The following is a 56,479-nucleotide window of genomic DNA, read 5'->3' as shown; positions in this document are numbered from 1 at the left end:
CTCGCACGCTTGAACCGTCCGGGCATGGCCGGCCTTGAGCATGTGTTGCTGGTCAGCGTGCCGGCGTTCCATGTCGGCGTGCTGAAGATCGACGGTGCCGTGTTCGACTTGCTCGAAGCCGGGCAGTATGGCTTCTGGCGCTGCGGTAGCCAGGTAACGGTGGAAACCGTCGACACCCGTGTGCAGGCGCTGGAGGTCGGCGGCCAGGAAATCCTTACCCGCGACAAGGTGAACCTGCGTCTGAACCTGGTCGCCAACTGGCGCTACGCCGACGTGCTGATGGCCCATGCACGCTTCAGCAAACCGGTGGAGCACCTGTACCGTGAACTGCAATTCGGTCTGCGCGCCGCAGTGGGGACTCGGACCCTGGATGAGTTGCTGGAAGACAAGCAGTTCATCGACGACAGCATCAGCCGCCACCTGCAGACGCAACTGCCGGGCAGCGGTCTGGAAATCAGCAGCCTCGGGGTGCGCGACATCATCCTGCCGGGCGAGATGAAGACCCTACTGGCGCAGGTGGTGGAGGCGGAAAAGGCGGCGCAGGCCAACGTGATTCGTCGCCGTGAGGAAACCCAGGCGACGCGCTCGCTGCTCAACACCGCCAAGGTGATGGAAGGCAGCCCGACGGCCCTGCGCCTGAAGGAGCTGGAAACCCTGGAGCGGGTGGCCGAACGCATCGACCGGATCTCGGTATTCGGTGGTCTGGATCAGGTATTGAATGGCTTGGTCAGCCTCAAGGCAGGCTGATCGAACACGAGGAACAAGGACATGAACCTGTTGGAAGTGGCCGGCGGCAAGCCGATCAAACTGTGGACCGATGGCGTGCCGGTCGAGGACGACGCGCGTCGGCAACTGATGAACACCGCACGCATGCCGTTCATCTTCAAACACCTTGCGGTGATGCCGGACGTGCACCTGGGCAAGGGCTCGACCATCGGCAGTGTGATCCCCACCGTGGGTGCGATCATCCCGGCAGCGGTTGGCGTGGATATCGGTTGCGGCATGATCGCCGCACGCACCTCGCTGCACGCGCGCGACCTGCCGGACAACCTGCATGGCCTGCGCAGTGCCATCGAGAAGGCCGTGCCCCATGGCAAGACGTTCGGTCGTCGTGACCAGGGCGCCTGGGGCGAAGTGCCGAGCCAGGCCGACCAGACCTGGGGCCGCCTGGCCGGACGTTTCAAGGTGATCACCGACAAGCATCCGCAGCTGGAGAAGACCAACAACCGCAGCCACCTCGGCACCCTGGGCGGCGGCAACCACTTCATCGAAGTCTGCCTGGACGAGGCCGACCGGGTCTGGTTCATGCTGCACAGCGGTTCGCGTGGGGTGGGCAATGCCATCGGTAACCTGTTCATCGAGCTGGCCCAGGCCGACATGCGTCAGCACCTGGCCAACCTGCCGGACAAGGACCTGGCCTATTTCGAGGAAGGTAGCCGGCATTTCGCCGACTATGTCGAGGCGGTGGAGTGGGCGCAGGACTTTGCCCGGCAAAATCGCGAACTGATGATGCAGGCGGTGGTGGCAGCGACCCGCAAGGTGCTGGGCAGGCCTTTCGAGGCCAGCCTGGAGGCGGTCAACTGCCATCACAACTATGTGCAGCGTGAGCAACACTTCGGGCGCGAAGTGCTGGTGACCCGCAAGGGCGCGGTATCGGCGCAGAAGGGTGAGCTGGGCATCATTCCCGGCTCCATGGGGGCAAAGAGCTTCATCGTCCGTGGGTTGGGCAATGAAGAGGCTTTTTGCTCGTGCAGTCACGGTGCAGGGCGGGTGATGAGCCGGACCAAGGCCAAGAACCTGTTCACCGTCGAGGACCAGGAGCGTGCCACGGCCCATGTGGAGTGCCGCAAGGACAAAAGTGTGATCGACGAGATTCCGATGGCCTACAAGGATATCGATGCGGTCATGCATGCCCAGCGCGAGCTGGTGGAGGTTGTGCACACCCTGCGTCAGGTGGTGTGTGTGAAAGGTTGAAGCGGCGCCAGGGGCGCCCTGACAAGGAGTGAAGATATGTACCAGGACGACCCACATCCACTGTCCGACGCCATGCGCGTGCGGGTGCTCGAAGAACTGCAGCGCATCGAGCGCGAGCATGACGTGACTGTGCTGTACGCCTGCGAGTCCGGCAGCCGCGCCTGGGGCTTCGCCTCGCCGGACAGCGACTACGACGTGCGTTTCGTCTATGTGCAGCGTGCCGAGTGGTACCTGCGCGTGGAGGAACCGCGCGATGTGATCGAGCGACCCCTGAGCGATGAGCTGGACGTCAGTGGCTGGGAGTTGCGCAAGGCATTGCGTTTGCTGCGAGGTGCCAATCCGAGCCTGCTCGAGTGGCTGGGCTCGCCGTTGGTGTACCGGGCCGACGAACAGGCCCGTGAGCAACTGGGCGCGCTGGCTCGTGCGTTCTATTCGCCGCGCGCGGTGCGCCATCACTACCTGTCGATGGCCCGCAAGAACCTGCGCGGCTATCTGCTGGGTGACACGGTGCGGCTAAAGAAGTACCTCTATGTGATCCGCCCGTTGCTGGCGGTGCGCTGGATCGACCAGGGCCTGGGTATGCCTCCGACTGCGTTCACGGCACTGCTCGAGCGAACCGTCGATGAGGCGGATGTGCGCCAGGCGATCGATCAGTTGCTCGAGCGCAAGCGCCGGGCGGGCGAGACGCAGCACGGGCCGCGGGATGACGTGCTGCACCGGTTCATCGAGGCCGAGCTGGCGCGGGCCGATACGGTCGAGGTGGCGCGTGGCGAGCGCAGCGACACTGGGGTGCTGGATCGCTTTCTGCTGGAGACGGTCGGGCGGTTTCAGGCGCAGTACGGTTGAGCCTGTGATTTCGAGGCTGGCGCAGCATCTGTGGGAGCGGGCTTGCCCGCGAAAAGGACACCGCGCTGCCTGGCACGGGCTACGCCCGTGTTCGCGGGACAAGTTGGAGCGCCGAACCACCGCTCCCACAGGGATTGGGCTGGTCTTTAGATTTTGAGCAAGACAGTTGCTGCTACACGTGTCGGGTCGGGTTGTGAGTGCTCATTCCATGCAGCGGCTCCCAGACACGGATGCCGCTGTTGATGTTCACGCTGCGCTCCAGGCAAACCCGTTCGCCTGCAAAGCTCAGGCACACCCGATCGCGGAATGCCGAGCGCGGGTACACCCATTCCAGCTCCAGTCGATCTGCCGCCACCCAGCGCGCCGTCGCCACCACCGGTGCATCGCGCAGTGCATAGCCATGGTGCAGTTGTGCCCCCGGCAACGAGCTGGTCCCCGCGACCCAATGATCGATCCCGGCTTCGATGCGCTCGCTGCCCGTCGCCTCTACCCACTCCATCACCAACCGCTCCCCCACCTGCAACAGGTTCAGCGTTTCGATGCCATACGGATTGGCCTCGAGCGCAAAACTCATCCGCGCAGGGAGCGGCAGGGTCGGACGTGCGAGCGAGCGCAGTGGTTGCTCTTCGGCGAAACGCTGGAGCACCTCGCGTAGCCGTTCGTCACCTGCGGCCCCAGCCTGTTCACCGCGCAGCGCCGCGCTCAGATGACGATCGATGAAAGGCGTCACCTGCGCCGACTTCTCCATCGCGCCGAATACCGCCAGCGTGGCGCGCTCGCCGGGGATCACGGCGGCCATCTGGGCGAACACGCCCACGGCGCTGTAGCCGTTCGCCGGGCGGTCGGTCCACCAGTGATAGCCATAGCGACTGCCCTCGCCACCCTGGGCGCGCGTTGCCGCCTCCACCCACGCCTGCGGCAGAACCTGCTCGCCGTTCCAGCGCCCGCCGTCGCGGTGCAGCATGGCCAGCTTGAGGACATCCACAGGCCGCGCCGTCAGGCCGTTGCCGCCGGGGCTGATGCCTTCGGGGCTGATGTCCCAGTGCTGCGCCTCGAAGCCCAGCGGCTCGAGCAGGCGCGGCTTGAGGTAGTCATGCAGGGTGACGCCAGCAACCTGGGTCAGCACTGCGGAGAGCATGTAGCTGGCGGCGCTGGTGTAGACGAAGTCGGTGCCCGGCGCGCTGGTCAGCGGGATGCGGAAGAACTCCTCGACCCAACTGCCGTCGATGCCGCGCCAGATCGAGCCGGAGGTGTTGCCGCCGTGGCCGGTGCGCATGGTCAGCAGGTGCTCGACGGTGATTTGCGCGGCGCGTGGGTCGGTGGCGCCTGCCGCCGCTTGCGGGAAGAACTTCGCCAGAGGGTCGTCCAGGCGCAGCAGCCCTTTGTCGATGGCCAGGCCGATGGCGCAGGCGGTGAAGCTCTTGGTGATCGAGTGGGTCACCCGTGGCGTCAGCGAATCGTACGGCCAGCGCCAGGCGTCCACCACCAGCACGCCGTCGCGCTCGAGCATCACCCCGTGCAGTTCGAGCCCGGCCTGTTGCACCGCCTCGAGAAAGGCGGCGACCTCGAAGCCGTCGATGCCGACGCTGGAGGGCAGCCCACGGGGCAGGTCATGGGCGGCAGGCTGATCGGCGGTGATTGGCTGGGGCATGGGTATTCCTCATGATGCGGGGCGTTGTTCAGTCGGCGGTGCGCGGGTGGACCAATCGGCTGTAGGACACCAGCATGCCGATGAAGACCTGGGCCACGCTGGTCAGCGTCGCGTTCTTGCGGGTGATCAGGGCCACGTCGCGGTGGCTCAGGCGCTCCTCGATGGGGATCTTCACCAGCGAGGAGGAGAACAGTTTCAGCGACGGAATGATCGCCGGCTCGATGGTCAGGTAGTCGGTCTCGGCGACGATGTGCAGGGTCTCGAGCAGCGATTCGGTGGTGATACCGATCTTCGGCATGCCCAGCCCGTGGGCGCGGAACAGCTCGATCAGGCGGCCCTCGGTGCCACCGACCAGGCCGTCGCGGCGCACGCTGATCCATTTGCATTGGGTCAGGTCGCGTACCGAGCGGGCATCACGCAGCGGGTGATCCTTGCGTGCGATCACCCCGGCGCGGGACGCGTGCAGGCGCTGGATGGACAGGTCGATTTCATCGACGTGGGCGGGCAGGGCGCACAGGGCGAAGTCCAGGCGGCCTTCGCGCAGTTTCTCGATGAGGATCTTGGTCGAACCGCTGGTCACCTCGAGGCGGGTCTGCGGGTGCTGCGAGGTAAAGCTTTCGAACACCGGCACCAGCAGTTCGGCCAACGGTTCGGAGGTGACGCCCAGGGCTACATGGCCCTGGGGTTCGACCAGGGCACGGACGTCAGCCACGGCGCGGTCGCAGTCCATCAGGATGGCGCGGGCGTGGGCGATGAAGCGCTGGCCGGAGTCGCTGAGGCGGATGCCCTGGTTGGTGCGGTGCAGCAACGGGCCGCCGAGCTCGCGCTCCAGCGCCTGGACCGACTGGGTGAGGGTGCTTTGCGCGATGTTCAGTGCGCGGGCCGCAGCCCGGAAGCTGCCCATGTCGACCACGGAGCAGAAGGCGCGCAGGTGGGTCAGGGTCATTATTGTTCGAACTCCGCAGGGTGCGTGGGGGCCGTGCTTGATGCGGCCATGTTAGAGAGCGATCGAATTTGCCGTCAGTGCGCTTTTGCTGATCCCGATAGCTTTATTGGATCAGGTGTTTCCGGGCGAAGAGCCCGTTATGACCAGCGCAGCATGGCCTTTGCCGAACGATTTTGGCAGGGGTGCACGGCAAGTCTGCGATCAGCGTGATTGGCTATGCCACTCATGATCGGAATTTATGTGCTTACGCAGCGACGCCACCTGAGACAGGATGCGCCAGGCATCGCTACCGGGCCTCGGGCGTACGTCACCCCAGAGCCACGGTCATAACAACAACAACGAGTTCCCGGATCGGGGCGCAACCTTTCACGACTCTGCCGCCGACTGCATTGGATCTCGAGCCCGAGGGGAATAACTTGAACAAGACTCTGATTCTGATGACTGGCCTGATGGCCTCCATCTGCGCCAACGCTCAGACACAAAACACCCTGAATGTCGCCCTCAACGCCGACATCCGCAGCACCCAGCCAGGCGTCAACCGCGACACCAACTCCGATGCGGTGGTGCTGCACCTGTTCGAAGGCCTGGTCGCCTTCCGCGAAGACGCAAGCGTCGGCCCGCTGCTGGCCAAGGAGGTCGTCACTTCCGACGACGGCCTGACCTACACCTTCAAGCTGCGCGACGGCGTCACCTTCCACAACGGCAAGCCGCTGACCTCCAAGGAAGTGCTCTGGACCTGGCAGCGCTACATGGACCCGGCCACCCAGTGGCGCTGCACCGCGTCGTTCGACGGCCACAGCGGCGCGAAGATCGTCGATATCAAGGCCCCTGACGCGCAGACCGTGGTCTTCACCCTCGACCAGCCCAACGCCCTGTTCCTGGCGAGCATGGCGCTGCCCGAGTGCGGTGGCAGCGGCATCATGCACCCCGACTCGGTGGTCAATGGTGAGTGGACCACGCCGATCGGCACCGGCCCGTTCAAGCTGGCGACCTGGAAGCCGGGTCAATACGTCGACCTGGACCGTTTCGCCGAATACAAGGCGCGCGACGAGGCTGCCGATGGCTATACCGGCAACAAGTCGACCACCCTCGACCGCGTGCACATGACCATCATCCCGGATCCGGCCGCCGCCAAGGCTGCGCTGCTGTCGCGCAACGTCGACATGCTCAACGACGTCAGTGCCCTGGAAGCCAAGGAGCTCGAAGCGCTGCCTGGCGTGCGTATCTCGGCGAGCACCACCATGTCGACCAGCGCCGTGCTGTTCCAGACCAAGGACCCGCTGTTTTCCGACGTGCGCATGCGCCAGGCATTGGCACATGCGCTGGACACCAGCACCATCGTCACCGCGCTGACCGAAGGCCGCTCCAAGCCCAACCCTTCGATGGTCGCCTTGGGCAGCCGTTACCACACCGCTGCGCAGGACAAGGGCTGGGGCTATTCACCCGAAGAAAGCAAACGGCTGCTCAAGGAGGCCGGCTACAAAGGCCAGCCGATCCAGCTGATCACCAACAAGCGCTACCCGAACATGTTCGACATCGCCGTCTATGTGCAGGCCATGGCCAGCCAGGTCGGCCTGAACATCCAGTTGCAGACCATGGAATGGGGCACCCAGCTCGAGCGCTACCAGAGCGGTAACTACCAGGTGATGGTTTCCACCTATTCCGAGCGCCTGGACCCAGCGCTGAACTACGACGCCGCCACCGGCGACAAGAGCAAGGAGCCGCGCAAGGTCTGGGATGACGCCAAGGCCCGCGAACTGATCGCCGAAGCCCGCCGCGAAGGCGAGCCGGCCAAGCGCCAGGCGCTGTTCGACGAGCTGCACAAGGACATGCTGCGCGACCTGCCGCTGATCCCGCTGTACAACGGCAATGCCATCACCGTGACCCGCGAGTACGTCCAGGGCCAGCGCCCATGGCCGGTGTCCAAGCCGCGCCTGTGGATGATCAGCCTCGATAAACAGGGGAAGAGCTGACATGTTTCGGTACATCCTTCAGCGGCTGGGCATGGCGATCCCGACCCTGCTGCTGATCGCGGTGGCGGTGTTCACCATCATTCGGCTGATTCCGGGCGACCCGGCGCTGCTGATGCTCGGTGACATGGCCGACGAACAGAGCCTGGCGAGCACTCGCCAGGCCCTGGGCCTCGACCAGCCGATGGCCGTGCAATTCGTGATCTGGTTCAAGGCCGTGCTCAGTGGCGACCTGGGCCATTCCATCACCACCCGCGAAGCGGTGCTGCCGATGATGCTCGAACGCTTCGGCGTCAGCTCCAGCATCGTGCTGATCGCCGTGCTGCTCGCCAGCCTGATCGCGGTGCCCGCCGGCATGCTGGCGGCCTGGAAACAGAACGGTTCGCTCGACCTGTCGGTAGTGGCGGTGGCCACCTTGCTGCTGTCGATCCCGTCGTTCTGGCTGGGCCTGCTGCTGCTCTATGGTTTCGGCATCAAGCTGGGCTGGTTGCCGATCGTGGGCTACGTGAGCTTCGACCAGGACGCCTGGCAGTCGATGCGCTACATGATCCTGCCGGTGGCGACACTGACCCTGGTGGAGATCGGTGCGATCACCCGCATGGCCCGGGCCAATGCCATCGAGGTGCTGCGCCTGGAATACATCACCCATGCCCGGGCCAAGGGCCTGTCGGAAAGCGCGGTGCTGTGGAAGCACGCCCTGCGCAACGCCTTCGCCCCGACCATGACCCTGATCGGGCTGATCCTGGGCAACCTGCTGGGCGGTATCGCGGTGCTGGAAACGGTGTTCACCTTGCCTGGCATCGGGCGCCTGATGGTCGATGCGATCTTCGGTCGCGACTATCCCGTGCTGCAGGGCTGCCTGTTGCTGGTCACCTTCATCTTCGTACTGGTCAACCTGCTGGTGGACCTGCTGTACCCACTGTTCGACCCAAGGGTGAAGCTATGAGCAAGCCTCAGACTCCGACCCTGTCCCCTGCGGACATGTCATCCACGCCGGCACCGCGCGCCCGTCGCCGTCGGCCGCTGCAACTGAACGCGCTGGTCGGCCTGACCCTGCTGGCGATCCTGACCCTGGTGGCCTTGCTCGGCTTGGTCTGGACGCCCCACGACCCGGTGCGCCTGGACCTGTTGACGCGCCTGCAGCCACCTTCGGCCGCGCACTGGCTGGGCACCGACGAATACGGCCGCGATGTGCTCAGCCGCCTGATGGTCGGCGCACACACCAGCCTGTGGGTGAGCCTGCTGACGGTGATCGTCGCGGTGACCTGCGGCACCATTCTCGGTCTGCTCGCCGGCTACCTGCGCGGCAACGTCGACCGGGTGCTGATGATGATCAACGACACCCTGCTGGCCTTCCCGGGGATTCTCATGGCGCTGGCGCTGATGGCGATCATCGGCCCGAGCCAGTACGGCATCATCCTGGCCCTGAGCATCGCCTATACGCCGTCGGTGGTGCGGGTGGTGCGCAGCAGCGTGCTGTCGCTGCGCGAGCGCGAGTTCGTCGAGGCCTCGCGGGTGATCGGCAACTCCGAGCTGTACACCATGCTGCGCCATGTCGCGCCCAATTGCGTGGCGCCGGTGTGTGTGATCGCCACCAGCATGTTCGGCTGGACCATCCTCGCCGAAAGCTCGCTGAGCTTCCTCGGCCTGGGCGTGCCGCCCCCCGCTGCGACCTGGGGCAACATGCTTGCCGCCAGCCGTCCGTTCATTGCCTCCGCGGGCTGGCTGGGGCTGTTCCCCGGCATGTGCATTGCCCTTTCGCTGTTGGCCTTCAACCTTGCCGGCGACGCCCTGCGCGACCGCCTCGATCCGCGCATGAGGACGCTGCAATGAGCCAGACCCAACCCTTGCTGGCCGTCGAGGGCCTGAAGATCCGCGCCGGTGTCGATGGCCCGGTGGTGGTCGATGACCTGGCGTTCGACATCGCCCCGGGCCAGATCGTGGCGCTGGTGGGCGAGTCCGGCAGCGGCAAGACCATGGCCGCGCGTGCCGCCATCGGCCTGTTGCCGCCGCCGATGCGGGTATGCGGTGGCAGCATCCGCTTCCAGGGCCAGGACCTGGGCAGCCTGAGCCCGCAAGCCCTGCGCGAGATTCGCGGGGCGAAGATCGGCATGGTGTTCCAGGAACCCATGGTGTCGCTCAACCCGGCACTGCGCATCGGCGAGCAGATGGCCGAAGGCATGCGCCTGCACACCGAGTTCGACGAGCAGACCATTCGCCAGAAATGCCTGCAGATGCTCGGCGACATCGGCATCCGCGACGCCGAGCGCTGCCTGCAGGCCTACCCGCACGAGTTTTCTGGCGGCATGCGTCAGCGCATCATGCTCGCCTCGGTCATGCTGCTGCGCCCGGCGCTGCTGATTGCCGACGAGCCGACCACTGCGCTCGACTGCCTGGCCCAGCTCGATGTGCTCAAGCTGATGCTCGAGCTGACCGCCAAGCAGGGCACCGCGGTGCTGTTCATCAGTCACGACCTGTCGCTGGTCGCACGCTATGCACACAAGGTGGTGGTGATGCGCAATGGCAAGGAGGTCGAGCAGGGCCCGATCGACCAGGTACTGCTCAACCCCCGTGCCGAGTACACCCGTCAGTTGCTCGAAGCACTACCCAGCCGTGGCGAGTTGCCGCCACTGCCGCAGGCCAACGCGCCGTTGTTGCAGATCGATGGCGTGCAGATCGCCTATCCCGGCCCGCGCCGGATGTGGCGCAAGAGCGAGGCGCGGCGGGTGGTGCATGGCGCCAACCTGCACATCGCGCCGGGCGAGACGCTGGCGCTGGTGGGCGGCAGTGGTTCGGGCAAGACTACCCTGGGTCGGGCCATCGTCGGGCTGGTCAAGCCCAGCGCTGGCGAGATCCGTTTCCAGGGCCACGACATTGCCCAGGCGGCCAATCGCAGCCATCGCCTGCAATGCCAGATGATCTTCCAGGACCCGTTCTCCTCGCTTAACCCGCGCATGAGCATTGGCCAGATTCTCGCCGAGCCGCTGCGCCATGTGCCGGACATGAGCCCGGCCCAGCATCGCGCTCGAGTGCTGGCGACGCTGAACGACATCAACCTGCCGGAGCGCCTGATCGACCGCTTGCCGCACGAGCTGTCCGGCGGCCAGCGCCAGCGTGTGGCAATCGGCCGGGCGCTGGTGCGCAGGCCCAGCCTGGTGGTGGCCGACGAGCCGATCTCGGCGTTGGACATGACCGTGCAGAAGCAGATCCTCGAGCTGTTCGAGCGCCTGCAGAAGCAGTACGGATTCGCCTGCCTGTTCATCTCCCACGACCTGGCAGCGGTGGAGCGCATCGCTCACCGGGTCGCGGTGATGTGCCAGGGCGATGTGGTGGAAATCGGGCCGCGCGACGAGATCTTCGATCGCCCTCAGCATGCCTATACCCGGCAATTGCTGGCAGCGTCGTGCCCGTTGGAGAAGCTCGAAGGTGGCGGTTTCAGGCTGCGCCAGACGCCTGCGACGAGCTGATCCACAAACCTTGATTCACCTTCCTCGGATGGCGCCAACCCCCGGTTGAGCGCCCAGGGGGAAGTCATGCCTTCAAAACATCCAACAACGAAAAAAGCAAGAAGGTGGGGAGCACAGACATGAACCGAGATTTCAAGAAAATCCTGATGGGCGCGAGCGTCGTCACGGTCCTTCCGGGGGCGGCCATGGCCGACTTCTTCAAGGACTCCAGCGCCAACCTGGATACCAAGAACTACTACTTCAACCGCGATTACCGCGAGGCCGCCAAGCAGTCCAAGCGTGACGAATGGGCGCAGGGTTTCACCTTCAACTTCATCTCTGGCTACACCCCGGGCACCGTCGGCTTCGGCCTGGATGTCACCGGCATGCTGGGCGTGAAGCTGGACTCCAGCCCCGACCGTTCCGGCACCGGCCTGCTGCCCAAGGGCAGTGACGGACGTGCCGCCGACGAGTACTCCAAGCTCGGCGTGGCCGGCAAGGTGCGCATCAGCAAGACCGAGCTGCGCGTCGGCGAGCAGGTGCCCAAGCTGCCGGTATTGCAGCCCAACACCAGCCGCCTGTTCCCGCAGACCTTCCAGGGCGCGACCGTCAGCTCCAGGGACATTTCCAACCTGACCTTGGGCCTGGGCCAGTTCGACCGCATGCGTGACCGCGAATCGACCGACCGCGAAACCATGAGCATGACCGCCCAGAACGGCGCCTACAAAGCCGCCACCAGCAATCAGTTCCGCTACGCGGGCGGTGACTACAACCTGCTGCCGGACCTGCAGCTGAGCTACTACTACGGCGAGCTCGAGCGCCTCTACCAGCAGCACTTCTTCGGCCTCAAGCACGCCTTCAAGTTCGGCCCCGGCACCGTGCGCAGCGAGTTGCGCTACTGGGATGCCGACAAGGACGGCGCAGGCCTGGCCGGCAAGGTCGACAACCGCGCGCTGAGCACCCGCTTCAGCTACGAGTGGGCTGGCCACAACTTCGGCGTGGGCTACCAGAAGCAGTACGGCGACACCCCGTTCCCGTATGTCGATGGCGCCAACACCTACCTGTTCACCGAGTATCAATTGGTCAACTTCTCGCAGACCAACGAGCGTGCCTGGCATGCCCGCTACGAGTACGACTTCGCCGCCCTCGGCGTGCCGGGCCTGACCTTCGGCATGCGCTACGCCCAGGGCTGGGGCATCGAAACCACCAAGCTGGTCGGCGAGCAGGGCCGTGAGTGGGAGCGCGACCTGGATATCGGCTACGTGGTGCAGTCCGGCCTGGTCAAGGGCTTGTCCTTGCGCTGGCGCAACGCCCAGCTCAACTCCAGCTATGCCAACGACATCAACGAGAACCGCTTCATCGTGGGGTACACCTGGGCGCTCTGGTAGCGCCGGGTTTCCCGCGGGAGGTGGCTTGCCTTCTGCTTCATGAACGACGCCGCCCGCGGCCATGGAATTCTGTATGAAACGAATCGCACATCCACTGCTCACTGCCACCCACGGCACCCAACGCGAGATCGTCAGCGAGCACTTTGGGCCGGACGTCTACACCAGGAAGGTGTACATCCAGGCCTGCCTGCACGCCGACGAAACGCCGGCGATGCTGGTCGCCACCGACCTGCGCCAGCGCCTGCTGGCGCTGGAGGCGGCTGGCCGGCTGACGGCACAGATCGTCCTGGTGCCGGTGGCCAACCCGGCAGGGCTCGCCCAGTTCGTCATGGGCGCGCCGAGCGGACGTTTCGAACTGGCCAGCGGGCGCAACTACAACCGTGATTTTCCCTTCCCGCTCGAGGCGATCCTGCAGCGGGTGGAAGGGCAACTCACCGACGATGCCCAGCACAACCTCAAGGCTGTGCGCGCCGCCTGGCAGCAAAGCCTGGAGGCGATCGCCCCGCGCGATGAAATGGCGTCGCTGCAGCGTCGGCTGATGCTGCTGGCACACGATGCCGACCTGGTCCTGGACCTGCACTGCTCGCGTGAGGCGGTGATGCACCTGTACACCTCCGAATGGAGCTGGGAGCAGGTCGAGCCGCTGGCCCGCTACATTGGCGCGAAGGCTTCGCTGCTGTCGGTGGACTCCCAGGCGCTGTCGTTCGACGAGGCGCTGAGCCTGATCTGGTGGCGCCTGCGCGAGCGTCTGCAAGGCGCCTACCCGATCCCGCTGGGCAATGCCTGCGTGACCGTCGAGCACCGTGGCCAGCGCGACGTCGATAGCGCCCTGGCACAACAGGATGCCAGCGCGATCATCGACTACCTGTGCCACGCCGGCTTCATCAGCGGCGAGCCGACAGCGCTGCCGGGACTACTGTGGCCGGGCACCCCGCTGGCTGGCAGCGAGCAGTTCATCGCTCCGGTCGGTGGCGTGCTGGTGCACCGCGTTGCCCTGGGCGCCCAGGTGCAGCCGGGCGAACCGATGTTCGACCTGATCGACCCGCTCAGCGGCGAGGTGACCACGGTCCGCAGCGCCACCGCTGGCGTGTTGTACATGCGCCGCGACGTGCGCTTCGTGCGCCCTGGCGATCCGCTGGGACGCGTCACCGGCACCAACCCCATTCGCACCGGCAAGCTGCTCAGCGCCTGATCAGGAGTTTTCATGAACATCACCCGTATCATCGACCGTGAACAGCGCTTCGGCGCCAACAATTACTCGCCGCTGCCGGTGGCCATCAGCCGTGCCCAGGGTGTCTGGGTCGAGGACTGCGACGGCAAGCGCTACCTGGACATGATGTCGGCCTACTCGGCGGTCAGCCATGGCCACGCCCACCCGCGCATCGTCGCTGCCGCCATCGCCCAGTTGCAGAAGGTCAGCGTGGTATCGCGGGCCTTCCACTCCGAAACCCTCGGTCACTTCCTCGAAGCCCTGTGCGAGATCGCCGGCTTCGAGGCCGCCTTGCCGATGAACAGCGGCGCCGAGGCAGTGGAGACCGCGATCAAGGCCGCGCGTCGCTGGGGCTATCGGGTCAAGGGCATCGCCCGTGACAAGGCGCGAATCGTCACCGCCACCGACAACTTCCATGGTCGCACCACTACCATCGTCGGGTTCTCCACCGAGCCGCAGTACAAGGATGGCTTCGGCCCGTTCAGCGACGGTTTCGACACGGCGACCTTCGGCGATATCGATAGCTTCCGTGCAGCCATCGGTCCGGATACCTGCGCCGTACTGATCGAGCCGATCCAGGGCGAGGCCGGCATTCGCGTGCCGCCACAGGGGTTCCTGCGTCAGTTGCGCGAGCTGTGCGATGCCACCAACACCCTGCTGATTCTTGACGAGATCCAGTCAGGCCTTGGGCGTACCGGCAAGACCTTCGCTTTCGAGCACGAGGGCATTCGCCCGGATGGCCTGATCGTCGGCAAGGCGCTGGGCGGCGGGATCCTGCCGGTCTCGGCGTTCATCGCCGACCATGCGCTGATGGACCTGTTCGATGCCGGCAGCCATGGTTCGACCTTCGGCGGCAATCCGCTGGCGGCGGCGGTAGGCCTGGAGGCGCTGCGCGTGCTGGAAGATGAGCAACTGGCGCAGAACAGTGCCGAGCTTGGCGCCTACCTGCAACAGCGCCTGCGTGAGATGGCGGTGCCGTTCGTGCGTCATATCCGTGGTCGTGGGCTGTGGGTCGGGATCGAGCTGGATCGCCCGGCGCGGCCATACTGCGAGGCACTGATGGCGCTGGGCGTGCTGGCCAAGGAAACCCACGAGACCGTGCTGCGCATCGCACCGCCGCTGTGCATCAGCCGCGAGGAGCTGGACTGGGGGCTGGAGCGCATCCAGCAGGTCCTGCTGGGCTGAGGTATCGACCCTGTCGCGGGGCAAGCCGGGGTGCTGAAGCGCCGCCTACCGGAACCGGGTTGGGTCCCCAGGTGCACCCGGCGATAGGATGGTGCAACTTCGGTATTCGCCCATTGACTGCAATCGGTCACGTTGCCCTGAATGTTGCGATCGGGCGCTGATTTACAGGCGTTAAAAAGCCGGCTTGTGGCCGGCTCTCGGGGACGGGCTTGGCTAATTTTTGGTAAGCCGCAACCGCCTTAACAGGTTGGCCATCGAGGCCTGAAAAAGATGACAAACGGCCGTGTGGGGCGTCGTCAGGTGCTCTGGGATGCGGCTTGTGCCGACCCTCGGCTAAATGTGCCGCGTAGCATACTAGGGCTCGTCAGGGATGCCCAGCGAAAATTGGCACCGGGTGTTTCATACGGGCCGCTGACGGCTGAACCACGACCACCAGAATACCCAACCCAGTACCTGCATGCCCTGGGCGTGGCGTTGGGCCGGGGTGTAGCGCTCGACGGCGTAGTTGCGTCGGTCGTGGCTGTGCAGGCACAGCGTGCCGTTCTGGCTCAGGCTGAGGCTGTGCACCCGCAACCGGCCCTCGTGCATCAGCGCGTAGGTCTGCCCGTCGACCACGCGGGTCAGGCTGCGGTCGATGGCCAGGGCGGCGCCAATGGGGATCAGCGGTGCCATGTTGGCGTCCGGCATATCCAGGCAGATGGCGTTTTCCGGGAGGATGCCGAGCGTCTCCAATGCCTGCGCCGACACCAGCAGGTGGCGATCCGGATCCGATATGAGCTGGCCGTCGAGCAGGCGGTGGAAATCGACGCAGATCTGCCTGCCGCCATGACCGGGGGGCGCGGTTTCGGGCTGTGGCAGGCCGGGGCGCAGGATCGGACTCGGGTGCTTGGGGCCTTCGCCGCTGCGCAGCCAGCGGCGATAGACGCAGAACAGGTCGGCGATTTCGTCCAGGCGCGCCAGGGGAATACCCCGTTTGAACCAATTGTTCACGTGCTGGGGCGTGACATTGCGCTGGGCGGCGAAGTCGGAAGGGGTCAGGCCACATTCCTGCAGGAGGGTCTTGAGACGGTCACCGGAATTGTTCATGGCGGCGAGTCTAGATTGTGGCGCGAGGGGAGGAAATAAACAGGGTGTTTATGCTAAGGGTGGGAATCTGGAGATTTTGTCGGCTGCTTTTGCAGGCTGATGTGGGATTTCTCTTTTATTTTTGGATGAGACATTTGACGACCCCGCAAGAAAACGGGGTCTGTATCCGACAGGCATGAAAAAGCCCGGCACGATGGCCGGGCTTTTCATGGCAAGGCGGTCATCAGCCCTTGTAGGCTGCAACCGACTTGGTGATCGCGGCGCGGGCGGCGTCAGCGCCTTCCCAGCCTTCGATCTTGACCCACTTGCCCTTCTCCAGATCCTTGTAGTTGGCGAAGAAGTGCTCGATCTGCTGGATCAGCAGTGCCGGCAGGTCGGTGTACTCTTTCACGTCGACGTACAGCTGCGACAGCTTGTCGTGCGGTACGGCGATGACCTTGGCGTCGCCGCCGCCGTCATCGGTCATGTTCAGCACGCCGACCGGACGGGCGCGGATCACCGAGCCTGGGGCGACCGGGTACGGGGTGACGACCAGCACGTCCAGCGGATCACCGTCGTCGGCCAGAGTGTTGGGGATGAAGCCGTAGTTGGCTGGGTAGAACATCGGGGTCGCCATGAAACGGTCGACGAACAGGGTATCGCTGTCCTTGTCGATCTCGTATTTGATCGGCGCGTGGTTGGCCGGGATCTCGATGGCGACGTAGATGTCGTTCGGCAGGTCCTTGCCCGCAGGAATCTTGCTGTAGCTCATTGGGCTTTGCCCCCGTGATTGACCAAAAAAGTGGCGGCGATTATAGGCACATTCCGCCAGCGCATGCCACGGTCGGCCTGATGTGCGGGCGTATCAGGCGGGGGCGTCGCGGTACTGCGGGTGTTCGGCCTGCAGGCGCGTCAGGCGGGCCAGCGGGTCCTGGCGATAGAACAGCGACAATTGTCGGTACACCTGTGGATAACTCTCGTGCAGCAGGTCTGGAGCACTGAAGAAGTATTCACTGGTCACGGCGAAGAATTCGGCCGGATTTTCCGCAGCGTAGGGATCGATGGCCGTTTCCAGGTCAGGGTTGGCGTCGAGCTGGCGGTTGAGGTCGTCGTAGGCCTGCTGCATGGCGTGGGCCCAGGCATTGACGTCCATGCCCGGGTGCAGGGGCGGCAGGCCGTTGGCGTCGCCGTTGAGCATGTCGAGCTTGTGCGCTAGCTCGTGGATCACCAGGTTGTAGGCTTCCCAACCGCCGCTGGCCTCGACGCCGGCCCAGGCCATGATCACCGGACCCTGCTGCCAGGCCTCGCCGCTGTGTTCGCCGTCCCACACATGCTCGACACCACTGGCATCGCGGTGGCGCTGGGGGCTCTTGAAGTCGTCGGGGTAGAGGATGATCTCGTGAAAGCCCTGGTACCAGTTCAACTCGCCCAGGTGCAGCAGTGGAAGCTGGGCCTGGGCCGCGAGGAACAGGCGCTGTTCGTCGTCCAGCTCGACGCCGGGCAGGGTGGTGAGGTGCTTGTCGTACAGAAACAGCACGCTGGCCTCGCGCAGCCAGCGGTCTTCCTCGTCGCTGATGCCGTCGAGCAGGGGCAGGCGGTCACGGATCGCCTGCCACAGCGCTTGATCGACCTGGTAGCGCGCCAGGGTGCGCTTGCGCCGCCAGGCGCTGAACGACCACATGGACGGTCAGTGGGCCTTGGCGGTACGGCCCAGTCGGCCACGCAGCAGGCCCAGGATCATCGGCACCAGCGACAGGACGATGATGGCCACGACCATCAGCGACAGGTGCTGCTTGATGAAAGGCACGTTACCGAAGAAGTAGCCCAGGGTGACCAGGCCGCCAACCCACAGCAGGGTGCCGGCGACGCTGAAACCGAGGAAACGCGGGTAGTGCATGTGGGCAATGCCGGCGACGAACGGGGCGAAGGTGCGCAGGATGGGCAGGAAGCGGGCAAGGGTGACGGTCTTGCCGCCGTGGCGCTCGTAGAATTCGTGAGTGCGCTGCAGGTAGTCGCGGCGGAAGATCTTCGAGTTCGGGTTGCGGAACAGGCGTTCCCCGGCCGTTCGTCCGATCACGTAGTTGGTGCTGTCGCCGAGGATCGCGGCGACCATCAGCAGGCCGGCGAGCAGTACCGGATCCATGCCACCGCCCGCGGCCACGGCGCCGGCGATGAACAGCAGCGAATCGCCCGGCAGGAAGGGCATGACCACCAGGCCGGTCTCGCAAAAGATCACCGCGAACAGGATGGCGTAGATCCAGGGACCATAGTTGGTCACCAGCAGGTCGAGGTAGGCATCGAGATGCAGGATAAGGTCCAGCGGGTTGAATTCCATGTACAGCACCTGTTGTCTTGACCCGCTTCCACGGGCGCGCGATGACGGACGACGTCATTTTGCGTGGGCATGTTCACCGGTGGATGGGTAACTTTTCACACATGACGAATGGGGCATTATACGGCGAAGTCGTGAAGATGCCCGGGGAGTTTGTAGCGGGGGGTTACGGGGCGGCGTAAGCCGTCCCCCACAGGATGGACGGCACTGGCCTCCAGATCTGAACGGGACGGTTGCTGGCTATGGAAAGCACGCCGAGCAGTGTCAGATGAGCCCGGTCGGTCAATCCTGGCTGATCGGCAGGACGTAGTTCTCGAACTCGGTATCCTTGCGAAAGCCCATGGACTCGTAGGTCTTCATCGCTACCTCGTTGTCGCTGCTGGTGGATACGCGCATGCGCACGGCGTTGGTTTCCTTCGCCATCTTCTTGGCTTCGCGCATCAGGTGGTCGGCCACCAGCATGCGTCGGGAATCCTCGGCAACGTAGATATCGTTGAGGATCCACACACGTTTGAGCGACAGCGAGGAAAAACTCGGGTAGAGCTGGCAGAAGCCCAGCAGCTTGCTGTTGTCGTCATCCGGCAGGGCCAGGTAGATCACCGATTCACCGCGTTTCAGACGCTTCTCGAGAAAACTGCGCGAGGTGTCCGGGTAGGGCAGTTGCCCATAGAACTCGCGATAGGTGACGAACAGCGGGGTGAGCAGGTCGAGGTGTTCCAGGGTTGCCTTGATGATGCGCATGAGCAGGCCTCAGAGTCCATGTGGGAACGGGGGGATGCAAGCTGCCTCGTACCGGCATGCTGCCCCAAGGCAGCCTAGAAGCGCAATCCGCCTTGGGTTACATGTTTTCTACCCTTCACCGAGCAGGAAGTTTCCGCATTTGCTGGACGAGTTTTCGCTGTCGATGCTGTGGACCTCGGCTTCATCCTTCAGGTTCACCCCTGAAAGCTGCCGGCGACAGGCCTCGCGCATCAGGTACAGCAGGCGATGCGCGGCCATGCCGTAGCTCAGGCCTTCCAGGCGCACGTTGGAGATACAGTTGCGGTAGGCGTCGGTCAGGCCCACTTTCGGGGCGTAGGTGAAGTACAGGCCCAGGCTGTCGGGCGAGCTCAGGCCAGGGCGTTCGCCGATCAGCATCACGGTCATCCGCGCACCGAGCAGCTCGCCGACTTCGTCGGCCACCGCGACTCGGCCCTGTTCGACCAGGATCACCGGGGCGCTGCTCCAGCCATCGGCGGCGGCCTGTTCCTCGAAGCGGCTCAGCAAGGGCAGCGTGTGGCGATGCACGGCCAATGCCGAGAGGCCGTCGGCCACCACGATTGCCAGATCGACGCCGCCCGGGTTGGCCTGGGCGTGTTCACGCAGTTTCAGTGCCGAGTCGTCGCTCAGGCGCCGCCCAAGGTCAGGACGCTGCAGATACTGGTGACGATCGGCGGCGGCGCTGTGCAGCAACAGGCTGTCACGGCCACGGTCGCTCAGTTGCTGGCGCAGGCCGGCATGGTCGAAGGGCAGGTGCACCGCATCGCGGGCCTGGGCGTGGGCGAACTGGAAATCCAGCTGCGCCCCGGTCGGCAGGCTGGTACCGGTACGGCCCAGGGCGATGCGCGCGGGCGTCAGGTTGCGCAGGGCCAGCCAGGGGTTGTCATGCGTGGGGGTAGGTCGGTCCATGGTCGTCCCTATGCGAGCTGCGCCAACGCGTGGCGGAAGGCCGGAGGCAGGTTGTCGCCGAAGCGTACCCGGCCGTCGGCCTGGGTGAAGATGCCGGTGCGTTCCAGCCAGGCCTCGAATTCCGGGCCGGGTTTCAGGCCGAGCGTCTGGCGCGCGTAGAGCGCGTCGTGGAACGAGGTGGTCTGGTAGTTGAGCATGATGTCGTCGGAGCCAGGGATGCCCATGATGAAGTTGATCCCGGCGACACCGAGCAGGGTCAGCAAGGTGTCCATGTCATCCTGGTCGGCTTCGGCGTGGTTGGTGTAGCAGATGTCGCAACCCATCGGCACGCCGAGCAGCTTGCCGCAGAAGTGGTCTTCCAGGCCGGCGCGGATGATCTGCTTGCCGTTGTACAGGTACTCCGGGCCGATGAAACCGACCACGGTGTTGACCAGGAATGGCTTGAAATGCCGGGCCACGGCGTAGGCGCGGGTCTCGCAGGTTTGTTGATCGACGCCGTGGTGGGCGTTGGCCGACAGCGCGCTGCCCTGGCCGGTCTCGAAGTACATGAGGTTCTGCCCGAGGGTGCCGCGCTTGAGCGATAGCCCTGCCTCGTAGCCTTCCTGGAGTACGTTGAGGTTGATGCCGAAGCCCGCGTTGGCGGCCTCGGTGCCGGCGATGGACTGGAACACCAGGTCCAGCGGCACGCCGCGGTTGATCGCCTCGATCGAGGTGGTGACGTGGGTGAGCACGCAGGCCTGGGTGGGAATGTCGTAGCGCTGGATGATCGCGTCGAGCATTTCCAGCAGTGCGCAGATCGATGCGATGCTGTCGGTCGCCGGGTTGATGCCGATCATGGCGTCGCCGTTGCCGTACAGCAGGCCGTCGAGGATGCTGGCGGCGATGCCGGCGGGTTCGTCGGTGGGGTGGTTGGGCTGCAGACGGGTCGACAGCCGCCCGCGCAGGCCCATGGTGCCGCGGAACGCGGTGACCACGCGGATCTTCTGTGCCACCAGCACCAGGTCCTGGACGCGCATGATCTTCGACACGGCGGCGGCCATTTCCGGCGTCAGGCCGGGGGCCAGGGCGCGCAGGCTGGCTTCGTCGGCCGCTTCGCTGAGCAGCCAGTCACGCAGGCCGCCGACGGTGAGGTGGCTGACCGGGGCGAACGCGGCGGCGTCATGGGTGTCGATGATCAGCCGGGTGATCTCGTCCTGTTCGTAGGGGATCAGCGCTTCGCTGAGAAAGTGATTGAGCGGGATGTTGGCCAGGGCCATCTGCGCGGCGACCCGTTCGCCGTCGTTGGCGGCGGCGACGCCGGCCAGGAAGTCGCCCGAACGCGCCGGGCTGGCCTTGGCCATGACTTCCTTGAGGCTGTCGAAGCGGTAGACCAGATTGCCTACCGTGTGTACGAAACTTGCCATACAGAATCTCCAGAGCGCCGCAGGGCTGGCCTGCGGCGTAAGTCGGCGATCAGTGCAAGGCCTCTTCGGCCTTCTGGATCGCGGCGAATTCCTCTTCCGGCGTCCCGGCCACCAGATGGTGACGACTGTAGAAAGCAAAGTAGGCAATTAATACCGCATAGATCACGGCAGCGCCAATCACCACGCGTGGGTCGACCAGGAAGCCGGCGACCACGGCGATGCAGGCCAGCACCAGGGCTACGCCCGAGGTGAAGATGCCGCCGGGGGTGCGGTACGGGCGCTCCATCTTCGGTCGACGAATGCGGAGGGTGATGTGCGCGGCCATCATCAGTACGTAGGACAGGGTGGCGCCGAACACCGCGACCAGGATCAGCAGGTCACCCTGGCCGGTCAGCGACAGGGCGAAACCGATGATGCCGGGGATCACCAGGGCCAACACCGGCGCCTTGCTCTTGTTGGTTTGCGAGAGCTTGCGAGGCAGGTAGCCCGCGCGCGAAAGCGCGAAGATCTGCCGCGAATAGGCGTAGATGATCGAGAAGAAGCTGGCGATCAGCCCAGCCAGGCCGACCAGGTTGACGAAGCCGCCCATCCAGGTCGAGCCGCCGTACGCCTTCGACAGTGCCTCGACCAGCGGGTTGCCCGAAGCCTTGAGCGCTTCGGAGCCGGCGCCGCCGGGGCCGACCACCAGGATCAGCAAGGCGAAGGCCAGCAGCACCAGCATCGCGCCGATCAGGCCGCGGGGCAGGTCGCGCTTGGGGTTCTTGGTCTCTTCGGCGGCCAGGGGCACGCCTTCGACGGCGAGGAAGAACCAGATCGCATAGGGGATTGCCGCCCAGATGCCGACATAGCCGAACGGCAGGAAGCTGCTGGCGCCGACGGCGTCGGTCTTGGCGATGTCGAACAGGTTGGCTGCATCAAAATGGGGCACCATGCCGATCAGGAACACCGCCAGTGCAATCGCAGCGACGGCGGTGATGATGAACATCAGCTTCAGCGCCTCGCCGACCCCGAAGATGTGGATGCCGATGAAGACGATGTAGAACGCCAGGTAGATCATCCAGCCGCCGATGCCGAACAGCGATTGGCAGTAGGCGCCGATGAACACGGCGATGGCGGCGGGGGCGATGGCGTATTCGATGAGGATCGCCGTGCCGGTGAGAAAGCCGCCCCAGGGCCCGAACGCGCTGCGGGCGAAGCCGTAGCCACCGCCAGCGGTGGGGATCATCGAGGACAGCTCGGCCAGCGAGAAGCACATGCACAGGTACATGGTGGCCATCAGCAATGTGGCCAGGAACATGCCGCCCCAGCCACCTTGGGCGAGGCCGAAGTTCCAGCCGGCGTAGTCGCCGGAAATCACGTAGGCCACGCCCAGGCCCACCAGCAGGACCCAGCCTGCGGCGCCTTTTTTCAGTTCACGTTGCTGGAAATAGTCGGAGCCGACTTTCTCGAAATCTACGGAAGAACTTGCCGGCGTGCCGGCGGATTGATCGCTTGGCATGGATTCACCTGTTGTTTTTTTGCGGGCCGGAAGGGGTTCCGGACCTTGGTGATTGTGTTGCAGGAAGCGAGCCAGAGCGGTTGGAGCGCGCCAACCGGCCTGAAATCTGGTGGATGCAGGTCGGGCCTCTTCGCGGGCAAGTCGCAGCGGCGGTTCGCCGCTGCGACTTGCCCGCGAAGGGCGCACCTCGGTTTAGAAGAAGCCCAGCGGATTGATGTCGTAGCTCACCAGCAGGTTCTTGGTCTGCTGGTAGTGGTCGAGCATCATCTTGTGGGTTTCACGGCCGACGCCGGACTTCTTGTAGCCACCGAACGCGGCATGCGCCGGGTACAGGTGGTAGCAGTTGGTCCACACGCGGCCGGCCTTGATGCCCCGGCCCATGCGGTAGGCGCGGTTGATATCGCGGGTCCAGACGCCGGCACCCAGGCCGAACTCGGTGTCGTTGGCGATCGCCAGGGCTTCGGCTTCATCCTTGAAGGTGGTGACGCTGACCACCGGGCCGAAGATTTCCTCCTGGAACACACGCATCTTGTTGTTGCCCTTGAGCAGGGTCGGCTGGATGTAATAGCCGGTGGCCAGCGAGCCATCGAGTTGCTCTACCTTGCCGCCTGTCAGCAGCTCGGCGCCCTCTTCCTGGGCAATCTTGAGGTAGGACTGGATCTTCTCGAACTGCTGCTGCGAGGCCTGCGCGCCGACCATGGTGTCGGTGTCCAGTGGGTCGCCGCGCTTGATCTGCAGCACCTTCTTCATCACCACTTCCATGAACTGCGGGTAGATCGACTCCTGCACCAGGGCACGGGACGGGCAGGTGCACACTTCGCCCTGGTTGAAGAACGCCAGCACCATGCCTTCGGCGGCCTTCTCGATGAAGGTCGGCTCGGCCTGCATGATGTCTTCGAAGTAAACGTTCGGCGACTTGCCGCCCAGCTCCACGGTGGACGGGATGATGTTCTCGGCGGCGCATTTCATGATGTGCGAGCCCACCGGGGTGGAGCCGGTGAAGGCGATCTTGGCGATGCGCTTGCTGGTGGCCAGCGCTTCACCGGCTTCGCGGCCGTAGCCCTGGACCACGTTGAGCACGCCCTTGGGCAGCAGGTCGCCGATCAGTTCGAGCAGTACGGTGATGCCCAGCGGGGTCTGCTCGGCGGGCTTGAGCACCACGCAGTTGCCGGCGGCCAGGGCCGGTGCGAGTTTCCAGGCGGCCATCAGCAGCGGGAAGTTCCACGGGATGATCTGGCCGACCACGCCCAGCGGTTCGTGGATGTGGTAGGCGACAGTGTTTTCGTTGATCTCGGCGGCGCCGCCTTCCTGGGCGCGGATGCAGCCGGCGAAATAGCGGAAATGGTCGACCGCCAGCGGGATGTCGGCGTTGAGGGTCTCGCGGATCGGTTTGCCGTTGTCCCAGGTTTCGGTGATGGCCAGCACTTCGAGGTTCTGCTCGATGCGGTCGGCGATCTTCAGCAGGACGTTGGAGCGGTCCTGCACGCTGGTGCGGCCCCAGGCGTCGGCGGCGGCGTGGGCGGCATCCAGGGCCTTGTCGATGTCTTCGGCAGTGGAGCGGGGGAATTCGGCGATCAGCTTGCCATTCACCGGCGAGGTGTTCTCGAAGTATTGCCCTTTGACCGGAGCTACGAACTCGCCGCCGATGTAGTTGCCGTAGCGGCTCTTGAACGAGACTTTGGCGCCCTCGGTACCGGGATGTGCGTAACGCATGGTGTGTCTCCTGGCTATTGTGTTTGTTGGGGAGTTGGAAAGCGTAGAGCAAAGGTCGGGCCAGTGCTTTGCAGCCCTTTGCGATCAATGACTTGGATCAGTTGTCGAGCGACTTCGAGCGGGTGTTGTGCCGAGAGCGGTACAGGCAGGGTGACACTTTGTGCCATTGGCGAGACGCTGCTGACTCGACGGTCGGACCGTCATTGCAAAGCGTTCCCGGGAGGAGGATGCTGGCGGGACGCTTCATCTGCGGAGAACAACAAAAATGCAGAGCAACGCTTTCAGTCGCCATGCCCAGCAGGTGCTCACGGTCGCTCGCGGGCAGCCCCACGGCCCGGCCAGCGACCCGTCCATCGCGCGCTCCTGGCTGCGCTGCCTCGAGGACTATCACCTCGACCCTGCGCTGGCCCAGGCTCCGGTGGTGCTCGAGCACGGGCGCCTGCTGGAGAGTCGCGAACGCCTGCAGCAGGTGCTGCAGATCGCCGATGGCGAGATGAACAGCCTGCATCAGCAGTTGTCCGGCTCGGGCCACGCGGTGCTGCTTACCGATGCCCGCGGCGTGATCCTCAACTGCGTCACTGCGCCCAGCGAGCGACGGATCTTCGAGCGTGCCGGGCTGTGGCTCGGTGCAGACTGGAGCGAGGCGCGCGAGGGCACCAATGGCATCGGCACCTGCCTGGTCGAGCGCCAGGCCCTGACCATTCACCAGGACGAACACTTTCGTGGCCGCCATACCGGGCTGACCTGCTCGGCCAGCCCGGTGTTCGATCCGCACGGCGAGCTGCTGGCCGTGCTCGATGTATCCTCGGCGCGCCCGGATGTCTCGCGCCAGAGCCAGTTCCACACCATGGCGCTGGTCAACCTCTCGGCGAAGATGATCGAGAGCTGCTATTTCCTGCGGCACTTCGAGCATCACTGGTTGTTGCGCTTTCATCTGCAGGCCGAGTCGGTCGGGCTGTTCAGCGAGGGGCTGCTGGCCTTTGACGGCGATGGCCGGGTCTGTGCGGTCAACCAGAGCGCGCTGAACCTGTTGGGTAGCATTCGTGGCGGGGTGCTGGGCAAGCCGGTCGGGCGCTTCTTCGCCTGCAGTCACGACGAGCTGTTCAGCCGCGCCACGGCGCAAGGCAGTGCGGCCTGGCCGCTGCGTACCCATGACGGGCGTCAGGTCTTTGCCAGCGTACGCGGGCAGGCGCACAAGCCGGTATGGTCGGTGCCAGCGTCCTTGCCGCTGGCCACCCCGCGTGCCGAGCCTGGCATCTGCCTGCTCGACCCGGCCCTGCAACGGGATTTTCATCGTGCGTTGCGGGTTTACCAGCGCGATGTGCCGCTATTGCTGCGTGGCGAAACCGGTTGCGGCAAGGAGGCGTTTGCCCAGGCCGTGCACCAGGCCAGCGAGCGTAGCGCCAAGCCGTTCGTGGCGATCAACTGCGCATCGATTCCGGAAAGCCTGATCGAGAGTGAACTGTTCGGCTATCGCGGCGGCAGTTTCACCGGGGCGCGCAAGGAAGGGATGCGCGGCAAGCTGCTGCAAGCCGATGGCGGCACCCTGATGCTGGACGAGATCGGCGACATGCCGCTGGCCCTGCAGACCCGCCTGCTGCGAGTGCTGGAGGAGCGCCAGGTGGTGCCGATCGGGGGTGAGCCGCAGGCGGTGGACCTGCGCATCGTCAGCGCCACTCACCGGGATCTGCTGGAGCGGGTGGCGCAGGGGACGTTCCGTGAGGATCTGTATTACCGGCTCAATGGGCTGGAAGTCGCGCTGCCAGCGGTGCGTGAGCGCAGCGACAAGGCTCAGCTGCTGGACTTGCTGCTGATCCAGGAGGCCGAAGGGCAGGCCATCGAGATCGCGTCCGAGGCGCGTGAGGCGTTGTTGGAATTTGCCTGGCCGGGGAACGTGCGGCAGATGCGTAACGTACTGCGGACCTTGGTGGCGTTGTGCGATGGTCAGCGCATCGAGCTGTCGGACCTTCCCCAGACCGTTGTGGGAATGGGATTGCCCCGCGCTGGCTTAAGCGGGGGCAGCGATGTTGACTGTGCTGACGCCATCGCGGGGCAAGCCCGCTCCCACAGTAGTGATCGTGCACCGCTGGAAAGTGCCGAGCGCGATGCACTGTTGAAGGTACTGGAGGCAAACCGCTGGCACATGACCCGCGTCGCTGAACACTTGGGCATCAGCCGCAATACCTTGTATCGAAAACTGCGCAAACACGGTATCGCCAGGGCCAGTTGAGCGAAACAGCGGGTGCGATTTCCCTCGCCCTGGGCTACCCTGCCTCGATGTTTTGCGAGGTCGATCATGCACATTCACATTCTCGGTATTTGCGGCACTTTCATGGGTTCGCTGGCGGTGCTCGCCAAGGAGCTCGGCCATCGCGTCACCGGTTCCGACGCCAACGTCTATCCGCCGATGAGCACTCAGCTCGAGGCTCAGGGCATCGAGCTCACCCAAGGCTACGATCCGGCCCAGCTGGAGCCGGCTCCTGACCTTGTGGTCATCGGCAACGCCATGTCGCGTGGCAACCCTGCCGTGGAATACGTGCTGAACAAAGGCCTGCCTTATGTCTCCGGCCCGCAGTGGCTGGCCGACCATGTGCTGCAGGGCCGCTGGGTGCTGGCCGTGGCCGGTACCCATGGCAAGACCACCAGCAGCAGCATGCTGGCCTGGGTGCTGGAGCATGCGGGCATGAGCCCGGGCTTCCTGATCGGCGGCGTGCCGCAGAACTTCTCGGTCTCGGCGCGCCTGGGCGGCACGCCGTTCTTCGTGGTCGAGGCCGACGAATACGACAGCGCCTTCTTCGATAAGCGTTCGAAGTTCGTGCATTACCACCCGCGCACCGCGATCCTCAACAACCTTGAGTTCGATCATGCGGACATCTTCCCGGATCTGGCCTCCATCGAGCGGCAGTTCCACCATCTGGTTCGGACCATTCCGAGTGAGGGGCTGGTCATCCACCCGACCACTGAGCAGGCGCTCGAGCGGGTCATCGGCATGGGCTGCTGGACTCCCGTGCAAACCACTGGCGAAGGTGGCCAGTGGCAGGCGCGCTTGCTGAGTCCTGACGGTTCGCGCTTCGAAGTGCTGTTCGAGGGTGAGGCCCAAGGGGTGGTGGACTGGGCCTTGACTGGCCAGCACAACGTCGCCAATGCCCTGGCCACGCTCGCCGCCGCGCGCCATGTCGGCGTGGTGCCGGCCATGGGCATCGATGGCCTCAGCGCCTTCAAGAGCGTCAAGCGGCGCATGGAGAAGGTCGCCGAGGTGCAGGGTGTGACCATCTACGACGACTTCGCCCACCACCCCACCGCCATCGCCACCACCCTTGACGGCCTGCGCAAGCGTGTGGGCGAGGCACCGGTGATTGCGGTGATCGAGCCGCGCTCCAACTCCATGAAACTGGGCGCCCACCGTGATGGCCTGCCGGAAAGTGTCAACGACGCCGACCAAGTGATCTGGTACGCCCCGGCCAACCTGGGCTGGGACCTGGCCGCCACGGCAGCGCAGTGCTCGGTGCCGAGCGTGGTGGCCGACAGCCTCGAGGCGATCATCGAGCGGATCAAGGGCCAGGCACGTGCGGGTACCCATGTGGTGATCATGAGCAATGGCGGTTTCGGCGGTCTGCACGGCAAGCTGGCCGAGGCCCTGAAGTGAGCGGCCCGGAGCGCATCACCCTGGCGATGACCGGCGCCTCGGGGGCGCAATACGGCCTGCGCCTGCTCGATTGCCTGGTGCGTGAGGACCGTGAGGTGCACTTCCTCATCTCCAAGGCGGCGCAACTGGTGATGTCCACCGAAACCGACGTGCTGTTGCCGCCCAAGCCACAGGCGATGCAGGCCTTTCTGACCGAATACACTGGCGCTGCCGATGGGCAGATCCGCGTGTATGGCAAGGAAGACTGGATGTCGCCGGTGGCCTCGGGCTCCGGCGCACCTGCGGCGATGGTGGTGGTGCCCTGTTCGACCGGCACGCTGTCGGCAATCGCCACCGGTGCCTGCAACAACTTGATCGAGCGGGCAGCGGACGTGACGCTCAAGGAGCGCCGCCAGCTGATCCTGGTGCCGCGTGAAGCGCCGTTCTCCACCATCCACCTGGAGAACATGCTCAAGCTCTCGCAGATGGGCGCGGTGATCCTGCCGGCGGCGCCGGGCTTCTATCACCAGCCGCAGACCATCGATGACCTGGTGGACTTCGTTGTCGCGCGAGTGCTCAACCTGCTGAACATCCCCCAGGACATGTTGCCGCGCTGGGGCGAGCATCATTACGGGGTCGATGATTGAAGCGCGTGCTGACAGGCTTGCTGCTGCTGGGCTGCCTGAGTGGTTGCGCGACAGTGCGAACGCTGGATGCCAACCAGCCGGGGGCGCCGGTGGTGTATGCCGGCACCCGGCTGGACCTGTATGTGATGAATGGCGGGTGCTGCCCTGAGGATCGCTTCGGGGCCAAGGCACCGGGCTATCCTGCGCTGGATCTGCCCGGGAGCATGTTGCTCGATACACTGCTGCTGCCGCTATCGGTGCTGACGGCGCTGGGGGTTGGATTCAACGCCAGTGGCGGCCTGTAACGGCCCTTTCGCGGGTTTACCCGCGAAGAAGCCTTGGAAGGTATTGCTATTTCTTGCCCAGCTTGCGCAACTCGTCAGACTCGACCACGCGGATCCCGTCCTCTTCCTCCAGTGCCAGCCGCCACAGCGCCCGGGCCAGGGTGCAGGCCTCGATACCTTTGTACTTGCCGGGAATCAGCCGGGCGAATAGCCCGGCCAGTCGCTCGGCCAGCCGTGGTTCGAGCCGTTCGCCCAGCAGCAGCGACGGCCGTACGATGGTCAACTGCGGCCAGTCCTGAGCCTTGAGCGCCTCTTCCATCTCGCCCTTGACCCGGTTGTAGAAGATCGATGATTTAGGGTCTGCACCGATTGCACTGATCACCAGCAGATGGCGTGCGCCCAGCTCGCGTGCGCGCTTGCTGAAGGCCACGACCATGTCCAGGTCGACTGCACGGAAGGCGGTTTCGGAGCCGGCCTGCTTGAGTGTGGTGCCCAGGCAGCAGAAGGCGATATCGACGCGCCCGGCCAGTTGCGGGAGAAACACCGCCGGGTCACCCACCGGGTTTTCCAGGTGCGGATGCTCGGCCAGCGGCCTGCGGGTAGGCGCCAGCACACGGCTGATGGTGGGTTCGTTGAGCAGGCGGTCGAGCAGGTGTTCACCCGTAAGACCCGTGGCTCCGGCAAGCAGGACATGCTGAGGCGTCAAGTACATGATGTCTCTCCCTTGTTACAGCTCAGCTTAGCGGGTTCCAGGCTTTTTTGCCTGCTCCGGCGCGGCTGGCTGGGCCTTGTTCTTCAAGGCCTCCTCGGCTTGTTGCCGACGCAGTCGCTGCCAGTGCGCGAGCACCTGTGGCGGTGCCCAGATCTGCGGCTCGGAGGCCTCGAAACCTTCCCTTCGTTCCCGTTCGGCAACGCTTTTGCGCGCCAGTTCAAACGCTTGTTTCAGGTCGTCGGTCTGGTTCAGTGCCTGGGCGAACAGGGCATCGCCGAAATAGGTGAAGTCGGCTTCTTCGGAGCAGCCGAACGAGACCCGGTCAGGGCGCGCTGCCGTCATGATCAGCGTGCGTTCATCCTTGAGCGGGGTGATGTAGCCACCTGAATAGCAGGCGGAGATGACAATCACCTTGTCGCGATCTTTCAGGGGGGAGAGGGCGTTGGCCAGTTCGTCCGCTGACAGGTCGGCCAGTTGCAGGCGCGGCTGGTCGAGTACCAGTTGGTGGTCATGGCTGCCGTGGCTGGTCAGGTAGACGAACACGATATCTTCCGGGCCACTGCGTTCGGCCAGGGTGCGGGCGGCGCGTGTGAGGTTCTCGCGGGTGGCCATCGGGCGGTCGGCCAGGTGGTCGCGGTGATTGACCAGGGTGACCTGGCCGCGGGCGCCGAAGCGCACCCTGAGCATGTTGCTGACATAGTCGGCTTCGCGCAGGAACACGCTCTGCTGGCCATCGCCGGCCAGCACCAGGCTGTACAGCTGGATGGGTGGGGCCGAGCGCGGTACTTTGGCCAGGGCCTCGTCGAGCAGCTTGCCCTGGTTGAGCAGGGCAAGGTCCAGCGGGTCGGGCAGCAGCGTGCCCTTGTCGTCGCGCACGCGCACGCCATTGATCCACTGGCCGGCCTCGACGCGGCCATCGGCCTGGATCAGTCGACCGCTGCCCTGGTAGACGTCGTTGGCGAAGCCGCCAATGTACTGGCTGCCGTCCGCCAGGTGCAGATGGCCTTTGCCTGAGAAGCGCCAGTCCTGGAAGCCGCCCTTGTAGCGGCTGCCGTCGCTGCCCAGCAACTCGCCCTGGCCGCTGAGCGCACCATCCTTGAAGTCGCCGATCCACACATCGCCGTCGGCGTTCTCGTAGCGGCCGCGGCCTTCGAGGCGGTTTTCCTTGAATTCGCCGATGTACTGCTCGCCTTCGACGCTGTCGAAGGTGCCGGCACCTTCGAGTTGACCATTGATGAAGTGGCCGCTGAACTGGTTGCCGCTGGCATCGCTGCGCACTCCGGCGCCATTGGGCTTGCCTTTGGCGAACAGGCCCTGGTAGCGGCTGCCGTCAGCCAGTTCGAGCTGGCCGGCGCCGTCGTACAGGTCATCCTTGAACTGGCCGCGGTAGGTCTGGTCGTGCTGCTTGAGGGTGCCTTCGCCGTCGCGCCGGCCATGCTTGAAGGTGCCGGCATAGTGGCTGCCAGGGGTGGTCAGGTCGCCCAGGCCTTCGAACAGCCCGGCGGCGAATTGGCCGCGATAGACCTCGCCATTGCTGCCGTGCCACTCACCCTGGCCATGCCACTGACCGTCCTTGAACGTGCCCGCATACCAGCTGCCGTTGGGATAGTCGATGCGGCCTTCGCCCTGCAGCAGACCATTGACCACCTCACCCCGGTAGCGCCCGCCGTCGGGCAGGCGCGCGTCCGGCGGCGACAGCGGTTCGCCTTCGCCACAGGCAGCGAGCAGCAGGATCAGGGTCAGGGGCAGCAGCGGGCGCATGGCGTAATCCGGGCACAAAGGTGCGCCGAGTATGCCGCAGAATCGGAGCGTGAGACAGTCGTGGCCGGGGCCGCGGAACGGCCCCGGCGCTGCCTCAGACGAAGCAGAGCGACAGTGGCTCGGCGATGTAGGCCGGTTTTTCCTGGCCTTCGATCTCGAGGGTGACGGTGGCCTTGAGCAGCCACTGGCCGGGCTTCTTTTCGGTCGCGTCGGTGAGGTCAACCTTCAGCCGCACGCGGCTGTCGACTTTCACCGGCTGGATGAAACGCACGCTGTCCAGGCCGTAGTTGACCACCATCTTCAAGCCCTCGGGCAGCACGAGGATGTCTTCCATCAGCTTGGGAATCAGCGACAGGCTGAGGAAGCCGTGGGCGATGGTGGAGCCGAAGGGGGTCTTGGCGGCTTTCTCCGGATCGACATGAATGAACTGGAAATCGCCGGTGGCCTCGGCGAACAGGTTGATGCGCTGCTGATCGATCTTCAGCCATTCGGAACGTCCCAGTTCCTTTCCAACGTACTGCGAAAGCTCTGCAACAGGTACATAGGGCATCGCGACTCTCCAGGTTGTCTTTTGGTACGAAGGTGCAAGATCACCACGGTGCACCGTTGCGGTCAAGTTCTTCCCTTTTCGGCGAATATCGCCTTATACAGGCAGGACGCGTGCTTATAATGGCGCCCGATGCCCCAAGGAGATGCTTATGCTGTTGCGTGGATTGACCTGGCTGGTGGTGTTCCAGTTGCTGGGCACGGCGATCAATCACCTGGTACTGCCCATGTTGCCGGGCCCGATCATCGGCCTGCTGTTGCTGCTGGCCTGCCTGATGATCCGCGGCGAAGTTGGCAAACCGCTCAACGAGGCCGCCAGCAGCCTGCTGCGTTACCTGCCGTTGCTGCTGGTGCCGCCAGCCGTCGGCGTGATGGTCTATGCCCGCGACATCGCCGCCGACTTCTGGGCCATTGCCGGTGCGCTGGTGATCTCCTGCCTGGTCACCCTGGTGTTCGTCGGCGTACTGATGCAGAAGCTGATCCATCGCCACGGCAAGCACGAGGAACAGCCATGAGCCTCGACTGGCAGGGTGCATTGCAAGCCGTCATTCACCACCCATTGTTCGGGATTGGTATCACGCTTGGGGTTTACCAACTGGTGCTCGCCGGCTACGAGCGCACCCGTTGGATCTTCCTGCAACCGGTATTGGTGTCGATGCTGGTCCTGATCGGTGTGCTGCTGGCGTGTGGCATCGACTACAGCGAGTACAAGCGCAGCACCGAAATCCTCAATATTCTCCTCGGACCGGCCACCGTGGCCCTGGCGGTCCCGCTCTATCTCAACCTGCGACGTATCCGCCAACTGTTCTGGCCGATCTTTACTACGCTGGTAATCGGGGGAGTGTTCGCCACCCTGGCCTGCGTGACGCTGGGCTGGTGGTTCGGCGCCGAACACATGATCCTGATGACCATGGCGCCCAAGTCGGTGACCTCGCCCATCGCCATGCTGGTGGCCGAGCAGATCGGTGGCGTAGCGGCACTGGCGGCGGTATTCGTGCTGATCACCGGGGTGATCGGCGCCATCTTCGGCCCGGCCCTGCTGACGCGCTGTGGTGTACTCAGCCCCGAGGCGCGGGGTATGGCCCTGGGCGTCACGGCGCACGCGGTGGGTACCTCGGTGGCATTGCAGGAAAGTGATGAATGCGGCGCTTTCGCCGCACTGGCGATGAGCCTGATGGGCGTGGCCACGGCGGTGTTCCTGCCGCTGGCAGTCAGTCTGGTGGCTTGAGGAGTCGAGATGACGTTACCGCTGTTCCCCCTCAATACCGTGCTGTTTCCCGGCTGCTTGCTCGACTTGCAGATCTTCGAGGCGCGCTACCTGGACATGATCGGCCGCTGCATGAAGCAGGGCGAAGGTTTCGGGGTGGTGTGCATTCTCGAGGGCGATCAGGTGGGGAAGGCTCCGGCAGGCATCGCTGAGTTCGGCTGCGAGGCGCTGATACGCGACTTCGAGCAGCAGGACAACGGCCTGCTGGGCATCCGTGTCGAAGGTGTGCGGCGCTTCAGGGTGGAGCAGACCGACGTGCTCAAGGACCAGTTGATGGTCGGCGAGGTGCAGTGGCTGGTCGATCAGGCGGACAGCCCGCTGGGCGAGCAGGACGATGACCTGCTGGCGCTGCTGGTGGCCCTGGGCGAGCACCCGATGGTCGAGGCGCTGGACATGCCGCGCGAGGTGGACGGGCGCCGGTCGCTGGCCAACCAGCTGGCGTACCTGCTGCCGTTCATGGAAGAGGACAAGATCGACCTGCTGGCGATCGACTCGCCAGTGCAGCGGCTGGAGGCGATCCAGACGCTGCTGGAGCGGATCCAGGGCGAGTTGTTTGCCTGAAGTTGCCGGCGCTAGGGCCAGCAACTCCCGTACATCGCTTCAATACTGATAACGCAGCAACGCCTTGGGCAGCGAATGCATGGCGAAGAACGCCAGCAGCGCGATACACGCCGGCAAGATCAGCCACCACACCTTTTGCGGCAGTGCTCTCAGTGGCTCGCGATACTGCACCAGCGTCAGGCTGGCTGCACACACGCAGCACGCCAGCAGGGCGCCGGCCAGGATGTCGGTCGGCCAGTGCGCGCCCAGGTACACCCGTGACAGGGCGATCGACAGCGCTGGCAGCACTCCCAGCAGCACCCAGGTCAGGCGCATGCGCGGCGGCTGGCCGCGACCGGCCAACACCGCCAGCACCAGGAAGAACGCAAAGGATGCCGAGCTGTGCCCGCTGGGCATGCTGTAGCTGGTCAGCGGATCGACCAGCACTTCCGGGCGTGCCCGGGCGAACAGCCATTTCAGCGAGCCGTTGCACAGCGCGGTACCGATCAGTGCGCCGCCGGCGAACAGCGCATGGCGCCATTGCCGTGCCAGTAGCAGGAGGCCGGTCAGCAGGCCACCGAGGAAGAACTGGGTCTTGAAGTCGCCCAGGCGGGTGACGATGACCACGGCACCGTCGATGGCCTTGCTGCGATGTTCCTGCACCAGGGTCATCACGCCCTGGTCGAATTCGTGCAGGTAGGGCCAGCCGAGGAATACGCCCGCCAGGGCCACCAGGCTCAAGCCTGCGATCAGGCGGGTGCCGTGGCGCTGGTCGCGAATGCTGGCGTTGAAACTCAGGCCCACCAGCACGGCCAGACCACCGGCGATGATCCCTGCGTCCAGCCAGAACCCTTCAGGCAGGGGCAGACGCATCGCTGCGCCCGTGGCCCAGCCGGGCAGCAGGTAGGCCACCGACCAGCCGGCACCGGCCACCAGGCTCACGGCGATGAAGCGCGGCAATGGCATGTCGAACATGCCGGCGACCATCGGCAGCATCGGCCGCAGCGGGCCGATGAAGCGGCCCACCAGCAGGCTGGCGATACCGTAGCGCTGGAAGTAGGTTTCGGCGCTGCCGATCCATTCGGGGTGGTGGCGCAGCAGCGGCAGGCGTCGGATGTTCTGATGGAAATACTTGCCGATGGCATACGACATGGCGTCACCGAGCATGCCGCCGAGAAAACCCAGCAGCAGCGTCTCGCCCAGGCTGAAGGTGCCGCTGCCGGCCAGCACCGCCACAGCGAACAGCAGCACCGTACCGGGCACGATGATGCCGGCGATGGCCAGGCACTCGATGCAGGCGATCAGGAAAATGGCCAGGCCAAGCCACTGCGGGTTGGCGCTGAGCCAGCTGGTCAGGCTGTCGAGCCATTGGCTCATGGTGTCAGTTTCCTTGTTCCAGAATGAAGAAATCCCGTCCTTCGACCTGGCCCCGACGCAGCGGGTTCCGGGTGCAGAAACGGGCGAATTCGGCGTCCACGAAGCGGTACGGCAGGTGTTCGTCGCGGCCGTGGGGGATGCCCAGGCGGGTGGTCTGGATCACACGCGGCACGCTGACGGCGCAATCTTCGACGTAGAGCCGCTGCGGGTCGAAACGGCGGGCGTCCCAGTCCGGCACCTTCAGGCCCAGAGCGCGGCACAGCAGGGTCTGACCGGCGCACAGGCGCTCTGCCGGGCGCAGGTTGCCGCTGGCATCCGGGTTGTTCAACTGCATCTGCGCCAGGCTGTTGTCATCGGAGAGTGCGTCGACCCAGGGATAGGCCGACTTGATCAGCACGGCGTTGCCCGGCCCGTGGGCGCTGAAGTTCAACGAGTCGCCGCCGCGGGCGTAATACATGTAGATGTGTCCGCCGTCGAGGAACAGCGCCTTGCGCTTATCCGTATAGCCGAGCGAGGCGTGGCTGCCTTTGTCGGTAAGGTAGTAGGCCTCGGTCTCGATGATGCGGGCGGCCAGCCACAGGTCGCCGTGGCGGTGGCGGATGACCTTGCCCAGCAGCGCGCGGGCGAGGGTCTGGGCGTCGCGGTCGAAGAAGCTGTCGGGCAGGGCAAGGGCCGGGCAGGGGGCGGGCATATTCGCGGTTCGTGGTGGTGAGGGCAGGGATGATAGCAATGAACGGCTTAATCGAGGCTGAACCATGTTGTAACTGGGTGGATCTTCCCGGGGGGCGCGCCCGCTTCTGCCCAGGCCACGCCACGCCTGGTAGGAGCGGGCTTGCCCGCGAAAGAGTCGACGCCATAAACGGCCAGTTCCGATACTGGTAGTTACATCTTTCCTACATATTTCCGCTGCCATCTTCTACCATCCGCCACCCGCCGCTGGGCGTACCCGAGCGCGGCAGTTATAATCAGCCGATTTCCCCTTCGCCAAGACACCGAACCCATGACCGAGTCCGTTCTTGACTACATGACCCGCCTGGGTCGCGCCGCCCGTGAGGCCTCGCGGGTGATCGGCCGCGCCAGCACTGCGCAGAAGAATCGCGCCCTGCAGGCCGCCGCCGACGCGCTCGACGCAGGCCGCGCCGAGCTGACCGCAGCCAACGAACAGGACCTCGCCGCAGGCCGTGCCAATGGCCTTGAGCCAGCACTGCTGGACCGTCTGGCGCTCACCCCGGCGCGTATCGACGGCATGATCACCGGCCTGCGCCAGGTCGCTGCGCTGCCGGATCCGGTCGGTGCGATCCGCGACATGAGCTACCGTCCGTCGGGCATTCAGGTCGGCAAGATGCGCGTCCCGCTCGGTGTGATCGGCATCATCTACGAGTCGCGTCCGAACGTCACCATCGACGCCGCCAGCCTGTGCCTGAAGTCCGGCAACGCCACCATCCTGCGTGGCGGCTCGGAGGCCATCCACTCCAATCGCGCCATCGCTGCCTGCATCCAGCGCGGCCTGGCCGAGGCCGACCTGCCGCCAGCCGTGGTGCAGGTGGTCGAAACCACCGACCGCGAAGCCGTCGGTGCGCTGATCAGCATGCCCGAGTTCGTCGATGTCATCGTTCCGCGTGGTGGCCGTGGCCTGATCGAACGCATCAGCCGCGATGCTCGCGTGCCCGTGATCAAGCACCTGGACGGCATCTGTCACATTTATGTCGATGCGCACGCCGACCTGGAGAAGGCCGCGCGCATCGCTTTCAACGCCAAGACCTACCGCTACGGCATCTGTGGCGCCATGGAGACGCTGCTGGTCGATGCCAGCGTGGCCCAGGCGTTCCTGCCGGACATGGCCCGCCGCTTCGAAGAGAAGGGCGTCGAGCTGCGTGGCTGCGAGCGCACCCAGGCGATCATCGCCGCCAAGCCGGCCACCGAGGACGACTGGCACACCGAGTACCTGGATGCGATCCTGTCGATCCGCATCGTCGATGGCCTGGATCCGGCCATCGAGCACATCAATCACTATGGCTCGCACCACACCGACTCGATCGCCACCGAGCACCAGGGTAATGCCCGGCGCTTCATGGCCGAGGTCGATTCGGCGTCGGTCATGCTCAACACCCCGACCTGCTTTGCCGATGGCTTCGAGTATGGCCTGGGCGCGGAGATCGGCATTTCCACCGACAAGCTGCACGCCCGCGGTCCGGTCGGCCTGGAAGGGCTGACCTGCGAAAAATACGTGGTGATCGGCGACGGTCAGTTGCGCGGGTCCTGCTGAGTTGAGAAAGACCCCGGCAGTCCGGCGTATCGGCATTCTCGGCGGCACCTTCGATCCGGTGCACATCGGCCACCTGCGCAGCGCGCTGGAAGTGGCCGAGTTCATGGGGTTGGACGAGTTGCGCCTGCTGCCCAACGCCCGGCCGCCGCACCGCGACACACCGCAGGTGGCCGCCACCGACCGGCTGGCCATGGTGCGCAGTGCGGTACAAGGGGTCGAGGGCTTGAGCGTGGATGCCCGGGAGCTGGCGCGCGACAAACCGTCGTACACCATCGACACCCTGGAGTCGATCCGCAGCGAACTGAACGCGCACGACCAGCTCTACCTGGTGCTGGGCTGGGATGCCTTCTGTGGTCTCCCGGGCTGGCACCGCTGGGAAGAGCTGCTGCAACACTGTCACATCCTGGTGCTGCAACGCCCGGATGCCGATGTCGACCCCCCCGACGAGCTGCGCAACCTTCTGGCTGCGCGCTCGCAGAGCGATCCCACCGCCATGTCCGGCCCGGCGGGGAACATTTCGTTCGTCTGGCAGACGCCGCTTGCGGTGTCCGCCACACAGATCCGGCAGCTGCTGGCCAGCGGCAAGTCGGTTCGGTTCCTGGTGCCGGACGCAGTACTGGCCTACATCGAGGCGCACGGTCTGTACCGTGTGTCCAACTGAGGGCGCTGCAGGGCGCCTCATTACAACGAGTTGAACGAGTTTTATATGACCAAGCAGAAAATCAATGGCGAAGAACTGGTCGAACTGACCAAGGCCGCGCTGGAAGACGTCAAGGCCCAGGATATCCAGGTCATCGACGTGCGCGACAAGCACAGCCTCACCGACTACATGATCATTGCCACCGGTACCTCCAACCGCCAGATCAACGCGATGCTGGAAAAGGTTCGTGAGGCCGTCAAGGCCAAGGGCGCGCAGCCGCTGGGCGAAGAAGGCAAGGGCGACAGCGACTGGGTGCTGCTGGACCTGAACGACGTCATCGTGCACATGATGACCGCCGCTGCCCGTCAGTTCTACGACCTGGAGCGCCTGTGGCTGGGCGCCGAGCAGAGCCGTGCTGCTGATGCCAAGCACCACAGCCCGGAAAACGCCAGCGACTACTTCACCGACAAACTCAAGGATCGGGAATAAGGAAGCGTCGTGCGTCTGCGTCTGATCGCGGTCGGCTCGCGCATGCCGAAGTGGGTCGAGGAAGGCTGGCACGAATATGCCAAGCGCCTCCCCGCCGAGCTGTCGTTGGAGCTGGTTGAAATTCCGCTGAACACCCGTGGCAAGAACGCCGACGTTGCCCGCCTGATCCGTCAGGAGGGCGAGGCGATGCTGGCCAAGGTCCAGCCCGGTGAACGGATCGTCACGCTCGAAGTCCATGGCAAGCCGTGGAGCACCGAGCAGCTGGCGACCGAGCTGGATCGCTGGCGCCTGGATGCGCGTACGGTCAACCTGATGGTGGGCGGCCCGGAAGGGCTGGCGCCGGAAGTCTGCGCCCGCGCCGAGCAGCGCTGGTCGCTGTCGCCGCTGACCCTGCCGCACCCGTTGGTGCGGATACTCATCGGTGAACAGATCTATCGCGCCTGGACCGTGTTGTCCGGGCACCCTTACCACAAATGACTTCGTAAGCCTGTCCGATGCCGCAGCAGATCCGCCTCAAGGACCACGAGAAAGACGCACGCCTGGTGCGCAACCGCGTCGTGGTCGGCGCGGTGGCGATCATGCTGCTCGTGTCCGTGCTGATCGCGCGCCTGTATTACCTGCAGATCATCCAGTACGACTACCACTCGACGCTGTCGGAGAACAACCGGGTGCATGTGCAGCCGATTCCGCCGACCCGTGGGCTGATCTTCGACCGCAACGGGGTGATCGTTGCCGATAACCGGCCAAGCTTCAGCCTGACCATGACCCGCGAACGGGCAGGCAAGTGGCAGGAGGTGCTGGATACCATCATCGAGGTGCTCGAACTGAGCGAAGATGATCGTGCCCTGTTCGAGCGCCGCATGAAGCAGGGGCGTCGGCCGTTCGAGCCGGTGCCGATCCTGTTCGAACTGAGCGAGGAGCAGATCGCCCGCGTCGCGGTGAACCAGTTCCGTCTCCCCGGCGTTGAGGTGGCGGCGCAACTGGTGCGGCATTACCCACAAGGGGCGCATTTCGCCCATTCGGTGGGCTATGTCGGGCGGATCAACGAGAAGGAGCTCAAGTCCCTCGATCCGGTGAACTACAGCGGCACCCATCATATCGGCAAGACCGGTATCGAGCGCTTCTACGAGGACGACCTGCACGGCCAGGTTGGCTACGAGGAAGTCGAGACCAACGCTCGCGGCCGTGTATTGCGGGTGCTCAAGCGCACCGACCCGATTCCTGGCAAGGATATTGTCCTGAGCCTGGACATCAAGCTGCAGGAGGCCGCCGAAGAGGCGCTGGCCGGGCGCCGTGGTGCGATCGTCGCCCTCGATCCGCGCACCGGCGAGGTCTTGGCGATGGTCAGCCAGCCGAGCTTCGACCCCAACCTGTTCGTCACCGGCATCAGCTTCAAGGCCTATGCCGAGCTGCGCGATTCGATCGACCGCCCGCTATTCAACCGCGTGCTGCGCGGCCTGTACCCGCCGGGCTCGACCATCAAGCCGGCAGTGGCCATCGCCGGCCTGGACAGCGGCGTGGTCAATGCCAGCAGCCGGGTATTCGATCCGGGCTATTACCAACTGCCCAACTATGACCACAAGTACCGCAACTGGAACCGTACCGGCGATGGCTGGGTGGATCTGGATGTGGCGATCATGCGCTCGAACGACACCTACTTCTACGATCTTGCACACAAGATGGGGATTGATCGGTTGTCGGCCTACATGAACAAGTTCGGTATCGGCCAGAAAGTCTCGCTGGACATGTTCGAGGAGTCGCCCGGGTTGATGCCATCACGTGAGTGGAAGCGCGCCACCCGCCGCCAGGCCTGGTTCCCCGGCGAAACGCTGATCCTGGGCATTGGCCAGGGCTACATGCAGGCAACGCCCCTGCAACTGGCCCAGGCCACCGCGCTGATCGCCAACAAGGGCAAGTGGAACCGTCCGCACCTGGCCAAGACCATCGAGGGCAAGCAGCCGGTGGATGAAAATCCGATGGAAGACATCGTGCTGCGCGACAAGAACGACTGGGCCCGGGTCACCCATGGCATGGAGCAGGTGATGCACGGCGCGCGCGGTACAGCGCGCAAGGCCGCGCTCGGGTCGCAATACCGCATCGCCGGCAAGAGCGGTACCGCGCAGGTGGTGGCGATCAAGCAGGGCGAGAAGTACGACCGCAACAAACTCCAGGAGCGTCACCGCGACCACGCGCTGTTCGTCGCCTTCGCACCCGCCGAAGATCCGAAGATCGTGGTCTCGGTAATGGTCGAGAACGGCGAGTCCGGCTCCGGCGTCGCCGCCCCCGTGGTGCGCCAGGTCATGGACGCCTGGTTGCTCGACGAAAACGGCCGGCTCAAGCCCGAATTTGGCCCTGCCACTGTCACTGTCGCCCAGGAAACGGCCCCGTGAAGAACAATTTCGATCGCATGCTCTCCAGCGAGGACGTGATGCGCAGGCGCGCCAGCTTCCTGCAGCGCATCCATGTCGACGGTCCACTGCTGCTCATTCTGCTGACGCTCGCCGCCGGCAGCCTGTTCGTCCTCTATTCGGCCAGCGGCAAGAACTGGGACCTGCTGATGAAGCAGGCCAGTTCCTTCGGCATCGGCCTGGTTTCCATGTTCATCATCGCCCAGCTCGAGCCGCGCTTCATGGCGCGCTGGGTGCCGTTGGCCTACGTGGCGGGGGTGCTGTTGCTGGTGGTGGTGGACGTGATGGGCCACAACGCCATGGGCGCCACGCGCTGGATCAACATTCCCGGGGTGATTCGCTTCCAGCCCTCGGAGTTCATGAAGATCATCATGCCGGCGACCATCGCCTGGTACCTGTCCAAGCGTACCCTGCCGCCCCATCTGAAACACGTGGCAATCAGCCTGGTGTTGATCGGTGTGCCGTTCATCCTTATCGTCCGACAACCTGACCTTGGCACGGCTTTGCTGATCCTTGCCTCCGGCGCGTTCGTGCTGTTCATGGGCGGCTTGCGCTGGCGCTGGATCATCAGCGTGGTGACGGCGGCCGTACCGGTGGCTGTGGCGATGTGGTTCTTCGTGATGCATGACTATCAGAAGCAACGGGTCCTGACCTTCCTCGACCCCGAGAGCGATCCGCTGGGCACTGGCTGGAACATCATCCAGTCCAAGGCCGCGATCGGTTCGGGCGGCGTGTTCGGCAAGGGCTGGCTGCTGGGCACTCAGTCGCACCTGGACTTTCTGCCCGAAAGCCACACCGACTTCATCATTGCCGTACTGGGTGAGGAATTCGGCCTGGTAGGCATCTGTCTGCTGCTGATCATCTACCTGTTGCTGATCGGTCGCGGCCTGGTCATCACCGCGCAGGCTCAGACCCTGTTCGGCAAGTTGCTGGCCGGCAGCCTGACGATGACCTTCTTTGTTTATGTATTCGTCAACATCGGCATGGTAAGTGGCCTGCTGCCCGTGGTGGGTGTGCCGTTGCCCTTTATCAGCTATGGCGGAACTTCGTTGGTGACGCTGCTGTCAGCGTTTGGCGTTTTGATGTCGATCCACACGCACCGCAAATGGATCGCACAGGTTTGAAAAAGGTGAAGAATTTCATGCAAGCAGTGCGTGGCTGGGCTGCCCGTTGTATGCCGTGGATCGGCGCGATGGGGCTACTCGGCGCTGTCCAGCAGGCCAATGCCGGCGACTATGACGGCTCGCCCAAGGTGGCCGAATTCGTTGGCGAAATGACCCGCGACTACGGCTTTGCCGGCGAGCAGCTGATGGGTGTATTCCGCGAGGTGCAGCGCAAGCAGGCGATCCTCGACGCGATCTCGCGTCCGGCCGAGCGGGTCAAGCCCTGGAAGGAATACCGCCCGATGTTCATCACCGATGCGCGCATCGCTCGCGGTGTCGACTTCTGGCGCCAGCACGAAGCCGTGCTGGCCCGCGCCGAGCAGGAATACGGCGTTCCGGCCCAGTACATCGTCGCGATCATTGGCGTGGAAACCTTCTTTGGCCGCAATACCGGCAACTACCGGGTCATCGATGCCTTGTCGACGCTGGGCTTCGACTACCCGCCGCGCGCCGAGTTCTTCCGCAAGGAGCTGCGAGAGTTCCTCTTGCTGGCGCGTGAGGAGCAACTCGACCCGCTCACGCTCAAGGGGTCCTATGCTGGCGCCATGGGCCTGCCGCAGTTCATGCCGAGCAGTTTTCGCAATTACGCCGTGGATTTCGACGGCGACGGCCACATCAATATCTGGAACAACCCGGATGATGCCATCGGCAGTGTGGCCAGCTATTTCAAGCGCCACGGCTGGGTCGCCGGGCAGCCCGTGGTCAGCCGGGCCCAGGTCAGCGGTGCGCGTGTCGACGAGGGCCTGACCACCGGCATCGAGCCTGTGAAGACGGTCGGGGAGTTGCGAGCGCTGGGCTGGTCGAGTCATGATGCGCTGCGCGATGATCTGCCGGTCACGGCGTTTCGGCTCGAAGGCGACAACGGCCCCGAATACTGGATGGGCCTGAAGAACTTCTACGCGATCACGCGTTACAACCGCAGCGTGATGTATGCCATGGCGGTGCATCAGCTCTCGCAACAGCTGGTCCAGGCACGGGGCGTCAAGTAATGCGCGAATTGTTCAAAGCCAATACCTTCAAGTTGCTGACTTGCGCCGCCATCGGCGTATTGCTGGTCAGCTGTTCTTCCAGCCGTCCGACCTCGCAGGGGGGCGGCAACACCGTTCGCTCGCAGCCGGGCCTGGACATCAACCGTGCCCACAAAGACGGTGCACCCTGGTGGGACGTGGACGTCAACAAGATCCCCGACGCTACCCCGACCGTGCACACCGGCAACTACAAGGCCAACCCGTACACCGTGCTGGGCAAAACCTATTACCCGATGCAGGACTCGCGCAACTACCGCGCCGAGGGCACGGCGTCGTGGTACGGCACCAAGTTCCACGGGCAGAACACCGCCAACGGTGAGCTTTACGACCTCTACGGCATGAGCGCGGCGCACAAGACCCTGCCGCTGCCGGCCTATGTGCGGGTGACCAACCTGGCCAACGGCCGCAGCGTGATTCTGCGGGTCAACGACCGCGGGCCATTCTATTCGGATCGCATCATCGACTTGTCGTACGCCGCGGCGAAGAAGCTCGGTTACGCCGAAATCGGCACCGCCCATGTGCGCGTCGAAGGCATCGACCCGCAGCAGTGGTGGGCGCAGAAGGGCCAGCAGCCGCCATTGATGCTCAAGGAGCCGCAGGTCGCCCAGGCGCAGCCGATCCCCGCCAGCACCGGGCGTGTCGAACAATGGACCCCGCCGCCGCAGCAGCACGCTGCTCCCGTGGTGCCGGTGCAGGTGGCCGGCAACAACGTACCGGGCAACAGCGGCGGCAGCTTCCTTCAGGTCGGCGCCTTCGCCAACCCGGACGCCGCCGAGCTGTTGCGTTCGAAGTTGAGCACCATGGTCAGTGCGCCGGTGTTCATCAGTTCCATCGTGCGCAACCAGCAAACGCTGCACCGGGTACGTTTGGGGCCGATCAGCAGCCAGGGTGAAATCCAGCAGGCGCAGGACAGCATTCGCCTGGCGAACCTGGGGCAGGCCAAGCTGGTCACAGCAGACTGAAAGCGCAGTACCTTCCGGCGCGGGTTTGCCCGTGAGCAAGACGATGCCGACCTGTCGGTTTGTTCATGAATTGCCAGGTCCGGCCATGTACAATGGCGGTTTTGCCCCTTGGGGCATGGGCTGTCCGCCAGCCCCGAAGCAGACTGAAACGCCGTGGTCTCCCCACGGAACATCAGACCATTAGCGATTTACGAGAGACGGATGAACATCACCAACCTTGCCAAACGACTTTGCCTGCCCGTACTGCTGCTGATCGTGCCCGCTGCCTTTGCAGCCGAGCAGATGATGCCAGCACCTCCGCAGTTGGCAGCCAAGTCCTATGTACTCATGGATGCGTCCAGCGGCAACGTGCTGGTCGAGAACAACGGTGACGAGCGCCTGCCGCCAGCCAGCCTGACCAAGCTGATGACCGCCTACATCGCCACCCTCGACATCCGTCGTGGCCAGATCGGCGAGAACGACCCGGTGACCGTCAGCGAGAACGCCTGGCGTACCGGCGGTTCGCGCATGTTCATCAAGGTCGGCAGCCAGGTGACCGTCAGCGACCTGCTGCACGGCATCATCATCCAGTCGGGCAACGATGCCTCGGTAGCCCTTTCCGAGCACATCGCCGGCAGTGAAGACGCCTTCGCCGACATGATGAACAAGACTGCCGCCGACCTGGGCATGTCCAATTCGCACTTCATGAACCCGACCGGCCTGCCGAACCCTGAGCACTATTCCTCGGCCCACGACATGGCCCTGCTGGCGCGTGCGATCATCAACGAAGATCCCGCGCACTACGCGATCTACTCGCAGAAAGAGTTCTACTGGAACAACATCAAGCAGCCTAACCGCAACCTGCTGCTGTGGCGCGACAAGACCGTCGACGGTCTGAAGACCGGCCACACCGAGGAAGCCGGCTACTGCATGGTGGCCTCGGCCGTTCGCGATGGCCAGCGTCTGATCGCGGTGGTGTTCGGCACCAACAGCGAGCAGGCCCGTGCCGCCGAAACGCAGAAGCTGCTGACCTACGGTTTCCGCTTCTTCGAAACCCAGACCTTCTACCAGAAGGGTACCGAGCTGACTCAGGCGCCGGTCTGGAAGGGCGCCACCGCTCAAGTCAAGGCGGGTCTGGCCAACGACCTGACCATGACCATGCCTAAAGGCCAATTGAAACGCCTCCAGGCTTCGATGACCATGAACCCGCAGCTGACCGCTCCGATCGCCAAAGGTGACGTGATCGGTAAAGTGGAAGTCAAACTGGACGAGAAAGTGGTGCACAGCGCCGACCTGATCGCCCTGGATGGCGTCGAGGAAGGTGGTTTCTTCCGCCGTATGTGGGATAGCATCCGCCTGTTCTTCTACGGTTTGTTCAACTGATACGTGACCGGCCATGCCCCCGCGCAACCGCTCGGGGGCATTGTTGTTGCCACGCCTTACGAGGGCGTACGCGCCATGAGCGAAGCTGACGTCAAGTCGCACAAAATCGAATTCCCCTGCGCCGATTACCCGATCAAGGTCATCGGCGATACCGTTGTCGGCTTCAAGGACATGGTCATCGAGGTCCTGAGCAAGCACGCCAAGGTCGACCTGTCCACCCTGGCCGAGCGCCAGAGCAAGGAAGGCAAGTACACCACGGTACAGCTGCACATCGTCGCCGAGAGCGAGAACCAGCTGCACGACATCAACAGTGCCCTGCGTGCCACCGGCATCGTGAAAATGGTACTGTGATGCCCGCGCCCCTCGGTTTTCGCGATCTTGGCCTGCAGCCCTATGAACCGGTGCTGGAAGCCATGCGTCGCTTTACCGAGCAGCGCGGCCCGGACAGCCAGGACGAAGTCTGGCTGGTCGAGCATCCCGCGGTCTTCACCCAGGGCCAGGCCGGCAAGGCCGAGCATCTGCTGATACCGGGCGATATCCCGGTGGTGCAGACCGACCGCGGCGGTCAGGTCACCTACCACGGCCCCGGCCAGTTGGTCGCCTACCTGCTGCTGGACGTGCGTCGCCTGGGTTTTGGCGTGCGCGAGCTGGTCAGCCGTATCGAGCGTACGCTCATCGAACTGCTCGCCAGCTACGGCGTGCAGGCGCTGGCCAAGCCCGACGCCCCTGGCGTCTATGTCGATGGCGCGAAGATCGCGTCACTTGGCCTTCGAATCCGCAACGGCCGTTCGTTCCACGGCCTTGCCCTGAACGTGGACATGGACCTTGCGCCATTCCGCCGAATCAACCCCTGCGGGTATGCGGGGCTGGCCATGACCCAGCTGCGCGACCTGGCAGGCCCGATCGAACTTGACGAGGTCAGGACAAGGCTGCGTGGACAGCTGGTCAGGCACCTCGACTATGCTGAGCAGACGACCCTCACGGGCGGAATCGACTGATTATGACAACTGTGCAAGAAGCCGTGCCGAACCTGATCGCGACGCAAGACGTCACCCCACGCCCCGCCCCCAAGAAAGTGGAAGCCGGGGTCAAGCTGCGTGGCGCCGATAAGGTCGCGCGCATCCCGGTGAAAATCATCCCCACCGACGAACTGCCGAAGAAACCCGACTGGATCCGCGTGCGCATCCCGGTTTCGCCGGAAGTCGACCGCATCAAGCAACTGCTGCGCAAGCACAAGCTGCACAGCGTCTGCGAAGAGGCATCCTGCCCTAACCTGGGCGAGTGCTTCTCCGGTGGCACCGCGACTTTCATGATCATGGGTGATATCTGCACCCGTCGCTGCCCGTTCTGCGACGTTGGCCATGGTCGTCCCAAGCCGCTGGACCTCGATGAGCCGAAGAACCTGGCGGTCGCCATTGCCGATTTGCGCCTGAAGTACGTGGTGATCACCTCGGTAGACCGCGACGACCTGCGTGATGGTGGTGCCCAGCACTTTGCCGATTGCATCCGCGAAATCCGCGCCCTGTCCCCAGGCGTGCAGTTGGAAACCCTGGTACCGGACTACCGCGGGCGTATGGACGTAGCGCTGGAAATCACCGCGCAAACGCCGCCTGATGTGTTCAACCACAACCTCGAGACCGTGCCGCGTCTGTACAAGGCCGCGCGTCCTGGGTCGGACTACGACTGGTCGCTGGACTTGCTGCAGAAGTTCAAGCAACTGGTGCCGCACGTCCCCACCAAGTCGGGCCTGATGCTCGGCCTGGGCGAGACCGACGAGGAGGTCATCGAGGTGATGCACCGCATGCGCGAGCATGACATCGACATGCTGACCCTCGGCCAGTACCTGCAGCCGTCGCGTAGCCACTTGCCGGTGCAGCGTTTCGTGCACCCCGACACCTTCGCCTGGTTCGCCGAGGAAGGCTACAAGATGGGCTTCAAGAACGTGGCCTCCGGCCCGCTGGTGCGCTCGTCCTACCACGCCGACCAGCAGGCTCACGAAGCCAAGATCAAGCTCTGATCAAGGCTGAGCTGAACATGCCGATGCACGCCGGAAGGCGGCATCGGCATTTTTGTTTTCCGGGGCAGCGCTGCCTATGTGCGTCCTTACATTACCCCCGTTAGAGTGGCCAGCCCTCATATGCAAGGAATCGCACGATGAACTGTCTTGAAACCCCGGTCTTCAGCCTGCCCAGGGCATTGCCCGGCAACGCCTGCTTCGCAATTGTCGCGCCAGCGGGGCCTGCACGGCTGGATGTGAGCAAGGCGCGTCAATGGTTCGAGCAGCGTGGCTTGCGTTGCCGCATCTACCCCGGCGCGCTACAGGCCGACGGCTACCTGGCAGGCAGTGACGAGCAACGCTTGCGTGACCTGCACGACGCCTTCGCTGACCCTCGGATCGACGCGATCCTGTGCATGCGAGGTGGCTATGGCAGCATGCGGCTGCTTGATCGGCTGGATTTCGAGCTGATTCGTCGCCACCCCAAACCCTTGATCGGCTACAGCGACATCACCGCCCTGCACACGGCAATCCATCGCCATGCCGGGTTGCTCACCTTCCATGGCGGGATGCTCAATGCCGACCTGCTCGGTGCCAAGCTCGAGCCGACCGTCAGTTCGTTGTTCCAGCAATTGCAGGGGCAGCTCGGGCGAGGCGATGCCATCGAGCATCCGGCGGCGTTTGGCCTGACGACCGTGGTCCGTGGTGTCGCCAGCGGGCGGTTGGTGGGTGGCAACCTGTCGATGCTTGGGGCGACTCAAGGCACCTTGGCGCAGATCGATACCCACGGCAGCATCCTGTTCATCGAGGACGTCAACGAGCCCCTGTACCGGGTGGACCGCCTGCTGACCCAGTTGCGTCTGGCTGGCACGCTGGAGGGGGTCAAGGGTGTGCTGGTGGGAGACTTTGCGGGGATCACGGTGACGGCGTTGGAGCCATTGCTCAGAGACGTATTCGGGCCGCTTGAGGTGCCGGTGCTGGCAGGATGGCGCAGTGGACACTGTGATCCGAATGTCTGCCTGCCGCTGGGGGCGCAGGTGCGGCTGGACAGTGATGCACAGCAGCTTGTGCTGGAGCAGGCGCTGTTCACAGCCTGAAGCTATAGGGGCTGCACAAGCAGCCCCACTATTCTCTAGCGCCGCAGGCTATCGAGCAGCTTGTGCGTCGGATACCCATCAGCCGGCCAGCCTTGGGCCTGCTGGGCATTGCGAATGGCTTTGCGGGTGTTGGCACCGATGATGCCATCGGCGTTACCGGCTTCGTGCCCGCTGGCATTGAGCAGGTTCTGCAGCTCCATGCGCTCGCTGCGGCTCAGTGGCAGGTCGTCCTTCGGCCACGAACCGGCAATGAAACCCCAGCCCGAGAAGCGATCACCCAGCAGGCTTACCGCCAGGGCGTAGGACGAGGAATTGTTGTACTTCAGGATTGCGCGGAAGTTGTCCAGCACCAGGAATGCCGGTCCGCGTGCGCCTGCTGGCAGCAATAGCGCTGCCGAGAGCTGGTTGCTGCCGCTGGGCAGTTGGGTGCCGGTCGGCAGTGTCACACCCAGGCTCAACCATTCGCTGACCGACTTGCGTTGGGCGCCGTCTGCCAGCCAGTAATCGAAGCCTGCCGGCACCTGAACCTCGAAGCCCCAAGGCTGGCCACGCTTCCAGCCCGAGCTTTGCAGGTAGTGCGCGGTGGAGGCCAGGGCGTCTGCCGTGCTGTTCCAGATGTCGCGGCGGCCATCGCCGTCGAAGTCCACCGCGTGGGTGTTGTAGGTGGTAGGGATGAACTGGGTCTGCCCCATTGCACCGGCCCAGGAGCCGCGCATGGCCTCGGGCTGAATGTCGCCGTTCTGGAGGATCTGCAGCGCGGCGATCAACTGGTCCTGGGCGAAGGTGGGGCGGCGGCCCTCATAGGCCAGGGTGGCCAGCGAGCGGATCACCGACTTGTTGCCCTGGAACTGTCCGAAATTGCTCTCCATGCCCCATACGGCAACCAGTACCTGGCGGTCGACGCCATAACGTTGCTCGATACGGCCGAGTAGCTCGGCGTGCTGTTCCAGCAGTTTCTTGCCGTTGCGCACGCGCAGGGGCGACAACGCACCGTCGAGATATTCCCAGACCGGGCGGGAGAACTCAGGCTGGCTGCGATCGGCCTTGATCACGTCCATGTCGGGTGTCACGCCAAGGAATGCACGGTCGAAGGTGCTTGGGCTGATACCAGCTTGCAGCGCTTGTTGGCGGAAGCCCGCCTGCCATTGGGCGAAGGTCTGCAACGGTTGGATTTCGCTGCTGGTGTCAGTGGCGGTGCCGGGCAGGGTAACGTTCGGAGCGGGCTGGGCAGGGGCCAGCGGCAGGGCGTCGGCAGCGGTGGGTTTTTCCGCGCAGGCGACGAGCAGGATGAAGCTGGAGGCCGCGATCAGCTGGCGGGGGCGCCAGCGCTGGGAAAGACTGAAGGACATGCACAGATCCAGTTTTGCAGTTCAGGTGCCGACCATATCATGCCTGCGCCTTTTTCAGGCGGCCAGAAAGCAAGAAGCCTCCCAATCTCTCGATTGGAAGGCTTCGCGGCGGTAGCTGCCCTTGCCCTTTTCCGGTCGTTCCTGGCGGCAGCGGAACAGGGGTTGGGCGATGATCGACTTGGCCTTGTTGGGGCCGTGCTTTTTCGGCTTCTTGCTCATGGCGGGTTCCCAGGTTGGATGAACTTGGGGGCCGACTTTATGGCCTAGGCGAACGGGGAGCCAATTGATTGTGTGTATTGACGTTGAGTGACGACCTGTGACCCCCCTGTGGGAGCGGGCTTGCCCGCGAATCAGGCAACGCGGTGAGTGGCACCGGCTGCGCCGGTGTTCGCGGGCAAGCCCGCTCCTACAGTAGTCCCAATCATTCCGAAGGCAGCGCCAGGCGCTGTCCGGCCATCAACAGCGACAGCCGCGACAGCCCGGTCCACGGCGAACCCTCAGCCTGGCCTTTGATCTGTGCGTCGATGCGTTGGGCATCCTGCAGCAGTTGCGCCCAGCGTTGCGCTGACAGGCGCTGCAGGGCCTTGCTGACCAGAGGGCGGCGTTTGTCCCACACGGGCGGGCGCGCCTGGCTGAAGGCCTTGTCCAGCGGTACACCCTGGCTGAACTGCTGGGCCAGCCCCGCCAGCAGGCGCAGCTCGCGGGCCAGCGCCCACAGAATGACCGGCGGCTCGACCCCCTCGCCACGCAGCCCTTCGAGCATGCGCAGGGCATGCCCGGCCTCGCCGTTTAGGATGGCATCGACCAGGCCGAAGACATCGAAGCGGGCGCTGTCGGCGACGGCGGCCTGGACGGTCTCGACGGTGATCTGGTTGCCCTCGGCGAGCAGCTTGAGTTTCTCGATCTCCTGGGCGGCCGCCAGCAGGTTGCCCTCGACCCGTGCGGCGATCAGGTCGACGGCATCGCGCTGTGCCGACAGCCCGGCCTGGGACAGGCGCTGGTTGATCCATTGCGGCAATTGCTGGGCGTCCACCGGCCAGATCTGGATGAACTGGCAGTGTTCGCCTTCGATGATGGCCTTGCCCCACTTGGTCTTCTGCGCGCTGCCGTCGAGCTTGGGCAGGCTGACCAGCAGCAGCGTGTCTTCGGCAGGGTGGGCGCAATACTCCATGAGCGCGGCAGCGCCCTTGTCGCCGGGTTTGCCCGACGGCAGGCGTAACTCCAGCAGGCGACGTTGGGCGAACAACGACAGGCTGGCACCGGCCAGCAGCAGGCTGCCCCAGTCGAAATTGGCATCGGCGCTGAACACCTGGCGTTCATCGAAACCCTGCTGGCGCGCGGCGGCGCGAATGGCGTCGGCGGCTTCCTGACACAGCAGCGGATCGTCGCCACTGACCACATAGACCGGGGCCAGTGTGCCTTGCAGGTGCTTGTTGAGTTGGGCGGGAGAAAGCTTCATGGGATGGGCGGGGCACCAGCGGTGCCCCGTTCAGGCTCAATGGGCCGGGACTTCCAGCGGCGATTGCTGGGGCGTGTTGTCCTGGATGCGCTGGGCCTCTTTCAGGGCTTCGGCTTCGGCGCGTGCACGCTCGTCAGCCTTGCGCTGAAGGTGCGCCAGGTGCTCCGGGGTAAGCTGCTGCAGGCGGACCATCATGCCCTGCACCAGGTCGCGACGCATTTCCTGGCGAACCTGCGTGGCTTCCTGGGTGGAGCCGGTGATGTTGTTGCCGTCGTAGACATAGATCTTGCGGACTTCCAGCTTGTCTGCGAGCAGTACTGCATCGTTCTGACCCTGAACCTCGTAGTTCAGCACGGTGGTCAGCTCGTATTCAGCAGAGCGGCTACCGCCGGAGTAGGTCGCCGCGCGCTGGCTGTCCTGCTCGTTGGTCAGTACCAGTTTGTAGGGCGCGCCGGCCTGGACCTTGACACCACTGTTCTGCAGGGTCTGGCGCAGTTGGGTGACGGTCTCGCCGTAGGCGTTACGTGCACCGAGGTCCAGCTCCTTGAGGGCAATTTCGTTGGTGCCGGTACCGCGCAGCTGGAAACCGCAGGCACTGAGCACGGCGGCCAGGCCTATTACCAGCAGATTGCGTTTGATCATGTTGTTGCTCCCTTGTGGGCCTGTTCCGCCCGCCCCGTGTCTCAGGGGCGGGCGTTGCCATCAGTTGGCGACGATGTTGACCAGCTTGCCCGGTACCACGATGACCTTGCGGATGGTCAGGCCATCGAGGAAGCGCAGGACATTGTCGTTGTTACGGGCGGCGGCTTCGATTTCCTCGCGGCTGGCGGCAGCGGGCATTTCGACCTGGCCACGCAGCTTGCCGTTGACCTGGACCACCAGGGTGATGGTGTCCTGTACCAGCGCGCTTTCGTCGACGGCCGGCCAGCCAGCATCGATCACCGCCTGGGTGTGGCCCAGTTCCTTCCACAGTGCGTGAGAGAGGTGCGGGGTGATCGGTGCCAGCAACAGGGTGACGGCCTCCAGGCCTTCCTGCAGCAGGGCGCGATCCTGTTCGCTGGCTTGCGGAGCCTTTTCCAGGATGTTCATCAGGGTCATCACCTGGGCGATGGCGGTGTTGAACTTGTGGAACTGACCCACGTCGGTGCTGGCTTGCTTGATTGCTGCGTGGATGCCGCGGCGGATGACCTTCTGCGCGTCGTCCAGGGCGGCGATGTCCAGCTTGCCTGGCAGGCCCTGGGCAACATGGCCGTGAGCCAGGCGCCAGACACGACGCAGGAAGCGGCTCGCGCCTTCGACACCGGAGTCGGACCACTCCAGGCTCATGTCGGGTGGCGAGGCGAACATCATGAACAGACGGCAGGTGTCGGCGCCGTAGGCGTCGATCATGGCCTGCGGGTCGACGCCGTTGTTCTTCGACTTCGACATCTTCTCGGTGCCGCCGATTTCCACCGGCAGGCCGTCGGTCTTCAGGCGTGCGCCGATGATCTTGGCCTTGGCGTCGCGCTCGACCTCGACATCGGCCGGGTTGAACCAGTCACGGCCGCCGTTGCTGGCGACGCGGTAGTAGGTTTCGGCGACGACCATGCCTTGGGTCAGCAGGTTCTTGAACGGCTCGTTCGAGGTGACCAGGCCTTCGTCGCGCATCAGCTTGTGGAAGAAGCGTGCGTACAGCAGGTGCAGGATGGCGTGTTCGATACCGCCGATGTACTGGTCGACCGGCAGCCAGTGGTTGGCCGCTTTCGGGTCGACCAGGCCACCCTCGTAGTTGGGCGAGGCGTAGCGGGCGAAGTACCAGGACGATTCGACGAAGGTGTCCATGGTGTCGGTTTCGCGCTTGGCCGCGGTGCCGCATTTCGGGCAGGTGCACTCATAGAACTCGGGCATGCGCGCCAGTGGCGAGCCAGCGCCGTCCGGCACCACGTTCTCTGGCAGCACGACCGGGAGCTGGTCTTCCGGCACTGGCACGTCGCCGCAGGACGGGCAGTGGATGATCGGGATCGGGCAGCCCCAGTAGCGCTGGCGGCTGATGCCCCAGTCGCGCAGGCGGAACTGGGTGCGCGACTTGCCGAGGTCCTTGCGGATCAGCGCGGCTTCGATGGCGTCGAAGGCGCCGGCGAAGTCCAGGCCGTCGAACTCGCCGGAGTTGATCAGTTGGCCGTGCTCGCCATAGGCGGCCAGCCATTCGCTGCCGACTTCGTCGCCGGCGCTGGTGCGCACCACGGCCTTGACCGGCAGGTTGTACTTTTGAGCGAACTCGAAGTCGCGCTCGTCATGGGCCGGAACAGCCATTACCGCGCCATCGCCGTAGTGCATCAGCACGTAGTTGGCGACCCAGACCGGCAGCTTCTCGCCGGTGAGCGGGTGCTCGACCAGCAGCGAGGTGGCCATGCCTTTCTTCTCTTGCGTGGCCATGTCGGCCTCGGCCACGCTGCCGCTCTTGCATTCGTCGATGAATGCTTGCAGCGCCGGGTTGCCCTGGGCGGCCTGGGTGGCCAGCGGGTGCTCGGCGGCGACGGCGACGTAGGTGGCGCCCATCAGAGTGTCGGGACGGGTGGTGAAGACCTTCAGCGCGCCCTCGTGACCGATGCTCGCCTGGTCGTAGGGGAACTGCACTTCCATGCCACGCGACTTGCCGATCCAGTTGCGCTGCATGGTCTTGACCTGCTCTGGCCAGCCCGGCAGCTCGTCGAGGCTTTCAAGCAGCTCGTCGGCGTAGTCGGTGATGCGGAAGTAGTACATCGGGATTTCGCGCTTCTCGATCAGCGCGCCCGAACGCCAGCCGCGGCCGTCGATGACCTGCTCGTTGGCCAGCACGGTCTGGTCGGCCGGGTCCCAGTTCACGGTCCCGTTCTTGCGATAGATCACGCCTTTTTCGAACAGGCGGGTGAACAGCCACTGCTCCCAGCGGTAGTAGTCCGGCTTGCAGGTGGTGACTTCACGCGACCAGTCGAAGGCCAGACCCAGGCTCTTGAGCTGGGTCTTCATGTATTCGATGTTTTCGTAGGTCCACTTAGCCGGGGCGACGTTGTTCTTCATCGCCGCGTTTTCCGCCGGCATGCCGAAGGCATCCCAGCCCATCGGCTGCAGGACATTCTTGCCCAGCATGCGCTGGTAGCGGGCAATGACGTCGCCGATGGTGTAGTTGCGCACGTGGCCCATGTGTAGCTTGCCGCTCGGGTACGGGAACATCGATAGGCAATAGTAAGTATCCTTGCCTTGCTGTTCGGTGACAGCGAACGATTGTTGCTCGTCCCAGAAGTTCTGGGCGGCGGCTTCTAAATCACGGGGCTGGTATTGTTCGTGCATGGCTACTTTTGCTGAGAGTGAAGAGACCTTGTTTCCAGGCAGCGCAACCTCGCTGCGTCCGGCACTCCGGTGTCGATGAGAGTGAACGGCCTAGCATACATGAGCGTCGCGCGTCGTGGGAAACCCAGAATGCGATTGACGCCGTGCGGGCCGTTTGTCGCAGCGGGCTGCTGCTTTTTTCAGTGCCGCTAAGCTCATCTATGGGGGGAGATATTCTTACCTTCAATGAGGTGAACGGATGGGAGAGTCGCAGCTAACCGCAATCAAACCGGAGCTATACGAACGCCTGATCGACCGACTGGGCCTGGCACTCGAAGTGGCCAGAACCTCGGTGCGACTGCGCGACGAAATGCCAGCAGAATTGGAGCTTCGCGGCCTGAGCCCCGCGGAGTTCCAGGTGATCAAGGCTTATCTGGACACGCTTCCGGAGAGCCGTTTCGCCAGTGCCGGCGCCTACCCTCAGCCGGAGTCGGGCAAGGGCAAGATCGTCTGGCTCAAGGACCGGCAGCGCCCCGCTGCAATGGACAGATCCAGAACGCAACCTTCCCGATAGCCGTTCAGGACACCAGGCCCGCGTCGTTTCGTGACGCTTCTTCGATACACCACTCTGATCGACGCCGGTCGCGCACTTGTTGCCCGGCGTCGATCCTCTTAGGCTGCACCTCTTCTATTGAGGTGCGCGCATGCCGATTCGTTTTTTCGTCAAGCAGTGGCTTATGCCGCCGGGCTTGCTGTTCCTGTTGCTGCTGGCAGCTTGGTGGCTGCGCAAGCGCCGCCCGCGCCTGGCCGGGTTGTGTTTTGTCATCGGGCTGGGAGGCTTGTGGCTGATGAGCCTGCCGCTGGTGGTACAGGAGTCGGCGCGGGCGTTGGAAACCGAGGCGCCCCTGGCGCTGGATGAGTGGGCCGGGTTGGCCGCGCGTGCCGATGCCATCGTGATCCTGGGCGCAGGCCGGGAGCGTGGCGATCCGGCCTGGGGCGGACAGGACCAGCCCACTGGCACGGCGCTGGAGCGCATGCGCTATGCGGCGCAGTTGGCCAAGGCTTCGGGCTTGCCGGTGCTGACCACCGGCGGCCTGCACTACGGCACGCCGCCGAGCGAGGCGCAACTGATGGCCGCTCGGCTCAAGGCTGACTTCGGGGTGGATGTGGCCTGGAAGGAAGAGGCCAGCCGCACGACCTGGGAAAACGCTCGTTTCAGCGCCGATGTTTTGCAGCCGCTGGGCCTGCGCCGTGTGGTGGTGGTGACCCAGGCCTGGCACATGCAACGCTCACGCTGGAGCTTCGAGCAGGTGGGGTTCGAAGTGGTGCCCGCGCCAGTGGGGTTCCTGGGGGGCGATCATGCACGACCGTTTGCCGGGCTGCTGCCGGAAAGCCGGGCGATCTGGCAGAGCGGGCAGTTGCTCAACGAGGCGGTAGGGCTGCTGGGATATCGATTGTTCTATTGATGTGGCAAACGCTGTGCTGGTCTCTTCAAGGGGAGCCCTCCCCCACAGGCACTGGGTTCTGAAGACCTTGCAGTGCCTGTGGGAGCGGGCTTGCCCGCGAAAAAAGCCCGTTATCAGACTGTGTGAAAACACACTGACAAGCCTTAGACCAGACGCCCCGACTTGTTCGGGGCGTTTGTTTTTGTGCTGAAAAAGGCTCTTCAGCCCATCAGTTGCATCATTTTCTTGGCACCCAGGACGCTGATCGCTCGCTTGAGGTTGTAAGCGGTCACGGCCAGCGACATCTCAGCTCTTGTCCCTTCGAGTTGTCGCAGCAGGAAGCGCCCGTTCCCAAATAACCATTGTTTGAGATTGCCAAACGGGTGCTCCACGATGGATCTGCGCCGTTCCATCATCTCTGGATGCAGTTGCATCCGCTGCGCCATACGCTCAAAGGCTTCCTCTTGAGCGTGACGTGAGACATAGCGGCGCTT

54 protein-coding genes (1 of these 54 cut by a window edge) are annotated in these 56,479 nt (G+C 64.5%); 32 read left to right on the top strand and 22 right to left on the bottom strand.

Annotation, left to right across the window (positions count from 1 at the left end; all coding sequences use genetic code 11):
* The 3 genes in view from VA602_RS10890 to VA602_RS10880 are tightly spaced (at most 36 nt apart) and all read left to right on the top strand, a layout consistent with a single transcriptional unit that may run on beyond the window.
* Window positions 1-747, top strand: partial view of a slipin family protein gene (locus VA602_RS10890; RefSeq protein WP_063542543.1) — the 3' portion only. The gene continues 384 nt to the left of window position 1, outside the view; only the last 747 of its 1,131 coding nucleotides appear in the window; its start codon lies off the left edge, out of view; its stop codon occupies window positions 745-747.
* Window positions 748-768: 21 nt separating this feature from the next.
* On the top strand, window positions 769-1,974 hold the full coding sequence (locus VA602_RS10885; protein WP_323453210.1) for an RtcB family protein: 1,206 nt from the start codon (window positions 769-771) through the stop codon (window positions 1,972-1,974).
* A 36-nt stretch (window positions 1,975-2,010) separates the two neighbouring features.
* Window positions 2,011-2,820, top strand: coding sequence for a nucleotidyltransferase domain-containing protein (locus VA602_RS10880; protein ID WP_323453209.1), 810 nt, complete (start codon window positions 2,011-2,013; stop codon window positions 2,818-2,820).
* A gap of 172 nt (window positions 2,821-2,992) precedes the next feature.
* On the opposite strand, the gene VA602_RS10875 is transcribed toward VA602_RS10880, so the two are convergent.
* Window positions 2,993-4,471 carry a serine hydrolase domain-containing protein gene (locus tag VA602_RS10875; RefSeq protein ID WP_323453208.1) on the bottom strand — a complete coding sequence of 493 codons (1,479 nt, stop codon included), beginning with the start codon at window positions 4,469-4,471 and terminating at the stop codon, window positions 2,993-2,995.
* Window positions 4,472-4,499: 28 nt separating this feature from the next.
* Window positions 4,500-5,417 carry a LysR family transcriptional regulator gene (locus tag VA602_RS10870; RefSeq protein WP_054892768.1) on the bottom strand — a complete coding sequence of 306 codons (918 nt, stop codon included), beginning with the start codon at window positions 5,415-5,417 and terminating at the stop codon, window positions 4,500-4,502.
* A 416-nt stretch (window positions 5,418-5,833) separates the two neighbouring features.
* Here VA602_RS10870 and VA602_RS10865 point away from each other — a divergent pair, with 416 nt between their 5' ends.
* From VA602_RS10865 to rocD, 7 genes are all read left to right on the top strand, one after another.
* A complete protein-coding gene (locus tag VA602_RS10865; protein ID WP_323453207.1) occupies window positions 5,834-7,390 on the top strand; it encodes an ABC transporter substrate-binding protein in 1,557 nt (518 codons plus the stop codon).
* Between the two features lies 1 nt (window position 7,391).
* Window positions 7,392-8,333, top strand: a complete 942-nt coding sequence (locus VA602_RS10860; RefSeq protein WP_063542551.1) for an ABC transporter permease — start codon at window positions 7,392-7,394, stop codon at window positions 8,331-8,333.
* Window positions 8,330-9,220, top strand: coding sequence for an ABC transporter permease (locus VA602_RS10855; RefSeq protein WP_081255193.1), 891 nt, complete (start codon window positions 8,330-8,332; stop codon window positions 9,218-9,220). The genes VA602_RS10860 and VA602_RS10855 overlap by 4 nt, the downstream gene beginning before the upstream one ends.
* The gene (locus tag VA602_RS10850) at window positions 9,217-10,854 is read left to right on the top strand and encodes an ABC transporter ATP-binding protein (protein ID WP_323453206.1); all 1,638 of its coding nucleotides are present in this window, start codon (window positions 9,217-9,219) and stop codon (window positions 10,852-10,854) included. Before VA602_RS10855 ends, VA602_RS10850 begins: the two co-directional genes overlap by 4 nt.
* 119 nt (window positions 10,855-10,973) lie before the next feature.
* Window positions 10,974-12,221 carry an OprD family porin gene (locus tag VA602_RS10845; RefSeq protein WP_125930872.1) on the top strand — a complete coding sequence of 416 codons (1,248 nt, stop codon included), beginning with the start codon at window positions 10,974-10,976 and terminating at the stop codon, window positions 12,219-12,221.
* A gap of 73 nt (window positions 12,222-12,294) precedes the next feature.
* Entirely contained in the window at window positions 12,295-13,413 is a 1,119-nt protein-coding gene (locus VA602_RS10840) for a succinylglutamate desuccinylase/aspartoacylase family protein (RefSeq protein ID WP_323453205.1), read from the top strand.
* 12 nt (window positions 13,414-13,425) lie between these two features.
* Entirely contained in the window at window positions 13,426-14,616 is a 1,191-nt protein-coding gene (gene rocD, locus VA602_RS10835) for an ornithine--oxo-acid transaminase (RefSeq protein WP_323453204.1), read from the top strand.
* Between the two features lie 399 nt (window positions 14,617-15,015).
* Here the strand turns inward: rocD and VA602_RS10830 are convergent, their stop codons facing one another.
* The 9 genes from VA602_RS10830 to exaC form a co-directional block, all read right to left on the bottom strand.
* Window positions 15,016-15,702: a LexA family transcriptional regulator gene (locus tag VA602_RS10830; protein WP_323453203.1), complete on the bottom strand. Its 687-nt coding sequence runs from the start codon at window positions 15,700-15,702 to the stop codon at window positions 15,016-15,018.
* 223 nt (window positions 15,703-15,925) lie between these two features.
* A complete protein-coding gene (gene ppa / locus VA602_RS10825; protein ID WP_003255365.1) occupies window positions 15,926-16,453 on the bottom strand; it encodes an inorganic diphosphatase in 528 nt (175 codons plus the stop codon).
* A 93-nt stretch (window positions 16,454-16,546) separates the two neighbouring features.
* On the bottom strand, window positions 16,547-17,362 hold the full coding sequence (locus VA602_RS10820) for a M90 family metallopeptidase (RefSeq protein ID WP_323453202.1): 816 nt from the start codon (window positions 17,360-17,362) through the stop codon (window positions 16,547-16,549).
* Between the two features lie 6 nt (window positions 17,363-17,368).
* Window positions 17,369-18,016, bottom strand: a complete 648-nt coding sequence (locus tag VA602_RS10815) for a DedA family protein (protein WP_054892787.1) — start codon at window positions 18,014-18,016, stop codon at window positions 17,369-17,371.
* A 279-nt stretch (window positions 18,017-18,295) separates the two neighbouring features.
* Window positions 18,296-18,754: a GNAT family N-acetyltransferase gene (locus VA602_RS10810; protein ID WP_054892789.1), complete on the bottom strand. Its 459-nt coding sequence runs from the start codon at window positions 18,752-18,754 to the stop codon at window positions 18,296-18,298.
* A gap of 108 nt (window positions 18,755-18,862) precedes the next feature.
* Complete coding sequence (gene eutC / locus VA602_RS10805) at window positions 18,863-19,681, bottom strand: ethanolamine ammonia-lyase subunit EutC (protein ID WP_054892790.1); 819 nt, start codon at window positions 19,679-19,681, stop codon at window positions 18,863-18,865.
* 8 nt (window positions 19,682-19,689) lie between these two features.
* Window positions 19,690-21,084 (bottom strand): ethanolamine ammonia-lyase subunit EutB, encoded by a 1,395-nt coding sequence (locus VA602_RS10800; RefSeq protein WP_065861503.1) that lies wholly within the window; start codon window positions 21,082-21,084, stop codon window positions 19,690-19,692.
* Between the two features lie 49 nt (window positions 21,085-21,133).
* Window positions 21,134-22,582 carry an ethanolamine permease gene (gene eat / locus VA602_RS10795; RefSeq protein ID WP_054892792.1) on the bottom strand — a complete coding sequence of 483 codons (1,449 nt, stop codon included), beginning with the start codon at window positions 22,580-22,582 and terminating at the stop codon, window positions 21,134-21,136.
* A gap of 192 nt (window positions 22,583-22,774) precedes the next feature.
* On the bottom strand, window positions 22,775-24,295 hold the full coding sequence (gene exaC / locus VA602_RS10790) for an acetaldehyde dehydrogenase ExaC (RefSeq protein WP_054892793.1): 1,521 nt from the start codon (window positions 24,293-24,295) through the stop codon (window positions 22,775-22,777).
* Between the two features lie 265 nt (window positions 24,296-24,560).
* On the opposite strand from exaC, the gene VA602_RS10785 reads away from it, so the two are divergent.
* The 4 genes from VA602_RS10785 to VA602_RS10770 all read left to right on the top strand — a co-directional run bounded on the left by VA602_RS10785 (window position 24,561) and on the right by VA602_RS10770 (window position 28,851).
* On the top strand, window positions 24,561-26,525 hold the full coding sequence (locus VA602_RS10785) for a sigma-54-dependent Fis family transcriptional regulator (RefSeq protein ID WP_323453201.1): 1,965 nt from the start codon (window positions 24,561-24,563) through the stop codon (window positions 26,523-26,525).
* 66 nt (window positions 26,526-26,591) lie between these two features.
* Window positions 26,592-27,941 (top strand): UDP-N-acetylmuramate:L-alanyl-gamma-D-glutamyl-meso-diaminopimelate ligase, encoded by a 1,350-nt coding sequence (gene mpl, locus VA602_RS10780; RefSeq protein ID WP_323453200.1) that lies wholly within the window; start codon window positions 26,592-26,594, stop codon window positions 27,939-27,941.
* The gene (ubiX, locus tag VA602_RS10775; protein WP_063542582.1) at window positions 27,938-28,567 is read left to right on the top strand and encodes a flavin prenyltransferase UbiX; all 630 of its coding nucleotides are present in this window, start codon (window positions 27,938-27,940) and stop codon (window positions 28,565-28,567) included. The genes mpl and ubiX overlap by 4 nt, the downstream gene beginning before the upstream one ends.
* A complete protein-coding gene (locus VA602_RS10770; RefSeq protein ID WP_063542584.1) occupies window positions 28,564-28,851 on the top strand; it encodes a YceK/YidQ family lipoprotein in 288 nt (95 codons plus the stop codon). The genes ubiX and VA602_RS10770 overlap by 4 nt, the downstream gene beginning before the upstream one ends.
* 46 nt (window positions 28,852-28,897) lie before the next feature.
* On the opposite strand, the gene VA602_RS10765 is transcribed toward VA602_RS10770, so the two are convergent.
* The 3 genes from VA602_RS10765 to VA602_RS10755 all read right to left on the bottom strand — a co-directional run bounded on the left by VA602_RS10765 (window position 28,898) and on the right by VA602_RS10755 (window position 31,853).
* A complete protein-coding gene (locus VA602_RS10765) occupies window positions 28,898-29,542 on the bottom strand; it encodes an oxidoreductase (protein ID WP_323453199.1) in 645 nt (214 codons plus the stop codon).
* A gap of 27 nt (window positions 29,543-29,569) precedes the next feature.
* Window positions 29,570-31,303, bottom strand: a complete 1,734-nt coding sequence (locus VA602_RS10760; protein WP_323453198.1) for a C13 family peptidase — start codon at window positions 31,301-31,303, stop codon at window positions 29,570-29,572.
* 94 nt (window positions 31,304-31,397) lie between these two features.
* A complete protein-coding gene (locus VA602_RS10755) occupies window positions 31,398-31,853 on the bottom strand; it encodes a MaoC family dehydratase (protein WP_054892800.1) in 456 nt (151 codons plus the stop codon).
* A 148-nt stretch (window positions 31,854-32,001) separates the two neighbouring features.
* On the opposite strand from VA602_RS10755, the gene VA602_RS10750 reads away from it, so the two are divergent.
* The 3 genes from VA602_RS10750 to VA602_RS10740 are packed head-to-tail and all read left to right on the top strand — an operon-like array spanning window position 32,002 to window position 33,677.
* On the top strand, window positions 32,002-32,364 hold the full coding sequence (locus tag VA602_RS10750) for a CidA/LrgA family protein (RefSeq protein ID WP_054892801.1): 363 nt from the start codon (window positions 32,002-32,004) through the stop codon (window positions 32,362-32,364).
* Entirely contained in the window at window positions 32,361-33,077 is a 717-nt protein-coding gene (locus VA602_RS10745) for an LrgB family protein (protein ID WP_323453197.1), read from the top strand. The genes VA602_RS10750 and VA602_RS10745 overlap by 4 nt, the downstream gene beginning before the upstream one ends.
* A gap of 9 nt (window positions 33,078-33,086) precedes the next feature.
* On the top strand, window positions 33,087-33,677 hold the full coding sequence (locus tag VA602_RS10740; protein ID WP_323453196.1) for an LON peptidase substrate-binding domain-containing protein: 591 nt from the start codon (window positions 33,087-33,089) through the stop codon (window positions 33,675-33,677).
* 39 nt (window positions 33,678-33,716) lie between these two features.
* Here the strand turns inward: VA602_RS10740 and VA602_RS10735 are convergent, their stop codons facing one another.
* Complete coding sequence (locus tag VA602_RS10735) at window positions 33,717-35,033, bottom strand: bifunctional DedA family/phosphatase PAP2 family protein (RefSeq protein WP_054892804.1); 1,317 nt, start codon at window positions 35,031-35,033, stop codon at window positions 33,717-33,719.
* Window positions 35,034-35,037: 4 nt separating this feature from the next.
* Window positions 35,038-35,724: a DNA-3-methyladenine glycosylase gene (locus tag VA602_RS10730; RefSeq protein WP_063542594.1), complete on the bottom strand. Its 687-nt coding sequence runs from the start codon at window positions 35,722-35,724 to the stop codon at window positions 35,038-35,040.
* 309 nt (window positions 35,725-36,033) lie between these two features.
* Here VA602_RS10730 and VA602_RS10725 point away from each other — a divergent pair, with 309 nt between their 5' ends.
* The 13 genes from VA602_RS10725 to VA602_RS10665 all read left to right on the top strand — a co-directional run bounded on the left by VA602_RS10725 (window position 36,034) and on the right by VA602_RS10665 (window position 48,444).
* Window positions 36,034-37,299, top strand: a complete 1,266-nt coding sequence (locus VA602_RS10725) for a glutamate-5-semialdehyde dehydrogenase (RefSeq protein WP_054892806.1) — start codon at window positions 36,034-36,036, stop codon at window positions 37,297-37,299.
* Window position 37,300: 1 nt separating this feature from the next.
* A complete protein-coding gene (gene nadD / locus VA602_RS10720; protein ID WP_323453195.1) occupies window positions 37,301-37,960 on the top strand; it encodes a nicotinate-nucleotide adenylyltransferase in 660 nt (219 codons plus the stop codon).
* 45 nt (window positions 37,961-38,005) lie between these two features.
* A complete protein-coding gene (gene rsfS, locus VA602_RS10715) occupies window positions 38,006-38,428 on the top strand; it encodes a ribosome silencing factor (protein WP_054892808.1) in 423 nt (140 codons plus the stop codon).
* 9 nt (window positions 38,429-38,437) lie between these two features.
* Complete coding sequence (gene rlmH, locus VA602_RS10710) at window positions 38,438-38,905, top strand: 23S rRNA (pseudouridine(1915)-N(3))-methyltransferase RlmH (protein WP_054892809.1); 468 nt, start codon at window positions 38,438-38,440, stop codon at window positions 38,903-38,905.
* 17 nt (window positions 38,906-38,922) lie between these two features.
* Complete coding sequence (gene mrdA, locus VA602_RS10705) at window positions 38,923-40,818, top strand: penicillin-binding protein 2 (protein ID WP_065861513.1); 1,896 nt, start codon at window positions 38,923-38,925, stop codon at window positions 40,816-40,818.
* Between the two features lie 38 nt (window positions 40,819-40,856).
* Window positions 40,857-41,960 carry a rod shape-determining protein RodA gene (gene rodA / locus VA602_RS10700; protein ID WP_054892858.1) on the top strand — a complete coding sequence of 368 codons (1,104 nt, stop codon included), beginning with the start codon at window positions 40,857-40,859 and terminating at the stop codon, window positions 41,958-41,960.
* A gap of 17 nt (window positions 41,961-41,977) precedes the next feature.
* The gene (mltB, locus tag VA602_RS10695) at window positions 41,978-42,988 is read left to right on the top strand and encodes a lytic murein transglycosylase B (protein ID WP_112899527.1); all 1,011 of its coding nucleotides are present in this window, start codon (window positions 41,978-41,980) and stop codon (window positions 42,986-42,988) included.
* Window positions 42,988-43,989 (top strand): septal ring lytic transglycosylase RlpA family protein, encoded by a 1,002-nt coding sequence (locus VA602_RS10690; protein ID WP_065861514.1) that lies wholly within the window; start codon window positions 42,988-42,990, stop codon window positions 43,987-43,989. The genes mltB and VA602_RS10690 overlap by 1 nt, the downstream gene beginning before the upstream one ends.
* Before the next feature lie 201 nt (window positions 43,990-44,190).
* Window positions 44,191-45,351: a D-alanyl-D-alanine carboxypeptidase family protein gene (locus tag VA602_RS10685; RefSeq protein ID WP_054892812.1), complete on the top strand. Its 1,161-nt coding sequence runs from the start codon at window positions 44,191-44,193 to the stop codon at window positions 45,349-45,351.
* 75 nt (window positions 45,352-45,426) lie between these two features.
* Complete coding sequence (locus VA602_RS10680) at window positions 45,427-45,702, top strand: DUF493 domain-containing protein (RefSeq protein WP_054892813.1); 276 nt, start codon at window positions 45,427-45,429, stop codon at window positions 45,700-45,702.
* On the top strand, window positions 45,702-46,349 hold the full coding sequence (lipB, locus tag VA602_RS10675; protein ID WP_151926374.1) for a lipoyl(octanoyl) transferase LipB: 648 nt from the start codon (window positions 45,702-45,704) through the stop codon (window positions 46,347-46,349). Before VA602_RS10680 ends, lipB begins: the two co-directional genes overlap by 1 nt.
* Window positions 46,350-46,351: 2 nt before the next feature.
* Window positions 46,352-47,368: a lipoyl synthase gene (gene lipA / locus VA602_RS10670; RefSeq protein WP_063542599.1), complete on the top strand. Its 1,017-nt coding sequence runs from the start codon at window positions 46,352-46,354 to the stop codon at window positions 47,366-47,368.
* A 137-nt stretch (window positions 47,369-47,505) separates the two neighbouring features.
* Complete coding sequence (locus VA602_RS10665; RefSeq protein WP_323453194.1) at window positions 47,506-48,444, top strand: S66 peptidase family protein; 939 nt, start codon at window positions 47,506-47,508, stop codon at window positions 48,442-48,444.
* Between the two features lie 35 nt (window positions 48,445-48,479).
* Here the strand turns inward: VA602_RS10665 and VA602_RS10660 are convergent, their stop codons facing one another.
* The 5 genes from VA602_RS10660 to leuS form a co-directional block, all read right to left on the bottom strand.
* Window positions 48,480-49,793, bottom strand: coding sequence for a lytic murein transglycosylase (locus tag VA602_RS10660; protein WP_112897241.1), 1,314 nt, complete (start codon window positions 49,791-49,793; stop codon window positions 48,480-48,482).
* 54 nt (window positions 49,794-49,847) lie between these two features.
* A complete protein-coding gene (gene arfA / locus VA602_RS10655; RefSeq protein WP_039580593.1) occupies window positions 49,848-50,012 on the bottom strand; it encodes an alternative ribosome rescue factor ArfA in 165 nt (54 codons plus the stop codon).
* A gap of 202 nt (window positions 50,013-50,214) precedes the next feature.
* The gene (gene holA, locus VA602_RS10650) at window positions 50,215-51,252 is read right to left on the bottom strand and encodes a DNA polymerase III subunit delta (RefSeq protein ID WP_323453193.1); all 1,038 of its coding nucleotides are present in this window, start codon (window positions 51,250-51,252) and stop codon (window positions 50,215-50,217) included.
* 36 nt (window positions 51,253-51,288) lie between these two features.
* Window positions 51,289-51,894 carry an LPS-assembly lipoprotein LptE gene (locus VA602_RS10645; protein WP_054892819.1) on the bottom strand — a complete coding sequence of 202 codons (606 nt, stop codon included), beginning with the start codon at window positions 51,892-51,894 and terminating at the stop codon, window positions 51,289-51,291.
* A gap of 60 nt (window positions 51,895-51,954) precedes the next feature.
* Window positions 51,955-54,561: a leucine--tRNA ligase gene (gene leuS / locus VA602_RS10640; protein WP_063542611.1), complete on the bottom strand. Its 2,607-nt coding sequence runs from the start codon at window positions 54,559-54,561 to the stop codon at window positions 51,955-51,957.
* Between the two features lie 238 nt (window positions 54,562-54,799).
* Here leuS and VA602_RS10635 point away from each other — a divergent pair, with 238 nt between their 5' ends.
* Together VA602_RS10635 and VA602_RS10630 are read left to right on the top strand one after the other, a co-directional pair.
* Window positions 54,800-55,114 (top strand): hypothetical protein, encoded by a 315-nt coding sequence (locus VA602_RS10635; protein WP_054892821.1) that lies wholly within the window; start codon window positions 54,800-54,802, stop codon window positions 55,112-55,114.
* Window positions 55,115-55,244: 130 nt separating this feature from the next.
* Complete coding sequence (locus VA602_RS10630) at window positions 55,245-56,006, top strand: YdcF family protein (RefSeq protein WP_323453192.1); 762 nt, start codon at window positions 55,245-55,247, stop codon at window positions 56,004-56,006.
* A gap of 200 nt (window positions 56,007-56,206) precedes the next feature.
* On the opposite strand, the gene VA602_RS10625 is transcribed toward VA602_RS10630, so the two are convergent.
* A partial coding sequence (locus VA602_RS10625) for a transposase (protein ID WP_323453191.1) occupies window positions 56,207-56,479 on the bottom strand: 273 nt, incomplete at its 5' end.

The sequence above is a fragment of the Pseudomonas machongensis genome (genome assembly GCF_034961125.1).
GTDB classification, from domain to species: domain Bacteria; phylum Pseudomonadota; class Gammaproteobacteria; order Pseudomonadales; family Pseudomonadaceae; genus Aquipseudomonas; species Aquipseudomonas machongensis.
Note: the sequence above shows the minus strand (reverse complement) of the source record. Positions and strands in the feature narration are given on the sequence as shown.

Bases quoted from the DNA above. Each gene is read 5' to 3' on its own strand.
- mpl (WP_323453200.1), top strand. From the start codon at position 26,592: ATGCACATTCACATTCTCGGTATTTGCGGCACTTTCATGGGTTCGCTG.
- arfA (WP_039580593.1), bottom strand. From the start codon at position 50,012: ATGAGCAAGAAGCCGAAAAAGCACGGCCCCAACAAGGCCAAGTCGATC.
- VA602_RS10800 (WP_065861503.1), bottom strand. From the start codon at position 21,084: ATGGCAAGTTTCGTACACACGGTAGGCAATCTGGTCTACCGCTTCGAC.
- VA602_RS10685 (WP_054892812.1), top strand. From the start codon at position 44,191: ATGAACATCACCAACCTTGCCAAACGACTTTGCCTGCCCGTACTGCTG.
- lipB (WP_151926374.1), top strand. From the start codon at position 45,702: ATGCCCGCGCCCCTCGGTTTTCGCGATCTTGGCCTGCAGCCCTATGAA.
- VA602_RS10740 (WP_323453196.1), top strand. From the start codon at position 33,087: ATGACGTTACCGCTGTTCCCCCTCAATACCGTGCTGTTTCCCGGCTGC.
- VA602_RS10850 (WP_323453206.1), top strand. From the start codon at position 9,217: ATGAGCCAGACCCAACCCTTGCTGGCCGTCGAGGGCCTGAAGATCCGC.
- VA602_RS10840 (WP_323453205.1), top strand. From the start codon at position 12,295: ATGAAACGAATCGCACATCCACTGCTCACTGCCACCCACGGCACCCAA.
- leuS (WP_063542611.1), bottom strand. From the start codon at position 54,561: ATGCACGAACAATACCAGCCCCGTGATTTAGAAGCCGCCGCCCAGAAC.
- VA602_RS10745 (WP_323453197.1), top strand. From the start codon at position 32,361: ATGAGCCTCGACTGGCAGGGTGCATTGCAAGCCGTCATTCACCACCCA.
- VA602_RS10880 (WP_323453209.1), top strand. From the start codon at position 2,011: ATGTACCAGGACGACCCACATCCACTGTCCGACGCCATGCGCGTGCGG.
- lipA (WP_063542599.1), top strand. From the start codon at position 46,352: ATGACAACTGTGCAAGAAGCCGTGCCGAACCTGATCGCGACGCAAGAC.
- VA602_RS10630 (WP_323453192.1), top strand. From the start codon at position 55,245: ATGCCGATTCGTTTTTTCGTCAAGCAGTGGCTTATGCCGCCGGGCTTG.
- VA602_RS10845 (WP_125930872.1), top strand. From the start codon at position 10,974: ATGAACCGAGATTTCAAGAAAATCCTGATGGGCGCGAGCGTCGTCACG.
- VA602_RS10665 (WP_323453194.1), top strand. From the start codon at position 47,506: ATGAACTGTCTTGAAACCCCGGTCTTCAGCCTGCCCAGGGCATTGCCC.
- VA602_RS10815 (WP_054892787.1), bottom strand. From the start codon at position 18,016: ATGGAATTCAACCCGCTGGACCTTATCCTGCATCTCGATGCCTACCTC.
- VA602_RS10810 (WP_054892789.1), bottom strand. From the start codon at position 18,754: ATGCGCATCATCAAGGCAACCCTGGAACACCTCGACCTGCTCACCCCG.
- eat (WP_054892792.1), bottom strand. From the start codon at position 22,582: ATGCCAAGCGATCAATCCGCCGGCACGCCGGCAAGTTCTTCCGTAGAT.
- VA602_RS10765 (WP_323453199.1), bottom strand. From the start codon at position 29,542: ATGTACTTGACGCCTCAGCATGTCCTGCTTGCCGGAGCCACGGGTCTT.
- VA602_RS10870 (WP_054892768.1), bottom strand. From the start codon at position 5,417: ATGACCCTGACCCACCTGCGCGCCTTCTGCTCCGTGGTCGACATGGGC.
- exaC (WP_054892793.1), bottom strand. From the start codon at position 24,295: ATGCGTTACGCACATCCCGGTACCGAGGGCGCCAAAGTCTCGTTCAAG.
- ppa (WP_003255365.1), bottom strand. From the start codon at position 16,453: ATGAGCTACAGCAAGATTCCTGCGGGCAAGGACCTGCCGAACGACATC.
- VA602_RS10680 (WP_054892813.1), top strand. From the start codon at position 45,427: ATGAGCGAAGCTGACGTCAAGTCGCACAAAATCGAATTCCCCTGCGCC.
- VA602_RS10885 (WP_323453210.1), top strand. From the start codon at position 769: ATGAACCTGTTGGAAGTGGCCGGCGGCAAGCCGATCAAACTGTGGACC.
- eutC (WP_054892790.1), bottom strand. From the start codon at position 19,681: ATGGACCGACCTACCCCCACGCATGACAACCCCTGGCTGGCCCTGCGC.
- rodA (WP_054892858.1), top strand. From the start codon at position 40,857: ATGCGCAGGCGCGCCAGCTTCCTGCAGCGCATCCATGTCGACGGTCCA.
- VA602_RS10785 (WP_323453201.1), top strand. From the start codon at position 24,561: ATGCAGAGCAACGCTTTCAGTCGCCATGCCCAGCAGGTGCTCACGGTC.
- VA602_RS10730 (WP_063542594.1), bottom strand. From the start codon at position 35,724: ATGCCCGCCCCCTGCCCGGCCCTTGCCCTGCCCGACAGCTTCTTCGAC.
- VA602_RS10830 (WP_323453203.1), bottom strand. From the start codon at position 15,702: ATGAACAATTCCGGTGACCGTCTCAAGACCCTCCTGCAGGAATGTGGC.
- rocD (WP_323453204.1), top strand. From the start codon at position 13,426: ATGAACATCACCCGTATCATCGACCGTGAACAGCGCTTCGGCGCCAAC.
- VA602_RS10690 (WP_065861514.1), top strand. From the start codon at position 42,988: ATGCGCGAATTGTTCAAAGCCAATACCTTCAAGTTGCTGACTTGCGCC.
- VA602_RS10725 (WP_054892806.1), top strand. From the start codon at position 36,034: ATGACCGAGTCCGTTCTTGACTACATGACCCGCCTGGGTCGCGCCGCC.
- mrdA (WP_065861513.1), top strand. From the start codon at position 38,923: ATGCCGCAGCAGATCCGCCTCAAGGACCACGAGAAAGACGCACGCCTG.
- holA (WP_323453193.1), bottom strand. From the start codon at position 51,252: ATGAAGCTTTCTCCCGCCCAACTCAACAAGCACCTGCAAGGCACACTG.
- rsfS (WP_054892808.1), top strand. From the start codon at position 38,006: ATGACCAAGCAGAAAATCAATGGCGAAGAACTGGTCGAACTGACCAAG.
- VA602_RS10860 (WP_063542551.1), top strand. From the start codon at position 7,392: ATGTTTCGGTACATCCTTCAGCGGCTGGGCATGGCGATCCCGACCCTG.
- mltB (WP_112899527.1), top strand. From the start codon at position 41,978: ATGCAAGCAGTGCGTGGCTGGGCTGCCCGTTGTATGCCGTGGATCGGC.
- VA602_RS10645 (WP_054892819.1), bottom strand. From the start codon at position 51,894: ATGATCAAACGCAATCTGCTGGTAATAGGCCTGGCCGCCGTGCTCAGT.
- VA602_RS10755 (WP_054892800.1), bottom strand. From the start codon at position 31,853: ATGCCCTATGTACCTGTTGCAGAGCTTTCGCAGTACGTTGGAAAGGAA.
- VA602_RS10735 (WP_054892804.1), bottom strand. From the start codon at position 35,033: ATGAGCCAATGGCTCGACAGCCTGACCAGCTGGCTCAGCGCCAACCCG.
- VA602_RS10660 (WP_112897241.1), bottom strand. From the start codon at position 49,793: ATGTCCTTCAGTCTTTCCCAGCGCTGGCGCCCCCGCCAGCTGATCGCG.
- VA602_RS10760 (WP_323453198.1), bottom strand. From the start codon at position 31,303: ATGCGCCCGCTGCTGCCCCTGACCCTGATCCTGCTGCTCGCTGCCTGT.
- VA602_RS10820 (WP_323453202.1), bottom strand. From the start codon at position 17,362: ATGTGGTCGTTCAGCGCCTGGCGGCGCAAGCGCACCCTGGCGCGCTAC.
- VA602_RS10750 (WP_054892801.1), top strand. From the start codon at position 32,002: ATGCTGTTGCGTGGATTGACCTGGCTGGTGGTGTTCCAGTTGCTGGGC.
- VA602_RS10855 (WP_081255193.1), top strand. From the start codon at position 8,330: ATGAGCAAGCCTCAGACTCCGACCCTGTCCCCTGCGGACATGTCATCC.
- VA602_RS10875 (WP_323453208.1), bottom strand. From the start codon at position 4,471: ATGCCCCAGCCAATCACCGCCGATCAGCCTGCCGCCCATGACCTGCCC.
- VA602_RS10635 (WP_054892821.1), top strand. From the start codon at position 54,800: ATGGGAGAGTCGCAGCTAACCGCAATCAAACCGGAGCTATACGAACGC.